The sequence below is a fragment of the Halococcus sp. PRR34 genome, assembly GCF_028617175.1.
GTDB classification, from domain to species: Archaea; Halobacteriota; Halobacteria; order Halobacteriales; family Halococcaceae; genus Halococcus; species Halococcus salifodinae.
On the sequence record NZ_JAQJDA010000002.1, the window covers coordinates 224,699 to 282,369 of the forward strand.

The window sequence follows — 57,671 nt, forward strand, 5'->3', positions numbered from 1 at the left end:
GGTTCGCGGAGCTGAACCCCGACTTCGATCCGTCGCCGTACCACACCGCGACGCTCAGCGCGCTCCGCACGGGCGAGTTCAAATACCAGCGCAGCGACGACCGCGGCGAGCTGTTCGCCCTCCCCGACGAGACCACCGACGTTGCGGACGACCATCCCGACATCGAGGAGCGCCTCGACGAGACGCTCGACGAGGTGCTCGACACCGACGGCCAGCCGGCCTCCACCGAGAGCCGTGAGGGAGAGTTCAGCGACGCGATGAAACAGCAACTCTCGGATCTCGGCTACCTCGTCGACTGATCGAACGGGGCGGACCGACTCGTTGACCGGCCGCCGAACCCGCGACGCCACGCAGAATGCGGATATAATTGCTACTATCTCTGACGTCGGAGGGCAACGGTTAAGATGGCTGTGTGACGACGTTCGAGACGTGATGAGTCGGACAGTCGACGCGGACCCGAATCCGACCGTGCGCAGGATGTACGACGAACTCGGGGAGCTGTTGGAGCGGGGCGACGAAGCGTTCGTCGAGGAGGGCCCCGATATAGTGAAAAACGCGATCGCCGAGCCGGGGTTTTTCGACGGCGTCTCGACCGCACACGCAGACCAAGGTGGCTACACCCGCGAGAAAGTCATCGGCGATCCCGACGGCCACGTCGTTCGATATATGGAGTGGCCACCGGAGTACGCACTGATGCCGCACGAACACCACGGACGCCCGTGTTTCGAGGTGCTCGTCGAGGGACAGCTCGTGCTCTCGGATCTCTCGGCGACGACCGTCGGCGAGAACGAGTACACGTTCGACGTGATCGAAACCACGACCGCCGATCCCGGCGAGGCTGCCGTAGTCGATCCGCGCGAAAACGAGATCCACGCCGTCTACAGCCCCGTTCGCAGCCGATCACTCCACGTCTATCCCGACGACAACTGGGAGGCGTACGGCTACGTCCCCAAAGACGATTCCACCAGCGACGCGGTCGACGTCTACGAGCGCGAATCGTTCCAGCTCCGCGAATAAGAGGTATTTCGACCGCTCGATCCGTTCTCCCTACGGCCGGTTGGTCCTCTATGGCCGGTCGGTCTCGCTTCGGCGGCGCACTATCGCGGCCATCGCATAGCACATCCACGCCTGACTCCACCGCATGTACGGCGTCGTGTCGTCGAGGAAGCGTCCCTGTTGGCGGTAAAAGTACCCTTCTTCGTCGAAGAGATGCTCAACTGTCCAGCCGAGCACCTTCTCGGCCATCGCGAGGTTCGTCTCGCGGCCGTCACGGACAAAGGTCAGGATCGACTGGGCGGCGGCGTGGGCGTCGCGCGGATAGGACTGATCGTGTTCGAACTTCGGCGCGCCGTCGGGCTCGAACAGGTGCTCGCGGTAGAACCCGAGCCCGCGCTCGTAGGCGGCTTCGGTGCCCGAGACCTCGCCACCCGCATCGAGGTACTCCCGGAGCGATTCGAGCACGAACCCGGTGTGGAAGTTGTCGTGGCTGATCGGCGAGCCGTCGGCCGGCATCGAGTAGTGCCACGCGCCGCTTTCCTCCTGGGCCGAGAGCACGAACGCGATGAGTTCGTCGGCCCGTGCCATCAGATCGGTGTCGTCCGTTTCGGCCGCAACCAGCGCGAACAGCCGCGCGGCGAGCGCGTTGACGTTGATGACCACGAACTCGTCGTCGGTGGTGTAGGTGTACGCCTCGTGGCCGTCGATCGTCCGGGTGTTGATCTCGGTCCGGATGAACTCACAGGCCTCCTCGGCGACCGCGAGCGAGTGCTCGTCGCCAGTGAGACGGTGATGGCGCACGAACGCTTGGGCGGCGAAAACCGTGACGACCACCGACGGGTGATAGGCGGGCAGGAAGAACTTCCGCGCGTTCTGCCAGTCGAAGTTGTACCCCCAGCACGCGGTCTCGTACACGGGGGATCGATACTCGTCGAGCCAGTCGAGCAGCCGCTCGGCTCGGTCGAGATGATCGTCCTTTCCGGTCGCCTCGTGGAGTTCGAGATGGGCGAGCGCGAACAGCGCGATCCCCTTCGGGTTGCGCTCCTCGGGGATCGATAGGTGTCGGTGGAGCGTCGCCGGGAACGAGTTCACTCCGTGCATCCACACGAGCCGCGTGAACCAGTGATTCTCGAACGGTCCCGCGTAGGGGCTGTTCAACCCGTCATACGGATCCCAGCCGGCGTACTCGCGTTCGCGCGCCCAGTCGAGCGCGGTCGTACAGACGTCGTACGGCTCTGGAAGACTCGATTCGTCGCCGGTCATTGTCGAACGCTCCGGATCAGTTCGTTCGTCAGTTCGACCACTTCGTCTCTCACTGTGCGTGCGCGCTCGCGATCCGGTTCGACGTCGCTCGGATCGAGCCCTGCGATGTGCTCGATGATGGTCTCGGCGTCCCGTGAGTGGAAGATCCGGCCGTCGGCCACGAGTTCCTGATCGACCGAGAGCAGCGTGTTCGGGAAAAAGGAGACGGCGGGTTTCTCCATACATGCCGCCTCACGGGACATCGTTCCCGAACCGGTGAGCACACAGCGTGCGTGCCACGCGAGCTGGAGCCCGTTCACCGCGCCGTCCGGCACGTACACCGCGTCATCCGCGTACTCGCGGGCGTAGCTCTCGTCACCGCGCCCACGTGGGAGGTAGACGACGCCGATGTCGCGTTCGCTCGCCTCGGCAAGGAGGTCGGGGACGATCGAGTCGGCGTCGACGTACGCTGCCGTCAGCGCCTCCGGTCGAACCACGATGTACTCGCCGCTCGAAAACGGCAACCCGTCGAGGAAGGTGGGATCGGGATCGAACCCGGCGACGTAGACGTCCTCTTTGTAGCCATCGTAGGTGTGGATCGAGTCGGGATCAGCCCCCCATCGGGTCAGCTCCTCGGCCGCGAACGCGCGCGGCACCACGTTGTGTGTCGCGGCGGCCTCGAAGCGGTTGTAGAGCTCCTCGATCCACAGCCCGTCGACGTGGGCGGTGATGTCGTTGTCGGTGAAGTGGATCGAAGGGGTGCCCCGCGCTCGCGAGGCGAGCACGCACATCGCGTTGCGCGCCGACAGCGAGACGTCACACTCGGGCGCGCTCACCGCGAGCTGCATCGTACGGAGGGGGATGCCGAACTTCCGAACGAACGCGTTGTCGAAGTCCCGACCCACGACGCGGTGCTCGAAGCCGACCTCGCGGGCTAGCGAGACGGTTTCGGTCTTCTCTCGGACGGTGGTCGTCACCGAGACGTTCTCCAGTCCGCCAACGAGTCCATCGAAGAGGAACGGGTGAGACGGACTGACGAGGTCGATCCACACCCGCGCCGGAGTCGGTCGTACGGTGGTTTCGGCGCTCGCGTGGCGACTCTCTCCGCTCATAGTTCGACGACGGTGACGCCGGCCGCTTCCCACGCGGCGACGTCGAGGATTCCTTTCGCGTCGATCACGGTGTCGCCGTCGAGCTGTGCTGCGACCTCGATCGGATCGAGTGCGGCGTACTCGTCGTGGTCGGTGGCGATCACGGCCGCATCGGCCCCCGACAGCGCATCCGGTAACGACTCCAGTGCGAGATGGCTGTCGGTGACGTGCGGGTCGTGGAGCCGGACGTCGATACCAGCCTCGGCGTCCGTCGCACCCGTTCCCTCCGCACCCGGTGCCTGCGTCGCTCGCGCGCGTCGCTGGAGGGTCTCCGCCAGTCGAAGGCCGGGGCTCTCGCGGGCGTCGGCGACGTTGCCTTTGTACGCCACACCCAAAATCGCCACGCTCGCGTCCGCGATCGAGCCGAGTTCGCCTTCGAGCAGGTCCGTGACGTACGCCGCCATCCCGTCGTTGATCGCCCGGGCGCGCTCGATCAGATCGAGCCGATCCGAGCCCTGCCCGAGAAAGAGCGGGTCGATCGGGATGCAGTGGCCCCCGACGCCCGGCCCCGGCTGGTGGATGTTCACCCGCGGGTGGTGGTTCGCCAGTGCGATCGCCTCGCGTGAATCGAGGTCGTAATCGGCGGCGATGGTCGCCACCTCGTTCGCCAGCGCGATGTTCACGTCCCGATAGGTGTTCTGGAGGAGCTTGACGAACTCCGCGAGCGTGGGATCGTTCATCGTCCGGAGCTCGCCCTCGACGAACGACCCGTACAGCGTCACTGCCGCCTCGACCGACGCTGCGTCGACGCCGCCGATCGCGCGGTCGTTGTCGTGGAGCTCCGCGATCACGTTGCCCGGAAGCACCGTCTCGGGCGAGTACGCCAGCGAGAACTCTCCAACGTCGAGCCCGGAGCGTTCGAGTACGGGGCCGAGCACTTCGACGGTCGTTCCCGGCGGGACGGTGGATTCGAGGATCACGGTGTCGCCCGGCCGGAGTTCGGCCGCGACCGCCTCGCCCGCCGCCTCGACGTACGAGAGCTCCGCGCGCTCGTCCTCCAGCGGCGTCGGCACGCAGATCAGGTGGTAGTCCGCTGGCACGACCTCGCGAGTCACCGATAGCGACCCGTCGAGCGCGCTCGCGATGACGTCATCGAGGCCTGGCTCGTCGACGTCGAGCTCGCCGGCTTCGAGCGCGTCGAGCAGCTCGACGTCGACATCGTAGCCGAACACGTCGTGACCGGCTTCGGCGAGCACCGCCGCCGTCGGCAGGCCGATGTAGCCGAGACCGTGAACACAGACCGAACTCATCCTGTCACCCCCTCGACCGAGGCGGCCGGACCGAGGCCGACGGCATCGAGAATGCGCTCGGCACTCCGACCGTCGCCGAACGGGTTCTCCCAGTCGGTGGAGGTGTCGAGTGCCTCGCGCGCGCCGGCGACGATCTCGGCGGGCTCGACGCCAACGATCCGGTTCGCGTCGACCGCGACCGTCTCGGGGCGTTCGGTGTTGTCCCGAAGGGTGACACACGGCGTCCCGAGGATGCACGCCTCTTCTTGGACGCCGCCGGAGTCAGTGAAGACGAGCTGGGCTGTGCTTTCGAGTCGGAGGAAATCGAGGAAGTCCTGGGCTTCCGTGAGCCGGATCTCGTCGGGTACGTCGATGTCGAACGCGTCGATGCGATCGCGTGCTCGTGGATGGACCGGGTAGATCACGTCGAGTTCCGAGCGGGCGGCGAACTCCGCGACCCCGCGGAGCAGACTCGAGAACCGTTCGGCATCGTCGACGTTCTCCGCACGGTGGGCGGTCAGCAGACAGAACTCGCCGGCTGTGAGATCGTGAGCGTCGAGTACCTGACTCTTCTCGGCGGCGAGATCGCGGTAGCGCGTGACCGCGTCCACGATGGTGTTGCCGGTGACGGTGATGCGCTCGACCGGGATGCCCTCCTCGCGGAGGTACTGGGCCGCCTGCTCGGTGGGCGCGAAGAGATGGTCGGCGGCGTGATCGGCGAACACGCGATTGATCTCCTCGGGCATGCTGCGGTCGAAACTCCGGAGGCCGGCCTCGACGTGACCCACCTCACAATCGAGCTTGCTCGCCGCGACCGAGCCCGCGAGCACCGAGTTGGTATCGCCCTGGACCAGCACGACGTCGGGCGATTCGTCGAGCAGGACCTCCTCGATCGCGCCGATCATCGCGCCGGTCTGGGCGCTGTGGCTGTCCGACCCGATCCCGAGGTTGTGATCCGGCGTGGGGAGTTCGAGCTGGTCGAAAAAGACCGTGTCCAGCTCGTCGGAGTAGTGCTGGCCGGTGTGGATCACGCTGTAGCCGACGTCGCTTCGCTCGCACGCGTCGATCACGGGCGCGAGCTTGATGATCTCGGGCCGCGTCCCGAGCACGATCGTGACGGCCGTTTCACCCGCGTTCATCGGTCACCGCCCGGTCTCCCGTGTGGTCCGCGCCGGAACCCGACCACCCCCACGGCGGACGATCCGGGACGGCCAACAGCTTCAGTCGGCCACGTCGTAGATGAAGAGAGACAAGAGGGGCTGATCATGGTGATCTACTCACCGAGCACCGCCCCATCGTGCTTTGTTATGTACCGTTTACCTGGCATCGGCGGCATCATACACACCGTTCACGCAGCATGCTTATCAAACCTATCGAAACCGATCGGTGGTTCCCCTACGTATCGAGCGCCCGACGACGATCGAGATACGTCGCCACCGCGTACGCCATCCACGCCTCACACCACCGCATCAGGGTGATCCGCTTGGTGTAGAACCGTTCCTGACGGAAATGAAACCGGCCGTTGCCCACATAGAGGTTCCCGACGGTCCAGTCGAGGATCCGCTCGGCGACGTCGAACGCGCCCGCGCGGCTGAAGACGATGATCCCCTGGGCGGCGGCGTGGATGTCGCGGGGATGGGCGTTCGACTCGTCCCAGTTCGGCGCGCCGTCGGGGGCGAACAGCTCGTCGCGATAGAAGGCGAGCCCGTCGTCGAGGCTGTCGGCGTACCGGTCCGCGCCGGTGAGCTCTCGATGGCGGAGCAGCGATTCGATGACGAACCCGTTGTGGTGGTTGTCCATCGAGAGGTGTGACGCCGACGGCGGATCGCGATACATCCACCCGCCCTCCGGGCGCTGGCGCGAGACCACGTAATCCAGCAGTTTCTCGCCGCGCTCGCGGTGGATGGGGTCGTCGAACCGATCGGCGAGTTCGAGCAGCGTCACGCCGCCGAGCGCGACCGCGTTGAGCGTGTAGTGATCCGACGACCACGTCGGGACGTACTTCATCCGCGCGCCATCGGGGATCTCCTCGTACTCCAGATCCTCGTCGATGAACTCCGCGACCGATTCCACAACTGCGGGATACGCCGCGGCCGAGTCGGTGTCGAGACCTGCATCGCTCGCGGCGAGCAGCGCCCGGACCGCGTACGACGTCGAGACCATGTCGGGATACTCCGGCAGCCCCTTGATGTCGAGATGCTGGATCTCGTGGCGGTGTGCGCCACAGAACCCCGCGTACCCCGGCGTGCGGTGCTCGACCAACCACTCACAGCACTCGCGCGCCTCCGCCGCGTAGTCGACGCCGGCTGTCCGGCGGCTGCTCTCGGATTTGACTCCCTCGCCGAGACCGAGTCGGTCAGCGGTGAGGTTCGCCATCGCGAACAGCGCGGTGCCCTTGTAGTTCCGGCGCTGCTCGACCAGAAACAGCGGCCGGACGTTGACCGGCGCGCGCTTGATCGTCTCCTGAACCGCGATGTTGAGCCACTTGTTCTCGACCGGGATGGTCTGCAGGAGCCGGCTGCTCATTCCGTCGCCGTAGTCCCAGCCGGTGTACTCGCGCTCGCGTGCGTATCGCAGCGTCTCGCCGAGCAACTCTCCCGCGAGTCCTGTGGGGTCCGTCGCCTGACTCATACGGTGTTCTCGATCGCCAACGAAAAATCGGTCGTGGTTCGCGTCGCGCGACGCGAACGCCTATCGTTTACGGCGCGCGGCGACCAGTGCGGCCGCGAGCAGCGCGATCACGGCAACCACCGGGCCGAAGCCTGGCCCGAACGCCCCGCTGCCGCCGTCACCGCTCTCGTTGCCCGTCGCGTTGCCGGCGCTTCCGTTGTCGCCATCTTCACCGGCGGCGGCCGTCGCCTCGGCTGCGTCCTCGGTCGCTCCGTCTCCAGTGGCATCCGTCCCATCGGCCGTCGCGTTCGTTCCGTTCGCCGTCGTGGCGTTCGCCCCGGCGGAGCCGTTTGCGGCCGTGTCGTTCGTGGTGTTGGCTGCGCCACTCGTTCCGGTGACGAAGAAGCTGTCGTCCTGTGCACCGGTGGTGCTGTCGTCGTCGAGGCTCACGACCGAGCCGTCGTCGAGTCGGGTGATCGCGTACTGGCCCTCGGCGAACCCGGTCGTCGCGATCACCGACGAGCCGTTGGCCGCCGTCTCGAACTGGGTCACGACGTCGCCGAGCGAGCCGTTCTCGACTCCCTGAACCTGATAGCCCGTGCTCGCCTCTCCCTGATCGAAGTAGAGGCGTGCGCCCTGGTCGTATTCGCTACCGGCCCCAACTCGGCCATCGGCATCGATCGTGGTGACGTACCCGGTCGCGTTCGCGGGGGCGCCGTTGTTGGTCACCACCGCGTCCTCGGCCGGATCGAGGCTCCCGTTGAGCCGCTCGTCCTGGGTGTCGCCGGTAGTCTCGTAGAAGACCACGGCTTCGAGGCGCTGGCTTTCGTTGACGTTACTGTCAAGCGATACGGTGTAGTTCCGCGGGGTGTACTGTGCGATGATCGGCTCGGTGCTGCCGACGAGCTGGCCGCGTGAGCCGTTGTCGGCCACCGTGAACACCCCGATGTAGCCGGCGTTCGGCACGACACCCGACAGCGAGAGCGACTGGGAGTCGTTGAACTGGGAGGCGCTCTGGTTCGGGAGCGACAGCGACGCGGACTCGACCCGGTAGCCGACCGACACGGGCCCGTCGGTCGTGCCATCCGGTGTCGTGGTCGACACGCCGACCGAGTAGTCGCCGTCGCTGGTCGGCGTGGTCATGTTGGCGACTTCGACGAGGATACGGTCGCCAGCTCCAACCGGTACTCGTTGGCTGAAGTTGAGCGCGACCGCCCCGTTCGTGCTTTCGGCGACCTCGAACGCGCCGACCGTCCGCTGGTTGTCCGAACCGACGATCGTCACGCTGACGTCCTCACCACTTACGTTCGAGACGCTCCCGTCGAAGCTGTTGTCGGCCCCGAAGTCGAGCGTCATCGATCCCATGCCGTTCTGGACGACGGCGTCGCTTTGCTGGGTGACGACCGAGACGGGGAACTCCTGGACGTTCGTTCCCGGCGAGTGGGGATACGGTGCAGCCGTGTCGGCGTTGAGAGCCGCCGCGGGACCGCCGACCGCGACGGCTGCGACTGCCGATACGACGACGATCGCCGTCATCAACGCGCTGCGTCCTGCCTTCGTCATGGATGAGCGATGAGATGGATCATTGTGAGGTGTCTGTGTCTCCCGGCGTCGCCCATTTTGCTTGGGACGAGCGCTGAGAGGTCGTTGGCGGGGACCTCTCGCGTTGAGGGCTTTGTTATCCCCACCATACTCGTTCTCCCGATGCGAAACGTGGCGAAAAATAGGTTCCGGTTCGGGTGACGGAAGCGTGCGTCAGCGTCGCCGGGTCGCGAGCAGCGCAGCCGCGAGCACTGCCACCACCGCGGTGATCGCGGTGAAGCCCGGTCCGCCTTCCTCGGTCGCCTGGCCGCTACCGTTCGTTTCGCCGGCGTCGGTTTCGGCAGCGGTCGCGTTCGTCTCCTCCGTCGCTGCTGCCGTCGTGGTTGCCGCCTCGGTCGACGTTTCCATCGCCGTCGCGTTCCCTTCGTCAGCATCCGTCGTCGCGTTGGCGCTTTCGGTCGTCGTGTTGGCGGTTTCCGTGGCCGTTGCGTTCGTGGTTCCGTTGGTCGTGTTGGCGCTCCCGTTCGTTCCGTTGGCAGGACCAGCCTGCTGGCCGGTGACGAGGAAGCTGTCGTCGCCCGGGCCGGTCGTGCTGTCGTTGTCGAGGCTCACGAGCGAGCCGTCGTCGACGCGGGTGATCGCGTACTGGCTCTCGTCGAGGTTCGCGGTGTCGACGATCGCGGTGGCGTTCTCGGCGGTCTGGAACTGGGTCGCCGACGGACCGATCTCGCCGCCCTCGATCCGGCTGATCTGATAGCCCGTGCTCGCCTCACCCTGATCGAAGTAGAGTCGTTCGCCCTGATCGTACTCGCCGCCGGCCTGGAGCCGACCGTCGACGTCGATCGTCGAAATCGAGGTCGTCGCGTTCAGGAGTTCACCGTCGATCACGAGTGGATCGTCCTCCGCGGGATCGAACGTCTGGTTCTGACGAATGCTGACGGACAGTCCCGTGGATTCGGTGTACGCGACCGCAGTGAGGTTCTGGCTCGACGAGATTTCGCCGCTCACGTCGATGGTGTAGTTCGCCGGCTGCGGGCTGGTCGAGACGTTGGTCGCCCCGACGAGCTGGCCGCGGGAGCCGTCGTCAGTCGTGGTGAACACCCCGACGTACCCACCGCCCGGGACCGACGCCGTGAGGTTGAGCTGCTGGCTCTCGCTGAACTGCGAGAGGTCCTGATCCGGGACGGAGAGTTCGGGCTGGCTCACCGAGTACGAGACCGACGCTGGGCCGTCGGTTTCGCCGTCGGGCGTCGTGACGGTTCCGTCGATGGAGTAGGTGCCCGGCTCGCTCGGTGTCGTGAAGTTGCGGAACTTGACCGCGACCTCCGCACCTGCGCCCGCTCCCGACCCGATCTGAGGCTGGATGGTTCGCGGGAGCGTGATTTCGAGCTGGCTGCCGTCCTCGCTCGACGAGACGTTGACGTTCTCGATCTGGAACAGCGTACCGCCGCGGATCGCGACCTCGACGTCATCGCTGGTCACGTTCGCGACGCTGGCCTCGCTGCCGACGTCGAGCGTGATCGTGTCGATCCCGTTCTCGGCGGCGGCGTCGTCCGGCTTGACCGCGTACAGCGCCGTTCCGAGCGTGCTCGTGCCCGGCGTCAGCGGGTACGTCGACGCCGCGTTCCCCTCATAAGCGGCCGCGGAGCCACCGAGGAGCGCAACGCCGCCAACCGCCGATACCACTACCACCGCGATCACTGCTATCGTAGCAAATTTCCGTATCATGCGTTCGTGTCGGTTACAGACTCGTTTCGTCGCCACACCACTCGTCCCGAACGGACCGTGGTCGCGACGAAACCGTCCTTTCGGAAACCTCTCCGTAGAGCGGCTTTGTTATTCTTCGCATACTCGGACGCGGCGTCTCGATGGTTGGCCGACGATCGGCCCGCTCACGAATCCCACCTCCTCCTCGATACTGCGCGTGTCACCGATTTCGCCCTCGATCCGGATCGTCGTACCGAACCGGACCGGTGTGTTTACCAGGGACGAGTTCGTTCGCGTCGGCAGGGACACATGAGATATCTGTTTTTTACGAACACCCCTGCTCACGTTCATCTGTATAAACACGCTGCGGCGGCACTCGACGACCGAGGACACGATGTTCTCGTGCTCGCCCGGGACTACGGCTGTACGACGGAACTGCTCGAATACCACGGGCTTCCCTACCGGTGTTACGGCCACCTCGAAACCACGAAGTGGTCGCTGGTGCGCCAGCTCCCGCGCCACTACTACTCGATTCTCCGCTACACCCGGCAGTACGATCCCGATCGGATCTTCGGGATGGGCGCGTACGCCGCCCACGCCGGAGCGATCTCGCGCACGCCGGTCACGCTGATCCTCGATTCCGAGCCGACCTCGCTGGACCACGCCGTCTCGCGGCCGTTCGCCACGAGCATCCTCACCCCACACGCCTTCGGGAAGGATCTCGGTCCCAAACACTACCGCTTTCGAGGGTTCAAGGAATCGGCGTACCTCCATCCCGATGTCTTCTCGGCTCGCGACGACATCCGCGAGCAGCTCGGTGTCGAACCGGACGAGAAATACGTCATCTGCCGGTTCAACGCGTTCGGCTCGCATCACGACGTCAACCACTCCGGGATCAGTCCTCCCGAACGTCGCGAGCTCGTCGAGCAGCTCGCCGAGCGCGCCACCGTGTTCGTCTCCGACGAGAGCGACGCGATGGCGTTCGACGCGCTCGACGCACGGCCGTTCGATCTCCATCCCGGACTCCTCCACGACGCGCTTGCCGAGGCCCACCTACTGGTCGCCGACACCCAGACGATGGTGACCGAGGCCGCGCTGCTCGGGACGCCGGCGATCCGATCGAACTCCTTCGTCGGCGACTCGGACATGGGCAACTTCATCGAACTCGAGCGCGAGGGACTGATCTACAACATCGGCGCGTTCGAACCCGCACTCGAACGTGCGTGCTCGCTGCTCGACGACGAATCGATATCCGCGGAGTGGGCGGACAAACGCGACGACTACATCGATCGAACGGTGAATCTCACCGAGGTCATCGTCGACCTCGCCACGAGCTCCGACGGGCCCAACAGCGTTGCGGGACTCTCGCAGGGCGAACTGTCGGCTCGTCCACCCCGAGACGCGCCCGTGTCCGCCGACCGCTGAGTCGGGCGGCGCTCGATCCGCCGATATATCCCGGAAGAACCCACTGAACCCCTAGTTCGTCATTCAGTATACGAGAGCGCAACGACGCGGCCGTCGCCGTAGATGGCGTACACCTCGGCAGTTCCGTCACCGTCGGTGTCGGCGACCGTCGGATGAACGTAGATCGGCACGCCCCGTTCGTAGGACGCCAGGACGTCACCCGATCGTGGGTCGACGACCGAGACGATCCCGTCGTTCGTCGCGGCGACCAGCTCCGGGTCCGTGTCGGTATCGACGTCGCCCATGACCGGCGGGGGCATCATCTGCACCGATTCGGTCGTCAGCGTCGTCGTCCACTCGGTGCTCCCGTCGCTCGCGTTGAGGCTCCTGATTTTGCCGTCCTTGGCGACCGCGTACACCTCGGGGTCGCCGTCACCATCGCCGTCTCTGAGCGTGTGAACTGCCGCGAACTCGCCGAAATCACGCTGCCACTGTACCGCACCGCGTTCCCCGTCGATCGCCGTGACTCGCCCGTCGACGGTGGCCGTCACGATCTCCGTCGCCCGGTCGTCGTCGGCCTGTCCGGTCGTCATCCACGTGATCGACGACTCGAACGGCCGCGTTCGGTTCCACGCCTTCGTCCCTTTGTGATCGAACAGCACGAGCTGCCCGCTGCTGGTACCGACGACGACCTCTCTTTGACTGTCCGCATCGAAATCCTCGACCGCCGGCTGTCCCCACGTGTACGAGGAGAGAGTCTCCGTCCAAACGGCCGTTCCGTTGGGTCGGAGCACGAACACGGTTCCCTGCACGTCGACCACGACGAGTTCGTTCCCTCCATCGCCAGTCAGATCGGCGACCACGGGCTGTGTGTAGCCGTAGTCGGTGAGGTCGTACTGAAAGACCTGCTCGCCGGTTCGTGGCCGATACGCGGCGACTTCCTGCTCGGTCGAGGTCGCGATGACCTCCTTCGTGTCGTCGCCGACGAAGTCCGCGAGCGTCGGATCGGCGACCGCGTGAATCGTACAGTTCGCCGACGGAATCGGCTCCTGCCAGCGTGACGACCCATCAGAAGCGTTCTGTGCGACCAGCGCACACTGGTCGGTCTCGAACTCGCCGCTGACCGGGGCGAAAACCAGGCTGGAGCCGCCGACCCGTCCGACAGCCGGTGCGTGATGGTTTGACTGCGTGGCACTGGTGGTGTTGCTCACCCACCGCTCGGAGAGCGTCCCGCCCGAATCGGCGACGGCGCTGAAACCGAACACCGCCGTCCCGGCGAGCGCCACGACGACGACCGCCGCCGCCAGCGCGGTCCGCAACTGCATACCCGCGGTATCACACACCCATGAATAAGCTCTCCTGTCGCGCCAGTCGATTCGAGAATCGTACCAGATCGACGTATCAGAGCCTTCTTTGGGACTCTCCGGTGTGATTCGGCAATGAAGTGGCGTCGATCGATCGTCACGGTCTGGCTCGCACTCGTCGGCGTCGTCGGCGTCGCGAGCGGCCACCAGGTCGCGAACTCGCGGTTCGCCGCGCCGATCCCCCTGACCTTTCTGTTCGGTGGCGCGGGCGTCACGGTCGCCGCGACCGCGCTCTGGCTCGGTGTGACGGCCGAGACCGTCTCGACGGCGCGGGCGTGGCGGTCTCGCTTTCGAATCCCGGATGGGATCGCGACCGGCCTCCGCTACGGCGCGCGAGCGGTCTTTTTCGCTGGTTTTCTGGTCACGGTGCTCCACGGTCTCCTCGGCCCGCAGGTCGACGCCGAGAACTTCGCCACGGTGTTCACGTGGGCGGTCTGGCTCAAGGGCGTCGGCCTCCTCTCGATCCTCGTTGGCAGCCCGTGGCGAGTGCTGTCGCCGTGGCGCACGCTCTACGACGGGCTGGTGCGACTGGAGGGGCGCGAGATCGCCGCCGTTGGTGCGTACCCGTCGTGGCTCGGCCACTGGCCCGCCTTCTTCGGGTTCGTCGTCGGGATCGGGATCGTCGAGAACCTGACGGTGATCCCCCGCTCGCCCGCCGCGACCGCGGTCATCGTCGCCGGCTACGCCGCGGCGATGGTGCTCGGCGGCGTGGCGTTCGGGAACGAGTGGTTCCGCCATGCCGACGCGCTGTCGGTGCTCTATCGGTTGTTCGGTCGCGTCGCACCGGTGGGATTCGTCGGGACGGATGGGGGGTATCGCCTCACGCTGCGTCCACCGTGGGCGGGCTGTACCCAACGCGTTCGTGATGTCGCCCTGGTTGCGTTCGTCGTCGCCACGGTCTATACGGTGAGCTTCGACGGCTTCACGAGCACGGCGACGTATCAAACAGTACTGTTCGATCTCCGGGACGCGCTCGCCAGCGGCCCGACGACCAGCGTGCTCGTCTACGCGGTCGGACTGTGTGGGTTCGTCGCGGTGTTCGTCGCCGTCAGCGCGGTGATGGCGTCCGTGGCCGACGAGAGCGGGGCGTGGCGTGAGACGGCGCTCGCGTTCGCACCGACGGTGCTCCCGATCGCCGCCGCCTACGAGGTCGCACACAACTACCCGTTCGTGATCGAGAACGTCGGGCGACTCGCGGCCATCGGGTGGTCGATCACCGTCGCGCCGATCGATCCGATCGATTCGCTCGAGTGGCTGACGCTCCAGGCGTTCTGGGGATCGCAGGTCCTCCTCATCGTCGTGGGCCACGTCATCGCCGTGGTGGCCGCCCACCACGTGGCGCTCGACCGCTACGGGACGCTCTCACGGGCGCGGCGAACCCATCTCCCGCTCGTGGTGCTGATGGTCGGGTACACGGTGCTGTCGCTCTGGATCATCTCCCGGCCCGTCGTCGCCTGATAGCGGTGCGTCGTCGGGATTCGGCGATCGCACCACAACCGTTATTCACGCTACCCGATGATTCCTAGATCAGTCGATCGTCGGCAACCGCTTGGGGACGAACACCGTCAGCCGTCGTTGTGGATCGTCGTCCGATCCGTCGCCCCGGGCGAACCGCGATCGCCGTTTCACGAAACAGATGTCGAGCTACCTACTCCACTTCGGGATGGGGCACGGCTCCGTGTCTCTGGAAACGCTTGCCCTGCCGAGCGTCCTCGTGCTGGCTGGCGGCGCGTCGGTGATCGTCGTCGGCCTCGCGATCGCCGCGTTCGCCCAGCGTCGCTCGCGGTCGTATCTGCTGATCGTGCTGGCGCTTTTGACCCTGTTGGCCAGAACCGTCGTTGGCTGGCTGGCGATGGGTGAACTCCTCCCCGTCGGGATGCATCACCTCATGGAGCACGCACTCGATGGAGTCATGGCCGTCCTGCTCATCGCCGCGGTGTACTTCGCCCGCACGACCGACCCGACGACTGGCGGGGAACGCGCATGAGCGAGACCCGCGACCGGATCGCCCGACACGTCCACACTCATCCCGGCGTTCACTTCAACGCCCTCGTCCGCACGCTCGATCTCGCGCCCGGCCAGGTGCAGTATCACCTCAAACGACTCCTCTCGACCGATTCGGTCGTCGACGAGCAGCTCTACGGCCAGACACACTACTATCCGATCGAGTGTAACGACTGGAGACGCGGCGCGCTCGCGCTGTTGCGCCGCGAGACTGTCGGCGACATCGCCGCCGTGCTCTGCGAACACGGGTCCGCACGACCCCAGTGGGTGGCCGACGAGCTCGACATCGCGCGGAGCACGCTCGAATGGCATCTCGATCACCTCGTCGAGGAGAACGTGGTCGTCAAGCACCGCGACGAGCGCAACCACGTCACGCTCACGCTCGCGCAACCGGACGAGACGGCGGCGTTGCTCGACGAGATCACCCCGTCGACACCGGAGCGCATGGTGGATCGGTTCACTCGCCTGACCGACAGGCTGCTCGACGAGCCGTCTTCCAACGAATAGGCCGACCGACGACTGGGTCTCGGTGCGGACGAACACAACGAGTCCGATCTGTTTTCGAAAACGAACGGTCTCCGATACGGGTCGAAACGCTGCCGTTGCCCGTCTCACTCCGAGGCGACGAACTCCTTCGCGATGGGGAGCACCTGCTCCATCGAGCGAGCGGAATCGAACGCATCGGGAGCCGCTCGGCGACGGTTCAGCGTATCGAGGTAGCTCGCGTGGCGTGCCTCGACCGAGTGGATGCTCAACGCGGGGGGAACGAGATCCGGGTCGGAGAGCAGGGGTGCTGCGCCTGCGTACGCGGAGACGCCGACGTCTTCGAGTCGCGCGGCGACCGCAACGAACTCCTCGAACGTGTCGTAGTCGAACTCGTAGTCGGCCTCCTCGACGGGGTTGCCACCGAGATCGGTGATGGTCTGCGTCAGCTTTTCGACGTGGGCTTTCTCGTGATCGCGGATGTCTTCGAGCTGCTGGTACGTGGAGAAGCGAAGCGTCGGCCGGTCGAAGTACCGTGCGATCGCCGACCGCTCGACGTCGTGTTCGCTGAACGTTCCGCCGCTCGATGCCAGACCCTCACGGTAGAAGGCGTGTTCGAGGTGTTCGAGCGTGAGTGCGTAGTTCAGGACGTCGATGTCGCTGATGGCCATGTCGTCCGGGAGGGCGATATCGTCCGTCCCGGCGTAGCCGTGCTCGCCCGAGTCGTCTTGCTCCCAGAACAGCGTGCCCGTCGACTCCTCGCCGGTGAATCCCGCACCGTCGAGCGGGAACTGTAACACGAGGTCGTCGTTGCCGTCGCCGTCGACGTCTCTGAGATTACCGTCGCCGACCGGCCGAACACCGCCGCCGTTGCCGAGGATTTCGTGGGTGCCGAAGCGATATCTGACGGCGCGATCGGTCGGATCGAACACGACGGTCTCACCGTTTTCGCCCGTGAACTCGGTGTACCGTACCGCGACCGAAACCCGGCCGTTCTCGTCCGGTTCGACCCGATTCCCTTCACGTTCCGGAGCGATATCGATAGCGAGTTCCTCCGGGAAGTGCGCGGCGGCGGTCGTACTGACGACCGGAATCGCGGCAGCCGTCGCCGCCGTCCCGATGGCGGCTTTCATGAATCGACGACGATCGGTGTTCTCCGACGGATCGCTTGTGGATTCTCTGGGGGAGTTCATGTGAGTTCCAGTACCCCTTGGTGGGGCTGTTCGGATGTTCAAGCGGTTCCGTATAGTGATTTCTGGCACGACTCTCGAAACGAACGTCGGCTCGCGGGGGTGTGAATATCTGCCATGATAGTCGGGGCCACGGCACGAATTCGAGAGACGGACCAGAACCGGTTTTTCCACGGGGCCACAAACCACGTACGATGGATCGCCGAACGTTTCTGCGGGCTTCCGCCGGCGTAACGGGCAGCGTCGCCCTCGCCGGCTGTTCCAGCTTGTTCTCCGTCAGACGGGGCGACCCGCCGCTCGTCGAAAACCGTCCCAATGCAGTCTACTATCCGACCCACACCGAGGGCATGGAGATGGTCGGCATGAGCGGGATGGGTGGGATGGCGATGAACGACGCAGGTGGAATGGACATGAACGGGTCGAGCGCGATGTCACCGACCAACTCGACGAACGGGGACGGGAACGGCGCGAGCGACTACGCGTTCGGATCGATGTACTCGTATCCCCACCGCTTCTGGACCGCCAACGGCAACGAGACGCGGAAGATCTCGATCCAGCAGGAAGACACCGTGCATCTGATGACGTCGGTCTGGGAGCCGAAAACTCGAACCGTGCTGCCGGATACCGGTCTCTCGGTCGAGATCACGCAGAACGGATCGGTCGTCTCCCAGGAAGTGATCTACCCGATGCTGTCCCAGAAGATGGGGTTTCATTACGGCGCGAACTTCGGGCTCGACGGCAACGGCACCTACACGGCGACGCTCAGCGTCGGCGGGATGTCGACGCGCCGGACGGGCGAGTTCGTCGGGATGTTCGCCGAGCCAGCGAGCGTCGATATCGAGTTCGAGTACACCCGCACCGACAAGAAATCGATCGATTACACCCGGACGAAAGGGCAGCGCGAGGGGAGCCGGGACGCGGCCAAACCGATGACCATGGAGATGGTTCCGAACTCGACCGTTCCCTCGAAGTCGGAACTCCCCGGCGAGATCGTCGGCACGCAAACCAGCGGCGACGGCCGATTCCTCGCGACCGTACTCGACGAGCCACCACGAGGTATCGACGCGAGCGGCCCGTATCTCGCGGTCTCGGCGCGAACGCCGTACAACCGCATGGTGCTCCCTGCGATGGCGCTCTCGGGGATGCTCCGGAGAAACGGCCAAAGCGTCTTCGACGGTCCGTTGCAACCGACGCTCGACCCCGATCTCAACTACCACTACGGAACGGTCGTCGACAGTATCGAATCGGGCGACGAACTCGAACTTTCGGTCGATACACCCCCACAAGTCGCTCGTCACGAAGGCTACGAAACTGCGTTCCTCGATATGCCGCCGATGACGTTCACCGTATAGGTCGTTCGAAACGTCCCGTTCGATGCGATCCCTCTCGGGTGACGACCGTTCTTCGTGCGCTCACGACGAGCGATACGAGAGCGACACGAATCTGAGACCGAACCGCGATCGGAGTGGCGGCTGAGCCGAATGTTCTGATCGTACACGGGCTATGTGGTGCTCGGGTTCGGGACCATCATCTCTACCGGCTGCATATCGATGAAGGCGGTTTCGTACCCGTCGTGGCGAGCGATCTGTGGCGGCGTGTTTACGGTGATTTTCAGTTCGTCGCCGGGCAGGATGCTCTCCATAGCGGTGCTGTAGTGATATCCCACGCTGGGATCGAGCGTCCGTTCGAGGGGGCCGTCGAACACTCGCTGAGCACCTCTCGACACCGTCACCGATAGCGACATGAACGGGAGGACGATCCGGTTGTACGGCGTCCGTGGAAACACCGCGAGCCGCGTGGCTCCGTTCGTGCTCCGGATCACGGTCACGACGAACGTCGCGTCGCCGGACCGTTTCGTGCCGAGTCGCGTTCCGGGCAGCGCGCGCTTCGGCGGTGCGCGGCCGACGGACACATCCATCCCCATGTCCATCGGCTCGACGGCACCGCGCTCGCCCTGTCTGTCGGGGAGCTGTCTGAGCGCCAGATCGTACAGCTCGGCGGTGTCGAACGCGAACTCGAACGTCGTCATCACCGGATTGGAGAACGTCCCTTCGAACCGTCCGGTCCGGCGCATCCCCGTTCCACCGATCGAAACCCTCGCCTCGTAGGTGCCGTTGCCGTCGAGCCCGAAGTTCGCGCCGTAGTGAAACCCCATCTTCTGGGACAGCATCGGGTAGATCACCTCTTGAGCGACGAGTTCTCCATCCTGGACGATCTCGGCCGAGAGGCCGGCATCGACCGGGATCACGATGCCGCTTCGGTCGTCCCAGATCGCTGCCATCAGATGGACCGAATCCGCCGACTCGACGACGGTTTTCCGGGTCTGGCTGCCGCTGAGGGTCCAGAAACGGTGGGGGTACGAGTACATGAGCGCGACCGTGTACGGCCCCACAGAACGGGTGCCATACATCGACATCCCCTCGGTCACGGCCGGGTAGTACACGGCGCGGGGCCGGTCACTCACGAGCGGCGGATCACGCCACGCCGACTGAGTTCGCAGGCCGAGCGTTTCGAGACAGCCCGCGGTTGCCGCCGTGCCGGCAGCCGCGGCCAGAAACGCGCGTCGCCTCATCGTCTCATTGTTTGTGCCACGTTCACATACGACTACTGGTTCGATCGTCGAACTCAGCCCACTCACCGCTATCGAGCCGTCTCACAGCGGGAGTGCCGGAGCACGGTCGAAGCACCGTCTCCAACGAACACATATACCAGGGGAACGTGGATCCACCAATGAGCAGTCGAACCGGCCGGAACCACACCGTGGCTGGCGATTCGCAGCGATCGGCGTCCGCAGGTGCCGGCCTCGGTCGTCGTCTTCTCGTGCTCGCTATCACGCTCGTTGCAACCATCGGAACCGTCCCGCTCGCGTCGGCGCACGGTGGTCACCTCTACGTCAACGGTGTCCACCTCTCGCAGTCGTACGCGTTGATTCCACTCGTTCTCGGGGCCGTCATTGCCGTTGGCAGTGTCTATCTGCCCCGGTTGCGGCCATCACTCTCGGGCTACGCGCTTCACGGCGTTCTCGTTGGCCTCGCCATCGCGGTCGTCGGTGGGATCGCGGTCGTCCAGCTCTCGCCGTACGAGTGGCTGACGGCGGAGCCGGTGATCCCGCGATCGATCCACGAACCACTGCTGCTCCTGCTCGGCGGTGTGATCATGCTCGGCAGCGTGATCGGCGGCCAGATCCGGTGGCCGACACGGCCCCGCTACGCCGGCCTCGGTGCCCTCCTCGGTCTCTGGGTCGCCTACCCCGGATTTTCGGTGTTCGGCATCTACACGCCGATGAACCCGCTCGGACATCTCATCGTGCTCTCGCTGCCGGTGGCGGTCGGATACGTCCTCTGGCACGACGCCCGTGACGTGTTGAGCGCAGTCGTCGCCGACCGGACGGCGCGCCGGTTCGGCGTCGCCGTCGGCCTGCTCGGGGTCGTGTTCTTCCTCTTCTCGGCGGGGATGGCTACGGTCGTCCCCGACAGCGGTGAAGGTCTCTCGTGGGCGGAAGGGTTCATCACGACGCTACCCACTCTCGGGCCGCTAGTGACGTGGCCATCGGTCGAGGTCTGGGCCCCGTCGATCCCGTTCGCCGGCATGGTGTCGGTCGGCACGCTGATCTTGCTCGCCGTGCTCGGCAGCCTCCTCGGACTGAACGCCGCAGTGTTCGCCCATCAGTGGGGGACTGCGGCGGGTGGCGCATCGCCGACGACGGCGGGTGCGGTCGGCCTCGCCGCCCCACAGGCGTGCTGTTGCTGCGGTCCGCTGCTCTCCCAGCTCGCGATCGTGACACTCGGCCCGTCGGCCGCGGCCCCGTTCTACCTGCTGTTCGCCGATCCCTCGTCGTCGATCGGCTCGCTGTTTTTCGTCGCCAGCGTGGCGATCCTCGCCGGGACGCTCGTCAACGCGGCCGGATCGACGGCCAACGCCGAGCCCGAACAGTGTGTGGTGCCGGCCTGATCTCGGGTACTTGTCGTCAGTCCGAACGACAACAGCACGACGAACGACGCGATCCCGATCGGCGAGGGAGAGACGTTCCTGTTACAGACCGACGCGATCGACAGCCTGATTCACCAGCCGATACGCGCCCTTGGCGGCGTCCATCGCGGGCCCGCCGGACTCGATGACGTACGACGGCGCGAGGTCGGCCCCGAACTTCGATTTGTACCGGCAGAGCCGTTCGGTGTTCGCGCCGACGAGGTCGTACTCCGTGACCGATTCGATGGGCGGATCCTCGGCGACATCGCGGATGATCCGCCAGTGGAGCAGGCTGTTGATGCTGACGCCCTCGTGAGTCGCGCGTGCGCCGCCGAGCCAGTAGTACGCCGCATCGTTCGAGAACAGCGTGATGACGCCGCCGAGATACTCGCCGTCCGGATCGCGCGCGACGTACACCCGCGACCGCTCATCGAGATCGGCGATGACGTCCCTGACGTACGGCCACGACGGCCCGAACCCCTCGTCCTGTTCTGCGTATCGGGCCTGCGTCTCCCGGAACACCGTCTCACCGCCGCTGAGGCCCTCCGTTTCGATCTCGACGTCGAGGTCCTCACCAGACCTGATCTCACGCCGGAGGCTCCGACTGAACGAGCTCAGTATATCGTCGGGCGATCGGTCGCCGACCTGAAGTCGATAGGTGAACGAGGGTTCGACCGAGAGGTCCGCCCACCGATACGGACGGGGATCGGTGTACTCGGGGTGGCCCAAGAACCGACACAGCGTCGTGGACGATTCGACGCCGAGCACGTCGAGGACGCCGTTCGTGAACTCGCGGTTGACTTTCTCGCGTTTGCGCTGTTTCGGGCTCGTCGGCATCACGATCGGCCCCAGATGCGGCACGGCCATGCCGGGTGGCGGCGACGAAATGACTCGGCCCCGCCCCATGCTCCGGACGAACACCGGGAGCATCCCCACCAGCTGTTCGCCGCGGTAGCCGCCGAGACAGAGTAGATCGCCCGCTGCGTGGCGGTCGAGCACCGAGAGCGCCGACGCGGTGTGAAACACTTCGAAGCCCGTGTTCGGGAGCCCGTCGTCCCACGCCGCGAGATCCATTCGTTCGATGTTCATGGGATGCGAGGGGGAGAGCGTGTGCTGTCTGCCATCGATACCTGTCTCACTCCGGCTATCGAAGAAAGTGTTTCGTGTTGGGGGATCGGTTGGCCCGTGCTCGCCCGGCGATTCCCTGGCAATCGCCCGGCAATCGCTCGACACCCCATCGATGTTCCCGTCGGTGCGTTGAACTCGGTCGAGCCTGTACTCGCGTGACATGGCGACTGCAGCGGACACGCTGGACGGATCACACGTCCTTCTCGTCGGTACGGCCGAGTGGATCGCTCCCCTCGCGGATGCGCTCGAAACCCACGGATCATCGGTGCGGACGGTCGCGACTGCCGACGCCGCAACCGCTGTGCTCGACGATCACCCGATCGAGTGTGTCGTCAGCGAGCACGCTCTCGACGGGCGGACGGGGCTCGATCTCCTCCGAACGATCAGAGACGAGACCGCGACGCTGCCCGTCGTGCTCTGCACGGCGGCGGGCTCAGAGGCCGTCGCCAGCGAGGCGATCGCCGCTGGCGTGACGGACTACGTCGCGGTCTCCGACCCTTTCGAGTCGATCGTCGAGGACGTCCTCGCGCGGCTCGGCCAAGCCATCCGTACGGCCGACCGGACCGACACCAGGCGGGATCGCGCCCGCCAGTTCGACGCGACGTTCCACGACGATCGGACCGCGACCTGGGTGCTCGATCCGGACGGCTCGCTCCGGCGGGTCAACTCGGCCGCGCGTGAACTGATCGGAGCCGACGCTGGGAGCGTCGTCGGGGAGCCGTTCTGGACGCTGCCGTGGTGGAGTGGGACCGACAGAACACGAGCAGCCGTCGAGCGGACGATCCAGCACGCCATCGACGGTCGGTTCGACAGCTCGACCGTCTCCAGGGAGCGCGAGGACGGAACCTCACAGACGCTCGATCTCTCGGCTCGGCCAGTTCGGGACGAGACGGGGGCGGTCGTCTCGATCGTCGTCGAAGGTGTCGACGTCACCGAGCGCGTCTCGCTCGAACGCGACCTCCGCGAGTCCGAGGAGCTCCACCGGGTCACGCTCAACAACATGACTGATACGGTGTTGATCACCGACGACGACGGCGCGTTCACCTACGTCTGTCCCAACGTCCACTTCATCTTCGGCTACACCGCCGAAGAGATCCACGATCTCGGCTCGATAGCGGGCCTTCTCGGACCGGATCTGTTCGATCGGGACGAGCTGGCCGCCGAAGGTGTGCTGAAAAACATCGAGTGCACGGCGACCGACAAGGCGGGCCGCGAGCACACCCTGCTGGTGAACGTGCGGGAGGTCTCGATTCAGGACGGGACGCTGCTCTACAGCTGCCGCGACATCACCAAGCGAAAGCGACGCGAGGAGGCGCTGGCCGGGCTCCACACGACGACACGCGAACTCCAGTACGCCGGCACCACCCAAGAGATCGCCCAGGTCGTGGTCGACGACGCGGCCACGGTGCTCGATCTCGACGCGAGCGCGGTCTACCTCTTCGACGCCGACGAGAACGCGCTCGAACCGGTCGCCGTCTCGAACGGGATGGAGCGACTCGACGGACCGTTGCCGACACGGCGGGCGGACGACGAAACCATCCCGGGCCACACCTTCGTCGCGGACGACGCCCGGTTTTTCGACGACGTTCACGATGCCGACCGGCTCGCGAACGAGGCGACCGGGATCCGGAGCGGGGCGTACATCCCGCTCGGCGAGCACGGCGTGTTCATCGCCGCCGCCGGGACGGTCGGGGCGTTCGACGAGATCCTCCGGGAACTCACCGACTTGCTCGCGGCCACCGCCGAAGCCGCCCTCGATCGGGTCGAGCGCGAGAGCCGGCTCCGCGAGCAGGAGCGCGAGCTGCAGCGGCGAAACGCCCAGCTCACACGGCTCGACGGGCTCAACGAGATCATCCGCGAGATCGACGGAGCACTCGTTCGCGCGGAGACCCGCGAGGAGATCGACCGCGCCGTCTGTGAGCTCCTGACGGCCGAGGACCGGTTCGCGTTCGCGTGGATCGGCGATGCCGACCCGACCACCGAGACGCTGGAGCCACGGGCCTGGGCCGGGGCCGAGCAGGGCTATCTCGACAGCGTGTCGTTTTCGATCGGCACGTCGGAAGCGGAGGAACCGGCGGGCCGGGCGGCAGCCACCCGAGAACTCCAGACGGTTTCGAACGTGGCCGATCGACTCCGGGAAGCACCGTGGCGATCGGCGGCGATCACGCGCGAGTACCTGTCGGTGCTCAGCGTGCCGCTGGCGCACGACGACTTCGAGTACGGGGTGTTGACCGTCTACGCCGGGACGGCGAACGCGTTCGACGGAACTGCACGAGCCGTGCTGGCCGAACTCGGCGAAACCATCGCGTCGGCGACCAGCGCGATCGAGCGGAAGAACGCGCTGTTGACCACCGCGAACACGCGTCTGGAGTTCGAGACGCGTGACTCGGCGTTCGTGTTCGCCCGCCTCGCCCGCCGCTCGGGCTGTTCGCTGACCTACGAGGGCGGCGTTCAGCGGACCACGGACGGCGTCTACGTCTTCGTCAGCGTGACCAATGCCGCCATCGAAGACGTCGTCGCTGCGGCCCGAAACCTCGTCTCGATCGACGAGGTCGAGCGGATCGGGACGGACGACGAGGCGGGTGTGCTCCGGCTCCGCCTCTCCCAGCCGTTCCTCGCGCTCGATCTCGCCGACCACGGAGCCGTCCTCCGACGCGCCACGGCCGACGGCGAGACCGCAACACTCGTCGTCGACGTGCCCAACAGCGTCGACGTCCGTCGCATCGATCGCCTCGTCGCGGAAGCGTTCGCGGACGTCGAGCTCCTGTCGAAGCGGTCGGTCGACCGTGCGTCGTCGCGGGACCTCCACGCGGCCTTTCTCGATCGGCTGACCGACCGCCAGCTGGAGGTGCTTCAGACGGCGTACTACAGCGGCTACTTCGAGTCGCCGCGCGAGAGCACGGGTGAGGAGATCGCGGCGACCCTCGAAATCTCGCCGCCGGCGTTCTATCGTCACGCGCGGACGGTCCAGCGCAAGCTGTTCACCACTCTGTTCGACGACATCGGCGTTCCGTCCGCCGCTACTGCCGACTGAGCCGTGCTCCGGTACGAGAGGAGGCGCCGATCCCATAGCTACCGCGTGGCCCGAACCATCCACCAGGTCTCGCGTGTTCGCCTCTCGCCGGTCGCTCTCGTGAACTCGTCGACGATACCGGTATGGCGTCGATCCGTCAACGACTCGCGACGCCGCGACCCAGACCAGCGGATGGACGGACGAACAAACCAGGCGTGAGGGACCACAGCTCAGCGGGTACGTTCAATAACGAACCCCCGGTTCTGAAGGAAGTTCGTTGTTGAACACCGCTGGTCATCCGTCGAGAGTTCTTCCTAGAAAACGATGCGAGACGTCGATCAGAACGCCGATAGCGAGACGCCGTACGAGTGCTTCGACTGTGGCACGATCGTGCTGACGGCGACGAACCCTGGCCAGTGTCCCGACTGCGGCGGCGAGATGCGCAACCGACTGATCCCGCTCGAATGAGATGAGTTCGGACTCCACACCGGGCGAAGCCGGTTCGGCAGTATCCACCGCCGATGCAGCCGAGACCGAATCCGCGCTCGACACCGCCCGCCGACAGCTCGCCCGCGCGGCCGAGCACGTCGAGATCGACCCGAACGTCGTCGAGCGACTCGCCCATCCGAACGCGGTTCACGAGGTCTCGATCCCGCTCGAACGCGACGACGGCACCGTCGAGGTCTTCACCGGCTACCGCGCCCAACACGACAGCGTTCGCGGACCGTTCAAGGGCGGCCTCCGCTTCCATCCGGGCGTGACCCACGACGAGTGCGTGGGGCTCTCGATGTGGATGACGTGGAAGTCCGCCGTGCTCGACCTCCCGTTCGGCGGGGCGAAAGGCGGGATCGTGGTCGACCCGAAGGCGCTCTCCGCCGACGAGAACGAACGCCTCACGCGACGGTTCACCCAGGAGATCCGCGACGTGATCGGACCGACCCACGACATTCCGGCCCCCGACATGGGCACCGACGCCCAGACGATGGCGTGGATCATGGACGCCTACTCGATGCAGCAGGGCGAGACCACACCGGGCGTCGTCACCGGCAAACCGCCCGTCGTCGGCGGGAGCTACGGCCGCGAGGAAGCCCCCGGCCGGAGCGTGGCGATCGTCACCCGTGAGGTCTGTGCCCACGACGACCGCTCGCTGTCGGGAACGACGGTGGCGGTCCAGGGGTTCGGCAGCGTCGGCGCGAACGCGGCCCGACTGCTCGACGACTGGGGAGCCTCGGTCGTTGCGGTGAGCGACGTCAACGGCGCGATCCACGATCCCGACGGGATCGACGTCCACGCGATCCCCACCCACGAGGAGGAGCCCGAGGCGGTCACTGCCGGCGTCGACGACGTCCTCCCGAACGAAGAACTCCTCGAACTCGATGTCGACGTGCTGATCCCGGCGGCGATCGGTAACGTCCTCACCGAGGCGAACGCCGGCGCTGTCCAGGCCGATCTCGTCGTCGAGGGCGCGAACGGCCCGACCACGTCGGCGGCCGATACGATCCTCGAGAAGCGAGACATTCCGGTCATCCCCGATATCCTCGCGAACGCCGGCGGTGTCACGGTCTCGTACTTCGAGTGGCTCCAGGACATCAACCGTCGAGCGTGGTCCTTAGAGAAGGTCAACGAGGAGCTCGAAGCCGAGATGCTGGCGGCGTTCGAGGACGTTCGGACGCAAGTTGACGAACGCGACGTGACGTGGCGCGATGCCGCCTACATCGTCGCACTCTCCCGGCTCGCCGAGGCCCAGGAAGCGCGCGGTCTCTGGCCGTAGACCGCTCTTCGAGACGGCTCCGATCGCGAATCAAACCTCGATAGCGCCGAGTTCGGGATCGTCGAGGCGCTCGTACAGCTCGCCGGGCGGGCCGACCCACGCGTCGAGTTCGAGCGCGCGCTCGATCAACCGCCGATAGAGTTCGCGATAACCGGGGAAGTCGTCGCTTAGCAGCCGTGGGTGCCAGAGCACCGTCATCACCGCGTCGTTGTCGGCTGCCTCCGTGAGCAACCCCTCACAAGCGTCCCACGCCGCCGCGAAATCTCCTTCTTCGACCAGCGCGGTTTCCATCGCCGTGAGCGGGAAGACCACGAACTCGTCGTCGAACGGCCGGAGCGGCTCGTGGCCGTGTTGGAAGCCGTACTCCGTGCTCGATCCGAGCGAACTGTCGTAGTCGAGTCCGATCGCACGGTGGTGTCGCCACGTTTCTTTCCCGGGTGCGAGGTTGAGGAAGTGCTGACGGCCGCCCGTCACTTCGTGGCCGAGCGCGCGCTCGATTTTCGCCTTCTCCTCGCGGAGCCGATCGCGGTCGTCGAACGAGTTGAACGAACCGTGAAGACCGACCTCCCATCCGCCGGCGTCGAGCGCCCGGACGATGTTCGTGAGATCGATGGTCTCGACGTCGTACCGACCGAGATGCTCGATCCAGTACCGGGGATTGCACCACTGCTGGAACGGCCGGTTGCGGAGGCCGGGCTCGGAGAGGAAATAAAACGCGGAGCGAACGCCGAGATCGTCTTCGAGGCCCATCAGCGACTCGAACTGCCAGTAGGGGTTGTGACCCGGTCGCAACGCGGCGAGCTGTCCGAGGTCGCGTTCGATCAGCGCGTCGGAGATCGCCTGATAGGTCTTGTACGGCCGGTCGACGTCGTGGGTGAGACAGAGCGCGAACTCAGCCATCGGTCGCCCTGTTCGCCGCCGCGACCTCGCTCGCGCTCCCGTCTTCGCTGCCGTCGTTCTCGATGACCGTAACGATCCGTTCGGCGGCGTCGCCGTCGCCGTAGAGTTCGGGTTTTTCGGGGAGCGAGACCGGTCGTGTGAGCTCGCGCGCGATGGCGGCCTCGTCCGCGCCGACGAGGACGTTCCAGCCCGCGTCGACGGTTTCGACCCACTCGGTCTCGTCTCGAAGCGTGACACACGGCGTATCGAGGAAGAACGCTTCTTTCTGGACGCCGCCGGAGTCGGTGGCGACGCGCTCGGCCCCGTCGAGCAGCCGGACGAAATCCACGTAACCGACGGGATCGATCAGCGTGAGCTGCTCCGCGATCGTTTCCCGGAGGTCACACTCGTCGAGCCGTTCGCTCGTCCGCGGGTGGATCGGGAACACGACCTTGCGATCGGTGTCGCACAGCGCGGCCATGATAGCCTCCAACCGCTGGAGATCGTCGGTGTTGCCCGCGCGGTGGACGGTCGCGAGCACGTACTCACCCTCGGCGAGATCGTGCTCGTCGAGCACCGTCGACCGATCGGCGGCACGACACCGCGCCCACCGGATGGCGTCGTACATCACGTCCCCGGTCTGGTGGACCATCCCGTCACCGATCCCCTCTTTCCGGAGGTTCTCGACGCCGCGCTGGGTCGGTGCAAAGAGGAGATCCGAGACGTGATCGGTGAGCACGCGGTTGATCTCCTCGGGCATCGAGCGGTTGTAGCTCCGGAGCCCAGCCTCGACGTGGGCGAGCTGGGCGTCGGTTTTCGCGGCCACGATCGCGCTCGCGAGCGTCGAGTTGGTGTCGCCGTAGACCAGGATGACGTCGGGCGATTCGCGCTCGGCGAGTTCGCCGAACCGGCTCACCATCGCTCCGGTCTGTCGACCCTGGGTGGCCGAACCCACCCCGAGGTTGTACTCGGGAGCCGGGATGTCGAGCTCCTCGAAGAAGACGTCGGACATGGTCTCGCTGTAGTGCTGACCGGTGTGGACCAGCACCTCCTCGTGGCGCTCGCGGAGCGCGCGCGAGACCGGGAACGCCTTCACGAACTGCGGGCGTGCGCCGACGACAGAGACGACCTTCACTGTTCGGCCTCCGGCTGCCGCGCCGGTTCCTCCGGTTCGCCAGCCTCGTGGCGTCGCACGCTGAGCCCCTCGTTGGTCTGGAGGTCGTAGACCATCGCCACCGCGAACGAGATCCCGCCGACCATCACCAACAGCAGCGCGATCGATCCCCGGAGGAAGGCAGATCCCGCGCCGACGAACGCGAGCGGGGCGAACAGTCCGCTGGCGACGCCGGCGAGTGTCCCGACGAACCCGAGGAAATACAGGATGACGAGCGGATGGAAGTCACGCACCACGTACCGCATCACGAGTCGGTGGAGGAAGTTGCGCGCGAGCAGCACGGAGAGTTTAGGCACGAACGACGAGTACCGGATCCCGCTCTGCTCGTCGCCGTACACCGCCGGATGGGCGACGTCGGCGACGCGCAACCGGTGGACGTTGAGCGTCGAGAGCACGTCGTTCAGAAAGCCGTAGTCGTCGTAAAGCCCATCGATCTCGATCCGCTGGAGCGCTTCCCGCGAGATAGCGGTGTAGCCGTTCTGCGGGTCGCTCATCTTCCAGTAGCCGCTCGATACCTTCGTGAGGTAGGTGAGCAGCGAGTTGCCGAAAAACCGCCACCCCGACATCTCACGGCGATCTCGGTGGAGCAGTCGCGTCCCCTTCGTGTAGTCCGCCTCGCCGTCCACGATCGGGTCGATGATCCGACTCAGCATGTCGGGGTTCATCTGGCCGTCGGCGTCCATCACCGCCGTGACGTCCATCCGCTCGGCGAGCGCGCGCCGGTAGCCGGTCTTGACCGCGCCACCCCGGCCCTGGTTGTCCTCGTGGTGGATCGGCTCGACCACCTGATCGAAGTACACTCCCCCGTCGGCGAGCGTCGCGGCCTCGGTGCGTTCGTCGTTCGCGCGCTCGGCGTGGCGCTGGATCTCGTCCCACGTCCCGTCGGTCGAGCAGTCGTCGACGACGTACACCCGATCGACGAACCCCGGCAGCGTCTCGATCACGCGACCCACGAACGTCTCCTCGTTGTGGGCCGGCACCACCACGCCGACGGTCTTTCCCCTATACATCGCGACCACGCCCGATCGTGTACGTCCGGTGTGTGGTTCCGGCGAGATCGAGGCTGTCGCGTCCGTCGATGACCACCAGTCCGTCGTGCTCGCCACGGCGTTCGAACGCCGTCCAGTCGATCCCGTCGAACTCCGTGTGTGGCGTCACCACCACCACGCCGTCGAGCGGCCGGTCGGTGACGTTTCCGACGGCGACCGGCGTCGCGTCGAACTCGGCGAAGCCTGCGTCGTCGAGCAGTGGATCGGCACACAGCACGTCCGCTCCCGCCTCGTTCAGCCCGTCGATGATCGACCCCGCGGGCGTCGCGGCAGTTTCTTCGACACCGGGGCGGTAGGTCAGGCCGAGCACGAGTACCCGTGCGTCCGCGAGCGCCGATCCTTCCGCCGCGAACTCCTCGCGGAGCTTCTCGACGACGAAATCGGGCATCCCGTCGTTGACCGCACGTGCGGTTTCGAGCAGCGGGCCGTCGGCCTCACGGCCGTCGAGCAGGAAGTACGGATAGTAGGGGATGCAGTGGCCGCCGACACCGGGGCCGGGGTCGTGGATGTCACAGAAGGGCTGGGTGTTCGCGGTCGCGATCGCCTCCGTCACGTCGATCCCGAGATCGTCGGTGAAACGCCCGAGTTCGTTGGCGAGCGCGATGTTCACGTCACGATAGACACCCTCGAATAGTTTGACTGCTTCGGCCGTCGTGGCATCCGAGACCGCGAGTACGCCCTTCTCGTTGATCGCCTCGTACAGTATCGTCGCGGTCCGGGTGCTCTCGTCGTCGACCCCGCCGACGACTTTCGGGTACGCACCACGGATGTCTTCGAGTGCGCGTCCGCTCGACGTGCGCTCGGGACAGAACGCGACGCCGAACTCCCCGAAATCGAGTCCGCTTTCGCGTTCCAGTTGGGGAATCACGACCTCTTCGCAGGTCTTCGGCGGAACCGTACACTCCACCACGACGAGATCGCCCGGTTCGAGCCCCGCCGCGACGTCCCCGACGACGGATTCGAGGATCGAGAGGTCGGGCGCGTTCTCGGCATCGATTCGCGTTGGGACGATGAGGACGTGGACCGACGCCGCCGCGGCCGCGGTGCGGTTGTCCGTCGCCGAAAGGGCGTCCTGCGCGACGAGATCCGCCACGAGGTCGTCGAGGCCGGGCTCCCGCGCAACGTGGCACTCGCCCGCGTCGACCGCCGCGACCACCTCGCTGTCGGCGTCGGCCCCGACGACGTTTCCGCAGACCTCGGCGTACGCCGCCGCGAGCGGCAGCCCCATCTTTCCGAGCCCGTAGACCGCGACCGGCACCTTGCCGTCACGGAAGGCCTCACGCTGGCGCTCGGCCGTCGCGTCGCTTCCGTAGAGCGACGTGGTTTCGGCGACTCGGCTCACACGTCGACCTCCACGGCTTCGTCGGTGGCGAGCCGGTCGATCGTCCGGGCGACTTCGAGTGCGCGCAACCCGTCGGCGGCGGTCACGACCGGCTCCGTGCCGGTCTCGGCACACTCGACGAACGCCGCGAGCTCCTTTTTCAGCGGTTCGCCGCTGTCGACCATCGGGCGCTCGACCACGCCCTCGTGGCGGTAGTGGACCCCGCTGCCGCCCTCGACGTACTCCGGCAGCGAGTGGCGGTGGATCTCGACCGATCGATCGATGTAGTCGACGGTGATCCAGCACTCGCGGGCGGTGATCGAGAGCTCGCGCACCTTTCGCTGGGTCACGCGGCTCGCGGTGAGGCTGGCGACGATACCGTTCTCGAAGCCGAGCTGGGCGTCGATGTAGCGGTTGTCCTCCGCGCCCAGCGCGTTCACGGTGTCGATCTCGCTGTCTATCACCGACAGCAACACGTCGATGTCGTGGATCATCAGGTCCAACACCGCGTTGTCCTCGATCCGACGCTCGCGCGGCGAGCCGAGTCGTTGGGCGTCGATCGCGAGGATCTCGTGGTTCGCGAGGATCTCGGTCACGGCCCTGATCGCGGGGTTGAACCGCTCGACGTGGCCCACCTGGATCGTGACGCCGTGTTCCTCGGCGAGCGAGATGAGTTCGCGGCCCTCGCTCGGTTCGGCCACGAACGGCTTCTCGACCAGCACGTGGACGCCCGCCACGATACACTCGCGCGCGATCGGGTAGTGGTGGGCGGTCGGGACGGCGATCGAGACCGCTTCGGCGGCCTCGACCAGCTCGGACTGATCCATCGCGCGCGTGCCGTGGCGGGTCGCGATCTCACGCGCCCGATCGGCGTCGGCGTCGGCGACTCCGACGAGGGAGACGCCCGGGAGTTCGCTGTAGACCCGCGCGTGAGACGCGCCCATGCTGCCGACGCCGATCACGCCGACTCGAAGCGAGTTCGTACTATCCATCCGCCGCCTCCATTGCTCTCGGTGTCGCTGTCATCGGCGGACGGTTCCGGATAGCGGCCGTGAGCGGACCGTCGGGTGACGGCCGGACGATCACGGCCGGCGTCACGATGGGTGCCCTCCCGTCTCGAAGCGACGGACAGCGGTCATGATGGTTTCTGTGTCCGACGCCGAAAGGTTTGGATGTACCGGTAGCGAGAGCACCTCCTCGGCGGCGCGTTCGGCGACCGGTACATCACATGCCACCCCGTCGTAGGCGGGCTGTTCGTGGATCGGCGTCGGGTAGTAAACTCCCGTCCCGACTCCTTTATCGTCGAGATGGGCCCGCAGTGCGTCGCGGTCGTCGGTCCGGATGGTGTACTGGTGGTAGACGTGCCGCCGGCCGGCCGGTTCGACCGGCGTCTCGATCCCCTCGACAGCGGCGAGCCCTTCGGTCAACCATGCGGCGTTCTCGCGGCGCTGCTCGTTGCTCTCCCGGAGGCGGTGGTCGAGCTGGACGCGGCCGACGGCCGCGAGCACGCTCGTCATCCGGTAGTTCTGACCGACCGAGACGTGTTCGTAGGCCCCAGCATCGCCGTCGCCGAACCGTGCTGCCGGTCGGCCGTGGTTGACGAACCGCGCCGCGCGCGCCGCTACGTCCTCGTCGTCGGTGAGCACGATCCCACCCTCGCCGGTGGTCATGTTCTTGGTCGGGTAAAAGGAGAAACAGGCGGCGTCACCGAACGTCCCGACGCGCTCGCCGTCGATCTCCGCACCGTGGGCCTGGGCAGCGTCCTCGATCAGGAGGAGGTCGTGCTCGTCGGCGATCTCTCCCAACCGATCCATCGCGGCGGGGAGCCCGTAGAGGTGGACGGGAAGTAGCGCGTCCACGTCCCGTTCGCGGACGATCGCCTCGACCGAGTGGGGGTCCATGTTGAACGTCTCGGGGTCGATGTCGGCGAAGACGACCTGTGCGCCGGCGAGACGGATGGTGTTCGCGCTGGCGATCATCGAAAACGGCGTCGTCACCACCGTGTCGCCGGGGCCGATGTCGAGCGCTTCGAGCGCCGTATGAAGCGCCGTGGTGCCGTTCGTGGTCGCTATCCCATGCGAAGCACCACAGAACTCCGCGAACTCCTCCTCGAACGCTCTGACTTCCGGGCCGTCGGCGAGCTGTCCACCCTCGATGACCTCGGCGACGCGAGCCTTCTCGTGCTCACCGAGCTCCGGATCGGCGATCGGGATCATATCGCGTTCTCCCCCGTGAGTTCGTCGGGTAGTGATTCGTGACGTGCGGGAACACCGACCGCGAGCGTCTCCGGCGGGACGTCCTCGGTGACGACCGCGCCGGCAGCGACGAACGATCCGCGGCCGACCGTGACTCCGGGGAGCAGGGTGGCGTTCGCGCCGATCGAGACGTGATCCTCGATGGTCGGGCCGACGAGGTCGTGCTCGCGGCGAACCGGGTAGGGATCGTTCGTGAGCACTGCACGCGGGCCGACGAACACCTGACTCCCGATTGCGGTGTGGGTGGGGACGTACACGCCAGTCTGAAGACTGACGTGCGACCCGATGGTGGTGGTGCCGTCGATCGTGACGTCGGTGCCGACGAGGACATCGTCGCCGATCGCGGTGTTCTCGCGGACGAGCGCGTTGTGGCCCGTTGTGAAGTCATCGCCGATCTCGACGTCGGCGTAGACGATGGTGCTGGCGCGGATCGTCGCACGGTCGCCGATGCGCGCGGGCTGGGCGTCAGGCGCGTGCTCGTAGCCGACCATCGCGCCCGCGTCGAGGCGACAGTCGGTGCCGGTCGTTGCGTGTGTGTCGTCAGTCATCGACGAGACCTCTTTGTTACACACCGTAGCGGTACAGTCGGGAGACGTGGAGGGCACCGGAGGCGTGGCGACGGACCGCGGGACGTGGGCGGTGTCGCGCACCGTCGGCGTCGCGTCCGGTGAGGGCTGTGGTGGCTCATTCGGTGGACGAATGTGATGACGGGGCCGGGTTCTCGCTCCCCGCAGTCTTGCTGTCCCGTTATTTCTATAAGAGACTCGTTTATCGTATATAGTGTTTTCCTATCGGCCACTGTCAATGTTTCCATCCGGTGGCTCTCGGCATAGTGGTTCTCCCCGACCGACTGGGAACGCTCCCTTTCGTCTGTCGCAGGAGTTTACAGATGGACCGGACGACTCGGACCCGATTCACCGATCCCGATCGATACGCTGCGTGCCCGACGGAATGTATCGCCGGATCAGCGGGATGCGGACACCGAGACGTTGCTCGACGAGATCGATCGGGACCTCGTCCTCGGCTTGGAGACAGCCGGTGACGGCGACCAACGCCACCGCAGCGAGGCTGGCGAGAACCCCGAACACCGGGAGCGTGACCACCGACAGCGTGATGACATCCGAAAGAACGAGTGCCGGCGGGAACAGCCCGAGCGGGAGCACGAGAAACGCCCGGACTGTCCACTTCGAGAACGGCGCGATCCCGGTGGTCCGCCAGAGCACCAGCATGGCGGTCGCGTTGAGCACGAAAAACGAAACCGCGGAGGCGACCGCCGCGCCGACGACGCCGTAGGTAGAGATCAGCACGACGTTCAATGCAACGTTCAACACTGCGGTGACGGTGTTCACGGCGAGGATGTAGCCGGTGTAGCCAAAGGCCGAGAGGGTGTCCTGACACCGGCCGTTGGCCGCGCTCATGAAGAAGCCGATCGAGAGGATCGCGAGGACGGTCGCGGATCGTGGATCAGAAGTGCCCATGATGATGCTCACCACGTCACCGGGGAACGCGACGAACGTGAGAAAGAGCGGGAAGGCGGCGATGTAGATCCACTTCGTCGTCACCTTATACACTCGGTCGACTTCCTCGCGGTTGCTGTCGTCGTCGAGTCGCGAGGCGAGCGGCATGTAGAGAAATCCGAACACCGAGAGGATCACGGGGAGGCCGGCGGCGAGTGGGTAACCGTACTGGTACACACCGGCGGCGTTCGGGGCTTCGGCGAGCGCACCGAGCATGATGGTGTCGATCTGTGAGAGCATCGACGAGACGGCCGAGGCGATCACCAGCGGGGCGGAAAACCGCAACAGCGCCCCTGCATGCGTCCGGAACGGGCCACGGAGCGGGAGGAGTCGATTCAGGAGGACGTGTGCGACCACGAATGCGACACCCGCCGCGACGATGTAGGCGTATCCTGCGGCGAACACGCCGAGACCGAACCCGAACAGGAGGAGAAGGAGCAGTCCTACTCGGAGTCCGTTGTAGAGCAGATCGTACGCGTAGGTCCGGTAGATGGTGTTCTCGTGGCCACGGATCGCGCCGACGGCGATCCGCATTCCGACGACGAGCGGGATCGCCACGGCGAACAGCACGGGAACCAACACCGAAACGTTGGGGTCGAAGACCACGTCACGGATCCACTCTCTGGCGAGAACGAGGCCCGCGGCGATCGAAACTGCGGCGATCCCGGCGATCACGAGGCCGGTCACCCACACCCCACGGACGTCTCGATCGTCCTGGAACCGGGACATGAACCGGGGAATTCCCTGAGAAAAGCCGACGAGTGCGACCGTCGAACTGAACGTCAGCATCGAGAAACCGAGGCTAAACGCGTCGTAAGCTGGTGTCGAAAGAACGTTGGCCAGAAGGGTCTTCTCGAACAGCTTCGAGAACGACCCGAACAGGCTGCCGACGAGCACGAGGCTGGCGCTCGACACCAGCGACGAGAGGTTCGCGTCGTCCGCGGCAGCCGAGCCCTCACCGGCCATCGTCTACTCCCGTTAATCGCGTCATCGAGACCAGTGTCGACGGGCATTTTCGGCGGGCTGTGCGACGAGGATCATCATTCGATGGATCTCCGCGGCGTCAAAATAGCGTTTCGTTCTCGTTGGCTCTCGTGGGGTCATCGAACACGGCGGCGTGCCGGCGGTAATCAGAGGACATAAGGACGGATGGGCTGGGAGAAGTAGTATATGCCGAGCCGTGGATCGGGACCGGACACGCTCCTCGTCGGACTCGACGCGGCCTGTGAGCCGGTGCTCGACCGGCTGTTCGATGCGGGAGCCGACCTTCCGCATCTACGAGCGATCCTCGACGACGGCGCAAGCGGCCCCTTGGAGTCCCAGGTCCCGCCGTGGACTGCGAGCGCGTGGCCGTCGCTGTACACCGGGACGAACCCCGGAAAACACGGCGTGTTCGGCTTTCTCGATTTCGATGGCTACGACTGGGACGTGGTGAACGCCACCGATGTCCGCGAGCGCGCGCTCTGGGAACTCCTCGATTCACAGGGGTTGTCGAGCGTCGTCGTCAACGTTCCCGTGACCCACCCGCCCAGGGAGTTCGACGGCGCGCTCGTTCCGGGCTACGTCGCTCCCGACGACCCAGCCTGTCATCCCGCGGGCCTCCTCCGCGAGGTTCGCGAGGCGATCGGTGAATATCGGGTCTACCCCCGTCATACCGGCGGGAGCGAGACCACGACTACCGAGAAAGTCGCCGAGTACCGCGACACGATCGAGATGCGTGGCGACGCGTTCCGGTACCTCGAAGACCGATTCGCGCCCGACTTCGGGTTCGTGGAGTTTCAGGCGACCGACACCGTCTTTCACGAGTGTCCCGGCGACTTCGACGCCGTTCGGGCTGTCTACGAGGCGGTCGACGAGCAGATCGGTGCGATCCTCGACGCGTGCGATCCCGGTACCGTCGTCGTTGCCAGCGATCACGGGATCGGCGAGTACACCGGCTACGACGTGCGGCTCAACACGCTCCTCCGAGACGCGGGGTTCACCGAAACCGCCCGCGGCGGGCGTGGGATGCCGTCGTGGGACGTCATTCGGGATGAGCAGTTTCTCGACGACGGCTCGGGGGACGAAGGCGACGAGCGCGACAGTGACAGCAGTGCCGGCGGACCGAACGACAGTGAGACAAACCTTCTCGAACGCGCGATGGAGACGGCCGCGCGTGCCGGCGTCACGAGCCAGCGCGTCGGACGGGTGCTCGAACGTCTGGGACTCGCGGAGGTCGTCGTGCGCCACGTTCCAAAAGGGATGATCCGTGCCGGAACCGAACAGGTCGACTTCCCCGCCTCGCAGGCGTACGCCCGCTCGCACATCGAGTGCGGAATCCGACTCAACGTCGCGGGCCGCGAGCCCGATGGCGTCGTCCCTCGCGAGGAGTACGACGCGGTGCGTGAGGCGATCATCGATCTCCTCTCGGATCTCGAAACACCCGATGGGAAACCGGCGTTCGACGATGTCGCGCGCCGCGAGGCGTACTTCGAGGGAGGGGAGGCCGAGCGCGCGGTCGACGTCGTGGTCGTCCCACGAGCGTTCGATCAGTTCCTCTCAACGCAACTGCGCGAGACGGCGTTCGGCCCGCCGACCGAACCCTACAACCACAAGCGCGACGGGCTGATCGCCGCCACAGGCGAGGGGATCGATGATGGGGCGTCGCTCGCGGGCGCGCACCTGTTCGACGTCGCGCCGACGGTGCTCGCGACCCTCGGGCTGGCCCGCGGTGAGCACATGGACGGCGACGTGCTGGCGCTCGTCGAGTCGATGGGTGAGCGCGCGTACCCGGAACTCGACGAGCGCGACCGCGAGGCAACCGACGAACGCGCCGTCGAGCAACGACTCTCGGACCTGGGATACCTTTGATATGAGCATCGAGATCACGAAAGCGACCGACGACGAACTGGACGACTGGAACCGCTACGTGGAGCGATCGCCCCACGCCAACCCCTTCCATCGGCTGGGAAGTCTCGAAACGATGGCCGACCACGCGAACGCCGATCTCCACCCCTTGATCGGATTCAAGGGCCAGGAACCTGTGGGGATCTTCCCGATCTTCGAGATCGAGCGCATGGGGGTTTCGACGGTGTTCTCACCGCCGCCAGATCTCCTGGTTCCCTATCTCGGCCCGGCGCTGTGCAACGTCGAGAAGCTGAAACAGCGCAAGCGCGAGCGCCGCCACGAGAAGTTCATCGATGGGTGTTTCGAGTGGCTCGATCGGGCATGTGATCCGCGCTACGTCCATCTCAACACCGATCCTCGATACGACGACTTCCGACCCCTGGGATGGAACGGGCTGGAAGCCTCACCGAACTACTCCTATCGGGTCGATCTCACGCCGGGTGCGGACGATCTCCTGAAACGCTTCAGCAGCGACGCCCGGAGCAACGTCAAGAACGGTGCTCCTGAACACTGTACGATCGAGGAGGGCGGCGAGGACGCGATCCGCCGGATCGTGACCCAGGTTTCCCGGCGCTACGACGCTCAGGACGAGTACTACGCCGTCACGCCGGCGTTCGTGATCGACCTCCGCGAGCGCCTGCCCGACGGCTGTGTCCGGGCGTACGTCTGTCGGGTCGACGGCCGGTTCGTCGGCGGGATGATCACGCTGGAGGACGACGACATCATCTACCGGTGGCAGGGCGGCGCGAAACACGACGCTGACGTGGCCGCGAACGATCTGGTCGACTGGCACATCATGCGGGACGCCATAGACAGGGACATCGACGGCTACGATCTCGTCGGGGCGAACTCGCGGCGACTCAACGGGTACAAGGCGAAGTTCAATCCCGAACTCCGCACCTACCACCAGGCCGAACGCGCGGGGCCGGCGCTCCAGGTCGCACGCGAAGCGTATCTCCGCCTTCGCTAAGCGTCCCTCCGCCTTCTGTTGGATCTGCGCGGCTGCGGCCGCGTTGTGTCGCGGTCGTGGCGTCGCTGCTGACTGTTCTCGATCGTTTTTCGACGATCAGTGACGCGACGAACGGCGGCCGACGAGGCGGGCGAACAGCCCGGTTCCCGGCCGGCCATCACGGAACCAGAGCAGGAGGACGCTTCCGAGCACGAGGAGTTCGACCGCGACGAACAGCAATCCCTTCGGACTGGCCAGCTGGCCGAGGTAATCCTGGAAGTAGTACCACGCGTTCGTCAGTATGCCCGCTCCCGCGCCGGGTCCGACGATCGGGTTCGATACGTCCACGCCGGGTCGGGCGACTGCGGGCCAGAACAGGAACCAGTAGGACGCATCGCCGCCGAGAACGATCGATGGGAGAACATCTCCGGGGAGGTGTGTGAGATAGCCCACCGTGAACGCGATCGCGGGCTCGGTTCGACCGATGCGCCATCCGACGACGAGCACGAGCGCGGCCAGGGGGATGGCGACGAACAGCGAGTGGGCGAACACGCCGGCGGGCAGCACGTCGAGCGCCCACGACAGCGGCTTGTCGACGAGATCGGGGAACTGCGTCCCGACGACGACCGCCAGCGTTGCGGGGCCGTTCGGTGTGCGGCCCCGGAGGTGGGCGAACAGCGAGTAACACAGGTAGCCGACCGCGAGATGTTCCCACGGGAACATGGCGTTCAGCCGCCACCGCCGCTGCCGCTGCCGTTACCGCCTCCGCCGCCACCACCGCTGCCGTTACCGCCAGTACCGCCTCCGCCGCCACCCCCGGCACCGCTACCACCGCCGCCCCCGGAACCGCCTCCGCCACCGGCACTGCCGGCTCCGCCGCTGCCGACGATGTCGACCGACAGATGCGTGGTCACGTCGGCGTTGCGAGTGGTGGGGTTCTGTGGCGGATCGCCCTCGTAGAGGAGATAGGTGAGCTGGAGGCGCTCGCCGGCCACGTCCGGGGTGATTCGGTGCTGGCGCTGCCACGTCCGGTTTTCGGGGACGGTCGGCGATCTGAACCGCGTGAGCTCGCTCCGGCCGACGACCTCGCCGGCGTCGTTGAGCCGCTGGAGTTGGGCCACCACCGTGTAGTTCGTCGCTTTCCCTTCGTGATTCTGTACTTCGAGTGTGTACGGTTGGCTCGCCTCACCAGCGGTGAGCGTGACGTTTTCGTGGACGGTTTCGAGTCCGCTATCGTCACCCTCGCTCAGGAGTGCCACGTTGGTGGTGGTCTCGCCGTCTTTCGGCACTGTGAGCGCGTAGCTCATGCTCACGGCGGCGACGAGGATACTGAGGATCAACACGGCGTTGAGCAGCACGTCGGCCGGCGAGCCCGAGAGCCCGTCGGCGAAATCGTCGATCCAGTAGCCGACCGGCACCGCGAACCGTTCCGAGCGCGGGAGGCGGAGCCGGCGGACGATCCCGGCGATCGCGAACACCAGAGAGAACACCACCACGATCCCGACGATCGGTCCGGTTCGGTACGGCGAGCCGGTGCCGAGCAGCGTGGCACCCAGATCGATAGCGAGCGCGAGCAGCGGCGCGATGAACAGGCTGAGACCAAAGGATAGCGCGAGTCGCTCGCCCCAGCGAACGCCGCGTTCTTGGATCGAGCGCGCGCTGTCGTAGCGTTGGGAGAGCCGCGAGAGCGAATTACTCCGATCGGCCGTCCGTGACGGCCGTCCGGGAAACAGCGCCGCCACCAGCGCGTAGCCCGGGACGATCAACAGTAGCGGAAGACCGAGAACGGCGCGAACAACCGTCGGAAGGCCGCCGACGATCGCGATCAGTCCGCCCGCGACCACGGTGTACAGGACGAGGACGAGGAGATCGCCCGGCAGTCCGCGGAGTCCCGACGCGTCGCTGTCGTAGCGTTCGATCGTTGTATCGTTGCCGGTGAGCGGGTCGCGGGACACCGTTGGGACTACTACCGAACAGACTCCTAAAAATTTGGCTATCCGTGGTTTCTCGGCGTCGTTCGGCGACTGCGGGGTCGAGCCGCTCCGTTCACGCCCTGACACTGGTTGGTACGATACCGTTACTACTGCAAAAGCTATGTATATGGAAGTAAACGATACGCACTCGTTATATTCCTCCAGCGAGTAGTCGCTATCAACGGGGTGACTGCAATGGCAGAGGATTGGGATACGGTAAGCTACGTGATCCGGTCGCAGTACCGGGTGGACGTGCTCGAACGACTGGCGGAGGGCCCGGCGACGCCATCGCGGATCGCCGCGGACAAGGACATCGCCATCGCGCACGTCTCGCGCGCGCTCGGTGGACTCCGCGAGGACGACCGCGACATGGTCGAGCTGCTGGTCTCCGAGGACCAGAAGAAAGGTCGGGTGTATGGGATCACCGACAAGGGCGAGCGCGTCTGGGACCGCCTCCAGTCCGAAGGCATGATCTGATCGGCTGCGTTGCAGTCACCACCGATCCGACTGACTTCGTCGCCCTGGCCGCTTCGCTGCTGTCCCGGCGGCGGACAAACGGCATTTATATCAGTCCGCGTCGAGCAGCCCATCGCAATGAGTGGAGATGCAGGAACGCGCGATCGAAGCGGTGCTAGCGTTCGGTTACGGATCGCGAGCATCGCGCTCGCGCTCGTCGTCGTCGGCTCCGTGGTCGCCGTCGTGCCCGCGGCGGCACAGGACAGTGCGGAGCAAAACGGTTCGGACACGTTCATCGTCCAGCAGGGCGACAGATGTACCGAGATCACCGCCCTCGGCGACGGCTCGCAGTCGGTCGAGGAGTTCTACGACTACCGCTCGCCGGTCACGGATCAGGAAGGTCTCTACAGCTCCTACGGCACGACCGACATCCAGCAGAGCCAGGTCAGTCAAATGTTCGTCTATCGCGGGAGCGAGGGGCTGAGTCTCGTCTTCCTCCACGACCAGTTCGGCGACGAGAGCGGCGGGTTCGTCGCCACTGGCGACGTTTCGGGGCTCCCGGCGAACGGCGAGTGGGCCGTCGAGGACGACACCTACAACAACCGTGACGACATCTTCGAGCACCAGAACGGGTCGAGCCACATCGAGTGGTTCTCGAACGGCAACCGGACCGACGGAGCCGCGTTCCGCGGGCTCGGGAGTGCGGAGTATCGGACGATCACCGCCGACGTGCAGTTCAACGAGGAAGCGGACACCTACCCCTTCGAGGAGTGGGACGGCAGCCCCGAGGACAACCAGATCGAACGCTGGATCCTCCGCTCCGGTTCGGGCGACACCACCGAACTCGACATGAGTCAACCTGTGGAGATCAGCCCCGGCACCTGTAGTGGTGGTGTCGAGACGTACACGCCGACACCGACGTCCGAAGCGAACGGCACCGCAAACGAGACTACCGACGTCGGAACGACGGGCACTGAAACGACGGCGACTGAAACGACGGGGGCGACCACGACCCAGACCGCCACGGCGACGGCGACCCCGACACAGACACCGACCACAACCCCAACGCCGACCGCCACTGAAACCTCAACCCCGACCCAGACGGCCACCCCGACCGCGACCGAGATGGCGACAGCCACCTCCTCCGCAGCCGACGACACGACAGCGGCGAACGACAGCGCCACAACGACCGGCGGCGACGGGAACAGCGGCGCGTTCGGTCCCGGATTCGGCATCGTGACGGCGCTCGTGGCGGCGATCGCCCTCATCGCGGCGGCCGGACTCGCACGCCGACGGGACTGACTCGCCGATCGCCTACCGACTGCACGACAGTTTTTCGGCAAGCCTAAAAGTTCAAGTACGGCCGGTCCCGAGCGGCGTTCGATGCAGCAGATCGCCGATACGGACAGCCAGGGAGACGAGGAGTACACTTTCGATGACGTGAGCGTCGTGATGGGAACGTACAACGAGGAGGCCGCCGTCGGTGGCGTGCTCGCGGCCATCGACGACACCACGGACGGCGCGGCCGAAGTCGTCTGCGTGGATAGTTCGACCGATCGAACGCCCGAAATCGCGCGCGAACACGGCGCGCGCGTCGTCGAACAGGAGCCACAGGGCTACGGCGTCGCGGTGAGCGCGGCGCTCGCGGCGGCCGATCGTCCCGTGGTGGTGACGACCGACTGCGACGGCACTTATCCGATGGAGCGACTGCCCGACTTCCTCGACGCGATCAACGCGGGCCACGACGTGGTGAGCGGCGATCGACTGTACCACGGAGCCGACACGATGCCGCCGTTCAACCGCCTCGGCAACCACGCGTTCGCCCTCCTCGCGAGCGTCCTGCTCGGCGAGCGCGTCCACGACACCACCACCGGGATGCGTGCGTACCGACGCGAGGTCATCGATGCGATCGAGTGGACCGAAAACACCGGCCTCTCGGCGGAGCTGCTCATCCGACCGCTCGCACGCGGCTACGACGTCCGCGAAACCCCGATCGAGTACGGCGAGCGTCGTGGCGAGACCACGCTCGACCCGCTCGCTGGCGGGGCAGCGATCGCGCGCTCGATCGTCGACGTCTGTCTCGAAGAGCGCCGCCGGTAGCGCCCCGATCCGACGGCGCGAGCGTCATCCTTCCGAGGTCGCCGAACCGTTCGCCGTCCGCGTCGTCAGCCCTGTTTCGACGAACACCCCGGGAGGCGTCGCACCGACGGTGCCGCGTCCGCCGCCACAGCGAAAGTCCGGACAGACCTCGGTCGTGGGCGGGAGGACACGGAGGCCGTTCCTCCCGCCGTCGAGCGGCATGACGAGTCGGTAGCCGAACCCGCCAGCAGGACCTTCGTTGACGAACACCGACAGCGTGAGCGAGTCCTGGCCCTCGAGGGATACCGCGCTGCCGTTCACGGCGGTGACGTTCCCCGTCAGCCGCGCGCGCTCGTCGGCAACGAGGCCGAGATCGAGACTCCCGTTCGCGGGCGAGCCGGCGTAGTACGCCTGTTCGTTCCCGTTGGCGAGTCGAACCGAGACGCTCTCGGGCGAGTCTGGAATCCCGAAGCGGCCATCGAGTGCGACGCGGTCGCCCTCGTGGACCTCGATGGGACGGAGGCGGGCGTCGGCGGCGTCGCCGCTCGTCGGTGACCACAGCCCCTCGTAGACGTATCGGTAGTACGTCCGGTTCGGGTAGGCGTCGACGACCGCGAACTGGCGTTCGGCCACCGCGTAGACGGTGTCCCCCGCGAAGTCGGGGTCGTTGCGAAGCGTCTGGAACGGATGGCTGAGCCAGTCGCCGTACGGCGTCGGGAGGAAGACGACCGCGTTCTCGACGGAGCGGTTTTCGAACGGCTGGTAGGCCCGTTCGTACTCGGCGGTGACGTTGCGGTTGCGGTCGAGCGGTTCGTCGATCGCGGTCGCCGTTGCGCCCGCGAGCCCCGCGCTCACAACGAGCAGGCAGACCGCGACGACCGCCCGGGCCTGTCGGGCGTCGAGGTGGTCTCGCGCCGCTCGCCGGAGACCGAGCGTCCCCCGAACACCGGTGTACGCCGCAAACGCCGCCACCGGAACGAGCAGGTCGAAGTGGTAGTACGGTCCCAGAAACGCGAGCAGCCCGTCACCCGGCGATTCGAGCGCGCCGAGCACGTTCAGGTTCCCCCAGAAGAAGACGTTGCCGACCGGAATCGACACGAACAGGCCGGCGAGCACCGCCGTTCGAGCGTTCCGTTGCTCTCGCGGAACGCCAAGCGCCAGCGCCGTCCCCAGCGCCGCGAGCACCGTCCCGAGCACCCCGGCGACGGCCCACCGACCGAAAAACGCCGCGAGCACCCGGGCGTTGGCTCGCAGCCCGAGTTGCGGCGTGTACTGTTCGCTGTGGCCGAGGATCGCCCGCTTTCCGAACCCGATACCGTCGAGGGGGGCGAACGCCGCGTAGGGGAAGGTGAACGGATCGCCGGTGACGACGACGTTGTATCCGAGCGCGACGAGCACTCCGAGACAGCCGCCGGCAGCGGTGAGGACGTTCCTGAAAACGGTGCGACGACTCTCCTGAAGCGTCCAGAGCGCGTGGACGACGAACGGTATCGCGAACAACACGGCGGTGTAGGGCCGCGAAAAGAAGGCGACGCCGATGGCGAGTCCCGCTATCGCCGCCAGCGGTCGACTCCCGGTGCGGTCGGCCCGGAGATACGCCGCCGCGAACAGCAGGTTCCACGCCGTCGTCGGCGCGTACGCCAGGAACACCGACGACGTGACGAGGAAGAGTGGCGAGAACAGGAGCAATCCGCCGGCGAGCAGCCCGACGACATGGGCGAATTTCCGGCCTTCGTGACGGAACGCCTCGCTGACGACGACTGCCGTCAGCCAGACGTTCGCCGCCGCGATGGCGACGAGCGCGAGGCGGAAATCACCGAGCAGTTGTCCGACGGCGAACATCGCCGCCGCCACGGGGGCGTACTTCGGGTAGAGCCCCTGTTCGCTATCGACGAAAAACCACGGTCGAAACGCCTCCCGTACTGGTGGATCGAGGAACAGCTGCCCGTCGAGCAGCATGCTGGCCTGCTGGAGATACACTCCCTCGTCGTGGTTCAGCGAGAGGTATGGAAAGACGCTCGTCGAAACGATCCAGATGACGACCGCACCGACCAGCGCGAGACCGGCCGCCGCGAGCCCGAACCGATGTCTGTCGAGCCGCTCACGGACGTGTCCGCCGTCCATCACTCGGCGGGATACCACGCGAGCGTGTGGTCGGCGTCGAACGCGATCTCCACGCGCCGATCGAGACGGATGTCGGTCGTGTGGTTGTGCTCGCAGTGGATCACGTCACCCGTGTCGAGTTCGACGCGATAGACGAACGAGGACCCGGTGTACTGGCGGTGAACGATGCGGCCGTCGCCCGCGTCCCCGTCCCCGTCTCCGCTTCCTTCTCTTTCCTCAACCGGGACCGCTTCGAGGTCGTCCGGGCGAACCAGCACGTCGATGTCGGTGCCGGTGTACTCCTCGGTCAGCCCTTGGAGCGTCGCGGTGTCGAACGTCCCGATTCCGGTGTGAACGCCCGTCTCTTCGACGCGTCCCGACAGAAATCCCGCACGGCCGAGGAACTCCGCAACGAACCGCGACTCGGGCTGTTCGAACACGTTCTCCGGCCGGCCGACCTGTTCGAGACGGCCGTCGTTGAGGACGGCGACTCGATCGGAGATCGACATCGCCTCCTCCTGATCGTGGGTGACCGAGACGGCGGTGACACCCGCTTCGTCCAGAATCCGACGGACCTCCTCGCGCATCCGGACGCGGAGCCGTACGTCGAGGTTCGAAAACGGCTCGTCGAGGAGGAGGAGGTCGGGTTCCGGTGCGAGCGCCCGCGCGAGCGCGACGCGCTGTTTCTGTCCTCCCGAGAGCTGATCCGGCGTTCGGTCGCCGAACGATTCGAGACCGACGAGTTCGAGGAGCTCCGTGACGCGGCGCTCGCGTTCGTCCGCAGTGGCGTCGGTGAGGCCGAACGCGATGTTCTCGGCGACCGTCATGTGGGGAAACAGCGCGAAGTCCTGAAAGACGATGCCGACGTCGCGGTCCTCGGGATCGACGGCGTGGCTGTCGTCGGCGACACGCTCGCCGTCGAGGGTGATCGTGCCGGCACTCGGCGTTTCGAGCCCCGCGATCATCCGGAGGGTCGTCGTTTTCCCACAGCCAGACGGGCCGAGCAGCGTCAGGAGCTCGCCGTCACGGACCGCAAGCGAGAGATCGGTGACGGCGGTTTCTCTCCCGAACTCCTTGCTCGCGTCGGCGAGTTCGAGCACCACGTCGGCCGTTTCGGTCGTTTCCGCATCAGCCGCTACGGTCGCCTCGGTCTCGGCTGCGCTCTCCTCGGACTGCTCGTTCGCTTCGTCGGATCGTGGTTCGACTGTTGGGGATTTACTGGACATTGTCGCCCTCCTGTGTGAGGATCACGAGCATCGAGAGTCCGGAGACGGCGACGAGCACGAGCGCCGGTACGGCGGCCGCCCCGTAATATCCTGCGCCTTGAACCTGCCAGATGTAGGTGACCAGCGTCTTGAACTCCGAGGGATGGAGGAGCAGCGTTGCGGGCAGCTCCTTCATCGTGGTGAGAAAGACCAGCGCCGCCCCGGCGACGACCCCGGGGGCGATCAGCGGGAGTGTCACCCGCCGGAAGGTCGAGAGCGGGGAATGACCCAGCGTCCGCGCGGCTTCGAGCAGCGAGCGGTCGACGTGGAGCACCGAGGAGTTTGTGGAGCCGACCGCCTGCGGGAGAAAGCGCACGACGTACGCGAAGATCAACAGCGGGAGCGTCTGGTAGAGGCCGGGGAGGTAACGAACGCCGAAATAGACGAGGGCAAAGCCGATCACGATGCCCGGTGCGGCGTAGCCGAGATACGTCGCTCGATCGAACAGGTTCGCGAGTCGCCCGTTCGTCCGTGCGGAGAGATAGCCGACCGGTAGCGCGGCGAGCGTCGCGACGACCGCCGCGAGCACTGCGACGACGATGGAGTTCAGCCCGTAGGACCACTCGAAGGCGAACCCGCCGGCGGTGTAACCCGGGCCGCCGCGGAACAGCCACATCCCAAGGATGCCGAGCGGGACGAGCAGCCCCAACGTTGCCACCAGTGTACAGAGAGCGAGCGCCGGGCCAGTCCAGACCCCGAGCGAGATGGTGTTTCCCCGGCGGCCGCCGGCGTAGGCGTTCTGATCACCGGGCGAGAGGCGCGATTCGATTCCGAGGATGGCGACGGTGAGTCCCAGCAACAGCACCGAGAACAGCGCCGCACGATCCCGGCCGAAGGCGTTGTATTCGACGAAGATCCGGCGGGTGAACACGTCGTAATGCATGATCGAGGGCGTTCCGAAATCCGAGAGCGCGTACAGCCCGACCAGCAGCGCGCCGGCGGCGATTCCCGGCGCGATCTGTGGCAGGACGACGCGGCGAAAGGCACCAAAGTAGGAGTGATTCAGCGTTCGGGCGGCCTCGACCTGCGAGGCGTCGAACGACAGCAGCGCCGCGCGAGTCGTGAGAAACACGTAGGGATAGACGAACAGCGTCAGGACGAGAACGGTGCCGTGGAGTCCGTAGATGGTCGGAATCGACTCGATTCCGAGCGGCGCGAGCAGATCGGCGAGGACGCCACGCGGACCGAACGCCGAGACGAACGCGAACGCGCCGATGTAGCTCGGCACGACCAACGGCAGCGCCAGCACGACCGTCCAGAACCGCCGGAAGGGGAGGTCCGTTCTGGCCGTCAGCACTGCGAGCGGCACGCCGAGCAGCACCGAACCGACGGTGACCGCAGTGACCAACAGCGCGCTGTTGATCCCGATCTGGATCGTCGATGGCGAGGCGAGCAGCGCGAGCGCGCTTTCCGCGCCCATGTCGAACGCCTGAACGACGAGCCACACGATCGGCGAGACGACCGCGAGCGCGACGAGCCCGGCGAGCGCCAGGAGCCCGCCTCGGAGCACCCGCCCGCGGTCGATATCGATACCACCGGCGTCGAAGGTACTCATCTCAGAGGACTCCGACTTCGCGCATCAGCGTGAGCGTGGGTTCGAGGTTCGAGAGCTTGGCGAGATCCAGCTGTGGCGGGTTGAGCTCGTCGATCGTCGGCAGCCCGCCGACCGGCGGGACGCCCGGGATCATCGGGTAGGCGAACGTCCGGGTGGCGAAGAACTCCTGGGCCTCGGCGGTGAGGAGATGCCGAACGAAGTTGTTGGCGAGTTCACGTCGCTGGGTCCCCTTGATGACCTCGACGCCGGCGGCATTGACGAGTGCGCCCGCATCGCCCTTCGTGAAGGCGAGTTCGATCGGCGCGTCCGGCCGGGCGGCCTTGACGCGCAGCGCGTAGTAGTGGTTCGCGAACCCGGCCGCGAGCTCGCCGTCCGCGACGGCGTTCGAAACCAGGAACTCGTCGGGGTACTCCGAAATCCCCTGTTGGGTCATGCTCTGGAGCCACTGCTTCGTTCCCTGTTCGCCGCGGAGCAGCCGCATCGCCGTGATGAACGACTGGAAGGAGCCGTAGGTCGGTGCCCAGCCCATCGATCCTTCTAGGGGGTTGGCGTCGGTGAACTTCTGTACCTTGTTCGGGATCTGGTCCGCCGACAGCGTGTCCGTGTTGAAGGGGACGCTGCGCGCTCGGCCGGCGACGCCGACCCATTGATTGCCGGGACGGAACGACTCGGGCACCGGCTTCACGACCTCGGAGGGAAGCTCCACGGTCGCGTCGTTGTCGGCGACGACACCGAGCGCGCCGACGTCGACCGCCCAGAACACGTCGGCGTTGGCCGAGCCGCTGTTGACCTCCGTGATGAGTGTGTTCGCGAGTTGGGCGGACGAGGCCGTGCGAAGTTCGACGTTGAAATCCGGATACATCCGTCCGAGGAGATCCAGAAACTCGGTGTACAGTCCGCCCTCGCCGCCGCCGAGATAGATACTCAGCGTCCCCGAGAGGTCGGGAAGCTCGGCGATTCGCGTTCCGTCGAGCGGTGGACGACTCTCGACGAGCGGTCCGGAGCCCCTGAACGACTCGACGCCGAGCGGCCCGCTTGCGGTCGCGTTGCCGGTGGTGTTCCCGCCGGTGGCGTTGTCGTTGCCACCAGTTCCGTTTCCGCTGCTGCCGTTTCCAGCACTACTGTTTCCGGAGCCGTTCGCACCGCTCGCGTTCCCGTCGCTCCCATTGCCCCCACTACCGGACGACGAACAGCCGGCGAGCAGTGCCGCTCCGGCCGCCGCGCCCGACGAGCGAAGGAACCATCGACGGCCGACGCCGGACGAGTCGCCGTGTTCGCGTCCTCGGTCGCGCCCGTTCGCCGTGGTATCGTCGCCACCTCGTCGCGTCATTGCCCTATATGATTTAGGACAGCCTAAAAGCTCTGTCGTTCCCGTTTCGGATTATCCCCGTTTCGTGACTTCGATCGTCTCGTGCATACCGAGTCGGGAGTGGACCTCGGTTTCGCCGTCTTCTTTCTCGCCGATCAACTGATTCCGGATCAGTCGTCGGCGGTCGCGGCGGCGCGCGTGGCGACCGAGCCCGGATCGAGTTCTTCGAGACAGTCGAGCCACTCGTGCATGTGTTCGCCGACGTACGACAGGAACTCGCCGTTCTCGAACTCCTCCCAGTCGCCCGCGACGAGCGCGTCGGCCATCGCGGCGTACGCTCCGGCGTAGCTGTCGGCACCCGCGGCGGCGTCGTCGACGATCGCCCAGAGGTGTTCGTTGCATTCGAGCGCGGGGAGCTCCGAGCGGAGATCGTCGAACGTCGAGCGCGGGGCCTTGTGGTGTTCACACAACGGTCCGCCGGTGATGATCTCTGTACCGAGCACGTCACAGGCTCGTTTCAGAAACACGCCGCTCCAGATATCGTCGAACCGGCCGACATTCCAGGGATTGTCGTCCATCGGGAGCTGGTAGAACGTGGGCACGACCTCGCGCCGGAAGGCGAGGTTCATCGAGCACACAGTCAGATACTGGCCCTCGCTTGCGACGAAGTCCTCGCCGAAGTCCTCGCGCGACAGGCGGGTTTCCGACTGCCCGCGCAGATCGCCGTCGGCGAGGATGCGGGCCGCGTCGAGGTCGGGGACATGGGTCCAGAGCCCCTGCGAGGCCACCACGCTATCGACGTGCGTCCGCTCGGTTTCGACGGTTTCGTCCATCGCGGAGTAGGGATACCCGCGAGGATAGAGGCCGTGGTCGTCGGCGTTCCGGTGGAGAACGTTCACCCACTGCTCGTCCGAGCGGACCGACTCGATCTCGCCCTCGTACGCGAGGTTCGCGAGGTGGCCGCCGAAGAAGTCGTCTTCGGGGTCCGGTCGAGTGTCGTCGTCGATGAAGATCCCGTACTCGAACTCGTTGGCCCAGAGATACAGCAGCCCGAAGCTGGTCTCGGCGTGGCTCGCCGCCGGCACCAGATGCGAAAACTCCGCGACACCCTGTTCGGCGTACCACTCCTCGCGGGCGGTGCCGTCGAAGACCTCGCCCGCGAGGTCGAGGTCGTCGAGCATCGACGCCATCGCGTCGGTCTCACAGAAATCCTCGGTCACGAGCACCACGTGGAGGCGATCGGTATCGAACCCGTGCTGTCTTGCGTTCTCGGCGTACGATCGCATGCACTCGTACTCGCGGATCGTCGGCACGATGACACAGATGTCGGCGGTCATTGCGATACGCTCGTTTTTTAGGACGGCCTAAAGAAACTGTCGTTGTGCGATTGGATGGGGTCCGGCTACCGTATCGTCGTTCGGGTTGTGACGAAGTAGATCACGCACGTCGTTGAGCGGCTGTAAAACGGGTTCTTCGATACCAGTCGCGACCGGTAGGCGTCTCTGTGATCCTCGTGTTCTGATTGGCGTGCTTTCCGATCACCGATTACGGCTGGAGCGTCAGTTCGACTCGTCCTCCCCGCTGGCGTCGTTCTCGTCGGGAAGGTCGACGGTCAGGGTGTGCGTTCCCGACTCGAACGTTCGTGTCTCGCTGTCGACGAACGTCTGCTGGGATTCGGTCTCGGGGCTCCAGCCGGGGCCGATCTTCTCGTAGCTCGCGAGCGTGAGTGTCACTGATTCGCCGTCGTCGACCGTGAACGTGGTCGTCGCGGTGCCGTTTTCGACGGTGATGTTCCGGCTCTCGATCCGATCGGCCATCGACGCGTCGGTGATGAACTCACCCTCCGAGCGACGCGTGATCGGTTCGGCGGTGCTGCCGTGGGCGAACCGGAGGAGTTCGTCGTTCTGATAGGTGCCGTTCGGTCCCTGGAGGTTCTCGATCGACTCACCGACCACGAAGTCGATCTGGTAGTACGTCTCTTCCGTCGCTCCACCACTGAGGAAGCCGAGCGCGTCGCGTTCCGCGTCCGTGAGTCGGCCGTCGCTCAGCGCGTCGGCGAGCGCTCGCAACTGATCGTCAGTGAGGTCGCCACTCGCGATGGCGTCGGCGACTGCCTCGCGCTGCGCGTCGGTCAGTCCGTCGCCGGCGAGCGCGTCGGTGATCGCGGTGATCTCCTCGTCGGTGAGGCCGCTCGCATCGAGGGCCGAACCGACACCCTCGATTCGTTCGGTCGAGAGTCCACTCTCGGAGAGTGAGTCGGCGATCGATCGTGCGTCGAGCGTTCGTTCCTCTTCGTCCGTCGTGGTGGTTTCAGTCGGCGTCTGCGTGGTTGTCGTCTGCGTTTCGGTCGGCGTTGTCGTCTGCGTTTCAGTCGGCGTTGTCGTGTCTGTAGTCGTCTCTGTGGCCGTCGTGGTTCCTGGTTCGGACGTGTCCGTTTCCGTCTCAGTCTCGGTCGTCGTTTCGGTTGCGGTGGTCTCAGTCTCGGTGGTCGTTTCGGTTGTGCTGGTCTCGGTTTCGGTGGTCGTTTCGGTTGTGCTGGTCTCAGTCTCGGTGGTTGTTTCGGTTGTGCTGGTCTCGGTGGCCGTTTCCGTCTCGGTTGCCGTCGGCGTGGCGGTCGGGGTTTCCGTTTCGGTCGTCGTCTCTTGACTGCCAACGGCGAGCGACGCACCGTCGGTTCCGGTCACTTCGTACACGTCGCCAGCGCTGTCGCTGATCTCGGCCACGTCGAGCGAGAGGTCGCTCGACCCCGTTGCGGTGCCTTCGACCGTGACCGTCGCGATCACGACGCTGTCGTCATCGGACAACGCGTTGCCGAAGTAGATGGCATCGAAGTCGACGCTGGAGCCATCGTCGGCGATCGCGACGTTCTGGTTCGCCGGCTCGCCGGTGATCGAGAGGTCGGTGATCGTTCCAACGGACGGGTCGTCGAGCGTGACGGCCGCGTCGGTCGTGCCGATCCCGCCATCGGTGTTCTCGACGACGACCTCGTAGGTCGTCGTCTCGCCGGGTTCGATCTGCTGTTCGGCGGGTGAGAGCGAGACGGTGGTGCTGCCGGCCGCGCTGGCGGTGAACGTCACGGCCGAACCGGCCGAGCCGAGCACGAGAACGGCGAGTACGAGGCTGAGGATCGATTTCCGTCGTGTGTCGAGGAAGTTCGTCATTGGGTGTATAGTGAGTGGTGATGTGGGTGTGTGGCGATTTGGTAGAGTCTCTCGATCAGTTGGCGGTCGACCACTCGTTGTAGAGTGCCTGGGCGTCGGCTTGGGTCACGCTGCCGTCGCCGTTGAAGTCGAACGCGTCGACGTTGTTCTGCACCGTCGAGCTGCCGAGGCTGTCGTAGAGCGCCTGGGCGTCGGCCTGAGTTAGTTGGCCGTCGCCGTTGACGTCCTCGTACTGTCCGTCGCCGTCGGTGTCGGTCGGCGGGTTCTCGAAGTCGCCGACAGGACCGGGACCGGTTCCGTTTTCGAGCGTTTCTTCGTCGAACTGGTTGACGTCGCCGTCCTCACGGTCCGTGTCGGTGCCGATGACCGCACCGTTGGCCACGGAGGCCCCGACTGCACCGCTGCCAGCGTTGAACTTGGGTGCGTACTCCACCGACACCACGCTCGCGTTGTCCGTTATCGTGGCGTCCATCGAGTTTCGCACGGTCGCGTTCGAGTAGTAGAACTTGAAACTCCCCGTGCTCCCGATCTCGCTGATCTCCTCGTCGAAGGTGAAACGAAGCTCGTTCTCGCCGGCTCTGGCGACCGAGACGAGGTCGGGGTTCGCGGAGTTGCCGTCGTTGTTGAAGGCGACTGCCTGTTTGGGATTGGCCGTCTCGTCGCCCTCACCCGCGACCCGAACCGTGTTCGGATCCACGAACCCACGAACGACCGTCGCGGGGTCGATCCGCCCGTCGAACGGCACCGTCAGCGACGTCGTGTCGTTCGTGGGCCCGATGATCTCGTTGTTGCCGTCGAAAACTTGATTCTGGAAGTTCCGGCTGTCGTTGGGAACCATCTGGAAGTTGCCTGCCCCGCCCTGAACGTTGACCGGCTCGTCGAAGTCGAACTCCACGAGGGTCTGACAGTTGGTGTCCTCGGGGTTCTGTCGGTAGGTGAAGTTGTCGATGCCGACGAGATCTGGGGCCTGTGTCGGGCCGTCCGCGCTGCCGCCGTCACCCATGTCGGTGGTGCCACCGTTGCCACATCGGCTGAACTCGGGGGCCGACTCGTTGCTCACTTCGACCTCGTCCGGCGAGTTCGTTCGCTCGCTATCCGTCTGGTTCGAGACCGTTCCCTGCGTGACTGACGCACCGACTGCTGCGGAGACGTCGATACCGTCGACCGTCACGTTCACGAGGCGCGGCGTCGCCAGCGAGTCGGTCGCGACGCTGCCGTCGTACTGGCTGGTGTTCTCGGCGTAAACCTGGAACCCGCCGTCGCTGTTGACGCTAACAGGCTCGTCGAACGCGTAGACGAGACTGTTGGTGGTCTCGTTGACGGTGACGTTCACCAGATCCGGGTCAGCGGAGTTGCCGTCGTTGGAAACGTCCGCCGTCTGGAGCGGGTTGCTGGTTTCACCGCCTTCGCCCGCCACTTTCACCGTGCTCGGCTGAACGATACCACGGGCGATATCCTCCTGACTCACCGACGTGGGGAACGCGACGGTGACCGTGTTCGCCTCGTTGTTGCTGGCGATGTTCTGTCCATCAACGACTTCACTGCCATCGATCGGGACGAGCTCGAAGTTCCCGCCCGAACTCATACGCTCTACGGCTTCGTCGAACGTGAAGTCAACGAGAACCGCCGGTTCGTTCCCTATCTCGTTCTGTCTAAAGTTATCAACCAACTGGAGGTCGGGTGCCTGTGACGGGCCGCTCGCCTGGCCGGCAACGCCGCCAGCGAGTACACCCATCCCGACGGCGACCGCGCCGACCACGGCCACAGCGAGAGCGATACTTGTTAGATATTTCAACGTCCGACCAGTACGCATTTTATATCTAACCACCCGTGCCCCACCTATATCTTGTGCTTGCAGCCGCGCTCTGTCCCGGAACGAAATCGCGCCCCTAGTCCGTGTGCAGTCGTCGAGCGCCCGATGTGGCGGGTGAGAACGAATCGTCGACCGAATGGTGGGATCGGTTCGAGATCACGTTGCCCACTCCCGTCAAACGCGAATTCCTCACTCGCGCTCCCACGTGACTTCGACCGCCACCTCGTTCGTCCGGAGGAACGGTGGCGTCCCTGGCGCATCGTAGCCGAGATCGAACGGCTCACCGACAGGTGTGACAGCGGATTCGGCGAGTGTTTCGAGGAGTTCGGATCGCTGGCGTTCCGTTCGCCAGTCGGTTGCCCACCACGAGAACCGCCGTGCTGCGATCGAACGTGGGTCCTCTGTAGCGAGCGAGATGGCCGCATCGGTCGGCCGTGGGGCCGTGTTCGGTGTGTACTTCGCAGGGAGGTAAAACCCCATCCGTACACCGTCGTCCCCGTCCTCGGTACGGACCGGTGACGTCATCGAAACCGATTCACCCTCGTCCGTTCGAGCGGCGTCGGTACGGACGGGTGATGTCATCTCGATCGATTCGCCGTCGGCGTCCCCATCGGTGCGAACGGGAGCCGTCATCGCCACCGCGGAACGCGACTCGTTCGCCCCCTGGAGATACTCGAAGAGCCGTCCGAACGCCTCGCGGTTCGAGGACCCCGTCGTTTCGACCCGAACGAGCTCGGGATACCGTCGGATCTCCGTTCGGTCGTCGAGGGTTCGTTCGACGGTGTACTCGACGCGCTCGGCCGATCGGGACGTGAGGACGCTATACCCACTCCACAGTGCCACCGCACCACCGACGGCGGCTGCACTGGCAATTCCGAGACGTGTTCGGTTCATACGTTGCGTCGAATCGAGGGCGTCCGCACACTTGTACCGAACGCTGCCGACGAGTGTGGTCGACCTCGGTGCGGACTGAGCAAAACGATGGCGTACCACGACTGACTCGCATTCGTTCGCAGTTTCTCCTTCCGCTTCGGTGGATCGTTCGAACATTCCCCGCTGACAGTACACTTAGGTATCCCGGGATGTAGCCTCCCGGTAGAGTTCATGTCACCTGAAAGCCAAACGTGTGTGGTCACCGGTGCGTCGTGGACGAGGAGTCCTCCGATATGACCGGCCAGATCCTCGCAGTCAACAGCGAGATGGAGTGGTAGCGTGGCGACGGAAGAGCCAGCCGATACGACCGATAGCGCCGACGCGGCTACCGGCGGGACGGACGGTTTCGAGACCGAGACACCGATCGAGGAACTCCGACGCCGGCGCGCGGCGGCGGAGGCGGGCGGTGGCGAGGAGCGGGTCGCGGCCCAGCACGCGAAGGGGAAGCTGACCGCGCGCGAGCGGATCGAGTACCTCCTCGACGACGGGACGTTCCGCGAGCGCGGGACGTTCGTCGAACACCGCTCGACGAACTTCGACATGGACGAGCGCGGGGTGCCAGGCGACGGCGTCGTCACTGGGTATGGTGATGTCGACGGCCGCACCGTGTTCGTGTTCGCCCACGATTTCACCGTCCTCGGCGGATCGATCGGCGAGGCGGTCGCCGACAGGATCTGTGCGGTGATGGACGAGGCGATCGAGACGGGCGCGCCGATCGTCGGCCTCAACGATTCGGCGGGCGCGCGGATTCAGGAGGGAATCGACTCGCTCGCTGGCTTCGCACGGATCTTCCAACGGAACGTCCAGGCGAGCGGACGGGTACCACAGATATCGGCGATCATGGGGCCGTGTGCGGGCGGCGCGACCTACTCGCCCGCGCTGACGGATTTCACGGTGATGGTCGAGGACACGTCTCACATGATGATCACCGGGCCGGACGTGATCGAGACCGTCACCGGCGAGGAGATCTCGATGGCGGAACTCGGCGGGGCGAACACCCACGCGACCGAGAGCGGGGTCGCACACCTGACCTGTGCGTCGGAGAAGGACGCGCTCGACGACGTCCGACGACTGCTCGCCTATCTCCCAGCGAACAATGTCGGGGATCCACCACGCGTCGACTCGTGGGACGATCCCGAACGCCGATGCGAGGTCGGCGCGGTCGTCCCCGACGAGCCGCGGAAACCCTACGACGTGACGGATGTCGTTTCGAGGATCGTCGACGCAGACTCCTTTTTCGAGGTTCACGGCGAGTTCGCGCGCTCGCTCGTGACCGGGTTCGCACGCCTCGACGGCCGGCCGGTCGGTGTGGTCGCGAACCAACCGCGGGTCAACGCCGGCACGCTCGACATCGAGACGAGTCAGAAGGGCGCGCGGTTCGTTCGGTGCTGTGATTCGTTCAACGTTCCCGTCCTGACGTTGGTGGACGTGCCCGGGTTCATGCCCGGCACCGACCAGGAGCACAACGGGATCATCCGTCACGGCGCGAAACTGATCTACGCCTACGCCGAGGCGACCGTTCCCCTCCTTACTGTTATCCTCCGGAAGGCCTACGGCGGCGCGTACATCGTGATGAGCTCGAAGTTGCTGGGGGCGGACGTGAACTACGCGTGGCCAGGCGCGGAGACCGCCGTGCTCGGGCCGCGCGGCGCGGTCGACATCCTCTACGGCGACGAGATCGAGGCAGCCGACGATCCCGAAGCGACTCGCGAGGCGCTGATGGACGAGTACCGCGAGAAGTTCGCGAACCCCTACTCGGCGGCCGGACGCGGGTACGTCGACGGCGTGATCGAACCCGGTGAGACCCGCGAGCGCCTCGTGAGTGATCTCGACGTGCTCGCCCGCAATCGCGTCGACAGTTCCCCGAAAAAGCACGGTAACATCCAGCTCTGACCGTGCGTCGAAACACCCATACCGACGCCGGTGGAGTCACAGCGTGAACAATGAACACGAACGTCGCGATCGTCGGGGCGTCGATGACCCAGTTCGGCCAGCGCGACGCGTGGGTGCGTGAGCTGCTCGCCGAGGCGGGCGCGGCGTGTCTCGACGATGCGGGCGTCGGCCCCGAAACCGTCGAACATCTCTACGTCTCGAACATGGCGAGCGGCGAGTTCGAGGGGATGACGGGCGTCCCGAACGCGCTCGCTCACGATCTCGACTGCCTGCCGGCGTACACCCAGCGAGTCGATCA

At 65.9% G+C, this 57,671-nt stretch carries 47 protein-coding genes (2 of these 47 running past the window's edge); 18 read left to right on the forward strand and 29 right to left on the reverse strand.

The window, feature by feature from the left end:
* Together PHA81_RS04445 and PHA81_RS04450 are read left to right on the forward strand one after the other, a co-directional pair.
* Window positions 1-299, forward strand: the 3' portion of a protein-coding gene (locus PHA81_RS04445; RefSeq protein ID WP_005044613.1) for a sulfatase-like hydrolase/transferase. Its footprint begins 1,111 nt before the window's first position; the window shows 299 of its 1,410 coding nt (coding positions 1,112-1,410); its start codon lies beyond the left edge, outside the window; its stop codon occupies window positions 297-299.
* A gap of 133 nt (window positions 300-432) precedes the next feature.
* Entirely contained in the window at window positions 433-1,017 is a 585-nt protein-coding gene (locus PHA81_RS04450) for a hypothetical protein (RefSeq protein WP_005044614.1), read from the forward strand.
* A gap of 48 nt (window positions 1,018-1,065) precedes the next feature.
* Here the strand turns inward: PHA81_RS04450 and PHA81_RS04455 are convergent, their stop codons facing one another.
* The 7 genes from PHA81_RS04455 to PHA81_RS04485 all read right to left on the reverse strand — a co-directional run bounded on the left by PHA81_RS04455 (window position 1,066) and on the right by PHA81_RS04485 (window position 10,498).
* Window positions 1,066-2,259 carry a hypothetical protein gene (locus PHA81_RS04455; protein ID WP_005044616.1) on the reverse strand — a complete coding sequence of 398 codons (1,194 nt, stop codon included), beginning with the start codon at window positions 2,257-2,259 and terminating at the stop codon, window positions 1,066-1,068.
* The gene (locus PHA81_RS04460; RefSeq protein ID WP_005044618.1) at window positions 2,256-3,350 is read right to left on the reverse strand and encodes a DUF354 domain-containing protein; all 1,095 of its coding nucleotides are present in this window, start codon (window positions 3,348-3,350) and stop codon (window positions 2,256-2,258) included. The genes PHA81_RS04455 and PHA81_RS04460 overlap by 4 nt, the downstream gene beginning before the upstream one ends.
* On the reverse strand, window positions 3,347-4,639 hold the full coding sequence (locus PHA81_RS04465; RefSeq protein ID WP_005044619.1) for a nucleotide sugar dehydrogenase: 1,293 nt from the start codon (window positions 4,637-4,639) through the stop codon (window positions 3,347-3,349). The genes PHA81_RS04460 and PHA81_RS04465 overlap by 4 nt, the downstream gene beginning before the upstream one ends.
* Window positions 4,636-5,757: a UDP-N-acetylglucosamine 2-epimerase (non-hydrolyzing) gene (wecB, locus tag PHA81_RS04470; protein ID WP_005044620.1), complete on the reverse strand. Its 1,122-nt coding sequence runs from the start codon at window positions 5,755-5,757 to the stop codon at window positions 4,636-4,638. Before wecB (PHA81_RS04470) ends, PHA81_RS04465 begins: the two co-directional genes overlap by 4 nt.
* Before the next feature lie 256 nt (window positions 5,758-6,013).
* Window positions 6,014-7,249, reverse strand: a complete 1,236-nt coding sequence (locus PHA81_RS04475; protein WP_005044622.1) for a hypothetical protein — start codon at window positions 7,247-7,249, stop codon at window positions 6,014-6,016.
* Between the two features lie 60 nt (window positions 7,250-7,309).
* Window positions 7,310-8,764 carry a PGF-CTERM sorting domain-containing protein gene (locus PHA81_RS04480; RefSeq protein WP_005044623.1) on the reverse strand — a complete coding sequence of 485 codons (1,455 nt, stop codon included), beginning with the start codon at window positions 8,762-8,764 and terminating at the stop codon, window positions 7,310-7,312.
* A 219-nt stretch (window positions 8,765-8,983) separates the two neighbouring features.
* Window positions 8,984-10,498, reverse strand: coding sequence for a PGF-CTERM sorting domain-containing protein (locus PHA81_RS04485; protein WP_049910263.1), 1,515 nt, complete (start codon window positions 10,496-10,498; stop codon window positions 8,984-8,986).
* A gap of 288 nt (window positions 10,499-10,786) precedes the next feature.
* Between PHA81_RS04485 and PHA81_RS04490 the strand changes: the two genes are divergently transcribed.
* Window positions 10,787-11,902 carry a DUF354 domain-containing protein gene (locus tag PHA81_RS04490; RefSeq protein WP_049910268.1) on the forward strand — a complete coding sequence of 372 codons (1,116 nt, stop codon included), beginning with the start codon at window positions 10,787-10,789 and terminating at the stop codon, window positions 11,900-11,902.
* A 59-nt stretch (window positions 11,903-11,961) separates the two neighbouring features.
* Here PHA81_RS04490 and PHA81_RS04495 read toward each other — a convergent pair whose 3' ends face one another.
* Window positions 11,962-13,206 (reverse strand): PQQ-binding-like beta-propeller repeat protein, encoded by a 1,245-nt coding sequence (locus PHA81_RS04495; protein ID WP_005044626.1) that lies wholly within the window; start codon window positions 13,204-13,206, stop codon window positions 11,962-11,964.
* Between the two features lie 114 nt (window positions 13,207-13,320).
* Between PHA81_RS04495 and PHA81_RS04500 the strand changes: the two genes are divergently transcribed.
* The 3 genes from PHA81_RS04500 (at window position 13,321) to PHA81_RS04510 (ending at window position 15,756) form a co-directional block, all read left to right on the forward strand.
* On the forward strand, window positions 13,321-14,703 hold the full coding sequence (locus PHA81_RS04500) for a hypothetical protein (RefSeq protein WP_005044628.1): 1,383 nt from the start codon (window positions 13,321-13,323) through the stop codon (window positions 14,701-14,703).
* A gap of 178 nt (window positions 14,704-14,881) precedes the next feature.
* Window positions 14,882-15,232 carry a hypothetical protein gene (locus PHA81_RS04505; protein ID WP_005044629.1) on the forward strand — a complete coding sequence of 117 codons (351 nt, stop codon included), beginning with the start codon at window positions 14,882-14,884 and terminating at the stop codon, window positions 15,230-15,232.
* A complete protein-coding gene (locus PHA81_RS04510) occupies window positions 15,229-15,756 on the forward strand; it encodes a hypothetical protein (RefSeq protein ID WP_005044630.1) in 528 nt (175 codons plus the stop codon). Before PHA81_RS04505 ends, PHA81_RS04510 begins: the two co-directional genes overlap by 4 nt.
* 104 nt (window positions 15,757-15,860) lie before the next feature.
* Here the strand turns inward: PHA81_RS04510 and PHA81_RS04515 are convergent, their stop codons facing one another.
* Window positions 15,861-16,865, reverse strand: coding sequence for a ferritin-like domain-containing protein (locus PHA81_RS04515; RefSeq protein WP_005044631.1), 1,005 nt, complete (start codon window positions 16,863-16,865; stop codon window positions 15,861-15,863).
* Window positions 16,866-17,116: 251 nt separating this feature from the next.
* Between PHA81_RS04515 and PHA81_RS04520 the strand changes: the two genes are divergently transcribed.
* Window positions 17,117-18,274 (forward strand): iron transporter, encoded by a 1,158-nt coding sequence (locus tag PHA81_RS04520; protein ID WP_005044633.1) that lies wholly within the window; start codon window positions 17,117-17,119, stop codon window positions 18,272-18,274.
* Window positions 18,275-18,423: 149 nt separating this feature from the next.
* On the opposite strand, the gene PHA81_RS04525 is transcribed toward PHA81_RS04520, so the two are convergent.
* Window positions 18,424-19,494 (reverse strand): hypothetical protein, encoded by a 1,071-nt coding sequence (locus tag PHA81_RS04525; RefSeq protein WP_005044634.1) that lies wholly within the window; start codon window positions 19,492-19,494, stop codon window positions 18,424-18,426.
* A 158-nt stretch (window positions 19,495-19,652) separates the two neighbouring features.
* On the opposite strand from PHA81_RS04525, the gene PHA81_RS04530 reads away from it, so the two are divergent.
* Window positions 19,653-20,873, forward strand: a complete 1,221-nt coding sequence (locus tag PHA81_RS04530; RefSeq protein WP_049910265.1) for a hypothetical protein — start codon at window positions 19,653-19,655, stop codon at window positions 20,871-20,873.
* Window positions 20,874-20,954: 81 nt separating this feature from the next.
* On the opposite strand, the gene PHA81_RS04535 is transcribed toward PHA81_RS04530, so the two are convergent.
* Window positions 20,955-21,980 (reverse strand): GNAT family N-acetyltransferase, encoded by a 1,026-nt coding sequence (locus tag PHA81_RS04535; protein WP_049910266.1) that lies wholly within the window; start codon window positions 21,978-21,980, stop codon window positions 20,955-20,957.
* A gap of 199 nt (window positions 21,981-22,179) precedes the next feature.
* Between PHA81_RS04535 and PHA81_RS04540 the strand changes: the two genes are divergently transcribed.
* The 3 genes from PHA81_RS04540 (at window position 22,180) to gdhB (ending at window position 26,803) form a co-directional block, all read left to right on the forward strand.
* Complete coding sequence (locus PHA81_RS04540; protein ID WP_005044638.1) at window positions 22,180-25,053, forward strand: bacterio-opsin activator domain-containing protein; 2,874 nt, start codon at window positions 22,180-22,182, stop codon at window positions 25,051-25,053.
* 303 nt (window positions 25,054-25,356) lie between these two features.
* Entirely contained in the window at window positions 25,357-25,500 is a 144-nt protein-coding gene (locus PHA81_RS04545) for a rubrerythrin-like domain-containing protein (RefSeq protein ID WP_005044639.1), read from the forward strand.
* 1 nt (window position 25,501) lies between these two features.
* Window positions 25,502-26,803, forward strand: a complete 1,302-nt coding sequence (gene gdhB, locus PHA81_RS04550; RefSeq protein ID WP_005044640.1) for a glutamate dehydrogenase GdhB — start codon at window positions 25,502-25,504, stop codon at window positions 26,801-26,803.
* A gap of 30 nt (window positions 26,804-26,833) precedes the next feature.
* Here the strand turns inward: gdhB and PHA81_RS04555 are convergent, their stop codons facing one another.
* The 8 genes from PHA81_RS04555 to PHA81_RS04590 all read right to left on the reverse strand — a co-directional run bounded on the left by PHA81_RS04555 (window position 26,834) and on the right by PHA81_RS04590 (window position 35,964).
* Window positions 26,834-27,703 (reverse strand): polysaccharide deacetylase family protein, encoded by an 870-nt coding sequence (locus PHA81_RS04555; RefSeq protein ID WP_273835471.1) that lies wholly within the window; start codon window positions 27,701-27,703, stop codon window positions 26,834-26,836.
* Window positions 27,696-28,817 carry a UDP-N-acetylglucosamine 2-epimerase (non-hydrolyzing) gene (gene wecB, locus PHA81_RS04560; RefSeq protein ID WP_273835473.1) on the reverse strand — a complete coding sequence of 374 codons (1,122 nt, stop codon included), beginning with the start codon at window positions 28,815-28,817 and terminating at the stop codon, window positions 27,696-27,698. The genes PHA81_RS04555 and wecB (PHA81_RS04560) overlap by 8 nt, the downstream gene beginning before the upstream one ends.
* Window positions 28,814-29,866: a glycosyltransferase family 2 protein gene (locus PHA81_RS04565; RefSeq protein WP_049910278.1), complete on the reverse strand. Its 1,053-nt coding sequence runs from the start codon at window positions 29,864-29,866 to the stop codon at window positions 28,814-28,816. Before PHA81_RS04565 ends, wecB (PHA81_RS04560) begins: the two co-directional genes overlap by 4 nt.
* The gene (locus PHA81_RS04570) at window positions 29,859-31,247 is read right to left on the reverse strand and encodes a nucleotide sugar dehydrogenase (protein WP_005044647.1); all 1,389 of its coding nucleotides are present in this window, start codon (window positions 31,245-31,247) and stop codon (window positions 29,859-29,861) included. Before PHA81_RS04570 ends, PHA81_RS04565 begins: the two co-directional genes overlap by 8 nt.
* Window positions 31,244-32,218, reverse strand: coding sequence for a Gfo/Idh/MocA family oxidoreductase (locus PHA81_RS04575; RefSeq protein WP_005044648.1), 975 nt, complete (start codon window positions 32,216-32,218; stop codon window positions 31,244-31,246). Before PHA81_RS04575 ends, PHA81_RS04570 begins: the two co-directional genes overlap by 4 nt.
* Before the next feature lie 102 nt (window positions 32,219-32,320).
* Window positions 32,321-33,442, reverse strand: a complete 1,122-nt coding sequence (locus PHA81_RS04580) for a DegT/DnrJ/EryC1/StrS family aminotransferase (protein ID WP_005044649.1) — start codon at window positions 33,440-33,442, stop codon at window positions 32,321-32,323.
* Entirely contained in the window at window positions 33,439-34,029 is a 591-nt protein-coding gene (locus PHA81_RS04585; RefSeq protein ID WP_005044650.1) for an acyltransferase, read from the reverse strand. The genes PHA81_RS04580 and PHA81_RS04585 overlap by 4 nt, the downstream gene beginning before the upstream one ends.
* Before the next feature lie 366 nt (window positions 34,030-34,395).
* On the reverse strand, window positions 34,396-35,964 hold the full coding sequence (locus tag PHA81_RS04590; protein WP_005044652.1) for an oligosaccharide flippase family protein: 1,569 nt from the start codon (window positions 35,962-35,964) through the stop codon (window positions 34,396-34,398).
* Window positions 35,965-36,168: 204 nt separating this feature from the next.
* Here PHA81_RS04590 and PHA81_RS04595 point away from each other — a divergent pair, with 204 nt between their 5' ends.
* Window positions 36,169-37,848, forward strand: a complete 1,680-nt coding sequence (locus PHA81_RS04595; RefSeq protein WP_005044653.1) for an alkaline phosphatase family protein — start codon at window positions 36,169-36,171, stop codon at window positions 37,846-37,848.
* A 1-nt stretch (window position 37,849) separates the two neighbouring features.
* Window positions 37,850-38,854, forward strand: coding sequence for a GNAT family N-acetyltransferase (locus tag PHA81_RS04600; RefSeq protein WP_005044655.1), 1,005 nt, complete (start codon window positions 37,850-37,852; stop codon window positions 38,852-38,854).
* Between the two features lie 96 nt (window positions 38,855-38,950).
* On the opposite strand, the gene PHA81_RS04605 is transcribed toward PHA81_RS04600, so the two are convergent.
* A complete protein-coding gene (locus PHA81_RS04605; protein WP_005044656.1) occupies window positions 38,951-39,556 on the reverse strand; it encodes a metal-dependent hydrolase in 606 nt (201 codons plus the stop codon).
* A gap of 5 nt (window positions 39,557-39,561) precedes the next feature.
* On the reverse strand, window positions 39,562-40,788 hold the full coding sequence (locus tag PHA81_RS04610) for a DUF1616 domain-containing protein (RefSeq protein ID WP_005044657.1): 1,227 nt from the start codon (window positions 40,786-40,788) through the stop codon (window positions 39,562-39,564).
* Between the two features lie 213 nt (window positions 40,789-41,001).
* Here PHA81_RS04610 and PHA81_RS04615 point away from each other — a divergent pair, with 213 nt between their 5' ends.
* From PHA81_RS04615 to PHA81_RS04625, 3 genes are all read left to right on the forward strand, one after another.
* Window positions 41,002-41,283, forward strand: a complete 282-nt coding sequence (locus PHA81_RS04615; protein WP_005044659.1) for a winged helix-turn-helix domain-containing protein — start codon at window positions 41,002-41,004, stop codon at window positions 41,281-41,283.
* A 117-nt stretch (window positions 41,284-41,400) separates the two neighbouring features.
* On the forward strand, window positions 41,401-42,564 hold the full coding sequence (locus tag PHA81_RS04620; protein WP_005044661.1) for a hypothetical protein: 1,164 nt from the start codon (window positions 41,401-41,403) through the stop codon (window positions 42,562-42,564).
* Window positions 42,565-42,645: 81 nt separating this feature from the next.
* Window positions 42,646-43,362, forward strand: coding sequence for a dolichyl-phosphate hexose transferase (locus tag PHA81_RS04625; protein WP_005044662.1), 717 nt, complete (start codon window positions 42,646-42,648; stop codon window positions 43,360-43,362).
* Between the two features lie 24 nt (window positions 43,363-43,386).
* On the opposite strand, the gene PHA81_RS04630 is transcribed toward PHA81_RS04625, so the two are convergent.
* The 8 genes from PHA81_RS04630 to PHA81_RS04665 form a co-directional block, all read right to left on the reverse strand.
* Complete coding sequence (locus PHA81_RS04630; protein ID WP_273835485.1) at window positions 43,387-45,483, reverse strand: hypothetical protein; 2,097 nt, start codon at window positions 45,481-45,483, stop codon at window positions 43,387-43,389.
* The gene (locus PHA81_RS04635; protein WP_005044666.1) at window positions 45,465-46,670 is read right to left on the reverse strand and encodes an ABC transporter ATP-binding protein; all 1,206 of its coding nucleotides are present in this window, start codon (window positions 46,668-46,670) and stop codon (window positions 45,465-45,467) included. The genes PHA81_RS04630 and PHA81_RS04635 overlap by 19 nt, the downstream gene beginning before the upstream one ends.
* A complete protein-coding gene (locus PHA81_RS04640) occupies window positions 46,660-48,264 on the reverse strand; it encodes an iron ABC transporter permease (protein WP_005044668.1) in 1,605 nt (534 codons plus the stop codon). The genes PHA81_RS04635 and PHA81_RS04640 overlap by 11 nt, the downstream gene beginning before the upstream one ends.
* Before the next feature lies 1 nt (window position 48,265).
* Window positions 48,266-49,594: an extracellular solute-binding protein gene (locus PHA81_RS04645; protein WP_005044669.1), complete on the reverse strand. Its 1,329-nt coding sequence runs from the start codon at window positions 49,592-49,594 to the stop codon at window positions 48,266-48,268.
* A gap of 149 nt (window positions 49,595-49,743) precedes the next feature.
* Window positions 49,744-50,910: an alpha-1,4-glucan-protein synthase gene (locus tag PHA81_RS04650; RefSeq protein WP_005044671.1), complete on the reverse strand. Its 1,167-nt coding sequence runs from the start codon at window positions 50,908-50,910 to the stop codon at window positions 49,744-49,746.
* A 222-nt stretch (window positions 50,911-51,132) separates the two neighbouring features.
* Window positions 51,133-52,734 carry a hypothetical protein gene (locus PHA81_RS04655; protein ID WP_273835492.1) on the reverse strand — a complete coding sequence of 534 codons (1,602 nt, stop codon included), beginning with the start codon at window positions 52,732-52,734 and terminating at the stop codon, window positions 51,133-51,135.
* Between the two features lie 55 nt (window positions 52,735-52,789).
* Window positions 52,790-54,499 (reverse strand): dockerin type I domain-containing protein, encoded by a 1,710-nt coding sequence (locus tag PHA81_RS04660; protein WP_005044675.1) that lies wholly within the window; start codon window positions 54,497-54,499, stop codon window positions 52,790-52,792.
* Between the two features lie 237 nt (window positions 54,500-54,736).
* A complete protein-coding gene (locus PHA81_RS04665) occupies window positions 54,737-55,441 on the reverse strand; it encodes a heme-binding protein (RefSeq protein WP_049910279.1) in 705 nt (234 codons plus the stop codon).
* Window positions 55,442-55,843: 402 nt separating this feature from the next.
* Between PHA81_RS04665 and PHA81_RS04670 the strand changes: the two genes are divergently transcribed.
* Window positions 55,844-57,373, forward strand: coding sequence for an acyl-CoA carboxylase subunit beta (locus PHA81_RS04670; protein ID WP_193790523.1), 1,530 nt, complete (start codon window positions 55,844-55,846; stop codon window positions 57,371-57,373).
* Between the two features lie 50 nt (window positions 57,374-57,423).
* On the forward strand, window positions 57,424-57,671 hold the start of the coding sequence (locus tag PHA81_RS04675; protein ID WP_005044680.1) for an acetyl-CoA acetyltransferase. It continues 910 nt past the right edge of the window; the window shows 248 of its 1,158 coding nt (coding positions 1-248); its start codon is at window positions 57,424-57,426; its stop codon lies off the right edge, out of view.

Bases quoted from the DNA above. Each gene is read 5' to 3' on its own strand.
- PHA81_RS04615 (WP_005044659.1), top strand. From the start codon at position 41,002: ATGGCAGAGGATTGGGATACGGTAAGCTACGTGATCCGGTCGCAGTAC.
- PHA81_RS04555 (WP_273835471.1), bottom strand. From the start codon at position 27,703: ATGGCTGAGTTCGCGCTCTGTCTCACCCACGACGTCGACCGGCCGTAC.
- PHA81_RS04455 (WP_005044616.1), bottom strand. From the start codon at position 2,259: ATGACCGGCGACGAATCGAGTCTTCCAGAGCCGTACGACGTCTGTACG.
- PHA81_RS04495 (WP_005044626.1), bottom strand. From the start codon at position 13,206: ATGCAGTTGCGGACCGCGCTGGCGGCGGCGGTCGTCGTCGTGGCGCTC.
- PHA81_RS04575 (WP_005044648.1), bottom strand. From the start codon at position 32,218: ATGGATAGTACGAACTCGCTTCGAGTCGGCGTGATCGGCGTCGGCAGC.
- PHA81_RS04600 (WP_005044655.1), top strand. From the start codon at position 37,850: ATGAGCATCGAGATCACGAAAGCGACCGACGACGAACTGGACGACTGG.
- PHA81_RS04595 (WP_005044653.1), top strand. From the start codon at position 36,169: ATGCCGAGCCGTGGATCGGGACCGGACACGCTCCTCGTCGGACTCGAC.
- PHA81_RS04450 (WP_005044614.1), top strand. From the start codon at position 433: ATGAGTCGGACAGTCGACGCGGACCCGAATCCGACCGTGCGCAGGATG.
- PHA81_RS04460 (WP_005044618.1), bottom strand. From the start codon at position 3,350: ATGAGCGGAGAGAGTCGCCACGCGAGCGCCGAAACCACCGTACGACCG.
- PHA81_RS04475 (WP_005044622.1), bottom strand. From the start codon at position 7,249: ATGAGTCAGGCGACGGACCCCACAGGACTCGCGGGAGAGTTGCTCGGC.
- PHA81_RS04655 (WP_273835492.1), bottom strand. From the start codon at position 52,734: ATGACGAACTTCCTCGACACACGACGGAAATCGATCCTCAGCCTCGTA.
- PHA81_RS04520 (WP_005044633.1), top strand. From the start codon at position 17,117: ATGGATCGCCGAACGTTTCTGCGGGCTTCCGCCGGCGTAACGGGCAGC.
- PHA81_RS04540 (WP_005044638.1), top strand. From the start codon at position 22,180: ATGGCGACTGCAGCGGACACGCTGGACGGATCACACGTCCTTCTCGTC.
- PHA81_RS04480 (WP_005044623.1), bottom strand. From the start codon at position 8,764: ATGACGGCGATCGTCGTCGTATCGGCAGTCGCAGCCGTCGCGGTCGGC.
- gdhB (WP_005044640.1), top strand. From the start codon at position 25,502: ATGAGTTCGGACTCCACACCGGGCGAAGCCGGTTCGGCAGTATCCACC.
- PHA81_RS04545 (WP_005044639.1), top strand. From the start codon at position 25,357: ATGCGAGACGTCGATCAGAACGCCGATAGCGAGACGCCGTACGAGTGC.
- PHA81_RS04585 (WP_005044650.1), bottom strand. From the start codon at position 34,029: ATGACTGACGACACACACGCAACGACCGGCACCGACTGTCGCCTCGAC.
- PHA81_RS04635 (WP_005044666.1), bottom strand. From the start codon at position 46,670: ATGTCCAGTAAATCCCCAACAGTCGAACCACGATCCGACGAAGCGAAC.
- PHA81_RS04505 (WP_005044629.1), top strand. From the start codon at position 14,882: ATGTCGAGCTACCTACTCCACTTCGGGATGGGGCACGGCTCCGTGTCT.
- PHA81_RS04565 (WP_049910278.1), bottom strand. From the start codon at position 29,866: ATGTATAGGGGAAAGACCGTCGGCGTGGTGGTGCCGGCCCACAACGAG.
- PHA81_RS04580 (WP_005044649.1), bottom strand. From the start codon at position 33,442: ATGATCCCGATCGCCGATCCGGAGCTCGGTGAGCACGAGAAGGCTCGC.
- PHA81_RS04515 (WP_005044631.1), bottom strand. From the start codon at position 16,865: ATGAAAGCCGCCATCGGGACGGCGGCGACGGCTGCCGCGATTCCGGTC.
- PHA81_RS04485 (WP_049910263.1), bottom strand. From the start codon at position 10,498: ATGATACGGAAATTTGCTACGATAGCAGTGATCGCGGTGGTAGTGGTA.
- PHA81_RS04510 (WP_005044630.1), top strand. From the start codon at position 15,229: ATGAGCGAGACCCGCGACCGGATCGCCCGACACGTCCACACTCATCCC.
- PHA81_RS04500 (WP_005044628.1), top strand. From the start codon at position 13,321: ATGAAGTGGCGTCGATCGATCGTCACGGTCTGGCTCGCACTCGTCGGC.
- PHA81_RS04620 (WP_005044661.1), top strand. From the start codon at position 41,401: ATGAGTGGAGATGCAGGAACGCGCGATCGAAGCGGTGCTAGCGTTCGG.
- PHA81_RS04665 (WP_049910279.1), bottom strand. From the start codon at position 55,441: ATGAACCGAACACGTCTCGGAATTGCCAGTGCAGCCGCCGTCGGTGGT.
- PHA81_RS04535 (WP_049910266.1), bottom strand. From the start codon at position 21,980: ATGAACATCGAACGAATGGATCTCGCGGCGTGGGACGACGGGCTCCCG.
- PHA81_RS04605 (WP_005044656.1), bottom strand. From the start codon at position 39,556: ATGTTCCCGTGGGAACATCTCGCGGTCGGCTACCTGTGTTACTCGCTG.
- wecB (WP_005044620.1), bottom strand. From the start codon at position 5,757: ATGAACGCGGGTGAAACGGCCGTCACGATCGTGCTCGGGACGCGGCCC.
- PHA81_RS04525 (WP_005044634.1), bottom strand. From the start codon at position 19,494: ATGAGGCGACGCGCGTTTCTGGCCGCGGCTGCCGGCACGGCGGCAACC.
- PHA81_RS04650 (WP_005044671.1), bottom strand. From the start codon at position 50,910: ATGACCGCCGACATCTGTGTCATCGTGCCGACGATCCGCGAGTACGAG.
- PHA81_RS04465 (WP_005044619.1), bottom strand. From the start codon at position 4,639: ATGAGTTCGGTCTGTGTTCACGGTCTCGGCTACATCGGCCTGCCGACG.
- PHA81_RS04625 (WP_005044662.1), top strand. From the start codon at position 42,646: ATGCAGCAGATCGCCGATACGGACAGCCAGGGAGACGAGGAGTACACT.
- PHA81_RS04640 (WP_005044668.1), bottom strand. From the start codon at position 48,264: ATGAGTACCTTCGACGCCGGTGGTATCGATATCGACCGCGGGCGGGTG.
- PHA81_RS04590 (WP_005044652.1), bottom strand. From the start codon at position 35,964: ATGGCCGGTGAGGGCTCGGCTGCCGCGGACGACGCGAACCTCTCGTCG.
- PHA81_RS04530 (WP_049910265.1), top strand. From the start codon at position 19,653: ATGAGCAGTCGAACCGGCCGGAACCACACCGTGGCTGGCGATTCGCAG.
- PHA81_RS04490 (WP_049910268.1), top strand. From the start codon at position 10,787: ATGAGATATCTGTTTTTTACGAACACCCCTGCTCACGTTCATCTGTAT.
- PHA81_RS04645 (WP_005044669.1), bottom strand. From the start codon at position 49,594: ATGACGCGACGAGGTGGCGACGATACCACGGCGAACGGGCGCGACCGA.